This is a genomic window from Halobacteriovorax sp. RT-1-1 (genome assembly GCF_047085455.1).
GTDB lineage: Bacteria > Bdellovibrionota > Bacteriovoracia > Bacteriovoracales > Bacteriovoracaceae > Halobacteriovorax_A.
The window spans coordinates 230687-288357 of record NZ_JBKIXZ010000001.1 but is presented as its reverse complement, the minus strand read 5'-3'; the positions used below and the strand labels follow the sequence as shown (position 1 = coordinate 288357).

General features: G+C 35.3%; 53 protein-coding genes and 1 tRNA gene (2 of these 54 running past the window's edge). 24 read left to right on the top strand and 30 right to left on the bottom strand.

The annotated features are described in order from the left end of the window. A protein-coding gene (locus ACMAWV_RS01425) for a lytic transglycosylase domain-containing protein (RefSeq protein WP_103218643.1) crosses the window boundary here: on the top strand, positions 1-1679 show its 3' portion. It extends 379 nt beyond the left edge of the window; the window shows 1679 of its 2058 coding nt (coding positions 380-2058); the start codon falls outside the window, past its left edge; its stop codon occupies positions 1677-1679. 158 nt (positions 1680-1837) lie between these two features. Here ACMAWV_RS01425 and ychF read toward each other — a convergent pair whose 3' ends face one another. The 5 genes from ychF to ACMAWV_RS01400 form a co-directional block, all read right to left on the bottom strand. Beyond that, positions 1838-2947: a redox-regulated ATPase YchF gene (ychF, locus tag ACMAWV_RS01420; protein ID WP_103218642.1), complete on the bottom strand. Its 1110-nt coding sequence runs from the start codon at positions 2945-2947 to the stop codon at positions 1838-1840. Between the two features lie 16 nt (positions 2948-2963). Further along, positions 2964-3545 (bottom strand): aminoacyl-tRNA hydrolase, encoded by a 582-nt coding sequence (gene pth / locus ACMAWV_RS01415; protein ID WP_392994059.1) that lies wholly within the window; start codon positions 3543-3545, stop codon positions 2964-2966. A gap of 11 nt (positions 3546-3556) precedes the next feature. Then, positions 3557-4504 (bottom strand): ribose-phosphate diphosphokinase, encoded by a 948-nt coding sequence (locus tag ACMAWV_RS01410; RefSeq protein ID WP_368667187.1) that lies wholly within the window; start codon positions 4502-4504, stop codon positions 3557-3559. 29 nt (positions 4505-4533) lie between these two features. Continuing rightward, a tRNA-Gln gene (locus tag ACMAWV_RS01405) sits at positions 4534-4609 on the bottom strand. 71 nt (positions 4610-4680) lie between these two features. Beyond that, positions 4681-6483, bottom strand: coding sequence for a transglycosylase domain-containing protein (locus ACMAWV_RS01400; RefSeq protein WP_103218639.1), 1803 nt, complete (start codon positions 6481-6483; stop codon positions 4681-4683). A 127-nt stretch (positions 6484-6610) separates the two neighbouring features. Here ACMAWV_RS01400 and ACMAWV_RS01395 point away from each other — a divergent pair, with 127 nt between their 5' ends. Next, the gene (locus ACMAWV_RS01395) at positions 6611-8071 is read left to right on the top strand and encodes a hypothetical protein (RefSeq protein WP_412463490.1); all 1461 of its coding nucleotides are present in this window, start codon (positions 6611-6613) and stop codon (positions 8069-8071) included. A 36-nt stretch (positions 8072-8107) separates the two neighbouring features. On the opposite strand, the gene ACMAWV_RS01390 is transcribed toward ACMAWV_RS01395, so the two are convergent. Both ACMAWV_RS01390 and ACMAWV_RS01385 read right to left on the bottom strand, forming a co-directional pair. Then, the gene (locus ACMAWV_RS01390) at positions 8108-10093 is read right to left on the bottom strand and encodes a hypothetical protein (protein WP_103218637.1); all 1986 of its coding nucleotides are present in this window, start codon (positions 10091-10093) and stop codon (positions 8108-8110) included. Between the two features lie 96 nt (positions 10094-10189). After that, positions 10190-11215, bottom strand: a complete 1026-nt coding sequence (locus ACMAWV_RS01385; RefSeq protein WP_103218636.1) for a hypothetical protein — start codon at positions 11213-11215, stop codon at positions 10190-10192. Positions 11216-11355: 140 nt separating this feature from the next. Here ACMAWV_RS01385 and ACMAWV_RS01380 point away from each other — a divergent pair, with 140 nt between their 5' ends. Genes ACMAWV_RS01380 through hutI form a run of 8 tightly spaced genes read left to right on the top strand, consistent with a single transcriptional unit; the run spans position 11356 to position 19104 of the window. Then, complete coding sequence (locus tag ACMAWV_RS01380; protein WP_103218635.1) at positions 11356-12234, top strand: hypothetical protein; 879 nt, start codon at positions 11356-11358, stop codon at positions 12232-12234. 10 nt (positions 12235-12244) lie between these two features. Next, positions 12245-12952 (top strand): hypothetical protein, encoded by a 708-nt coding sequence (locus ACMAWV_RS01375; protein WP_412470507.1) that lies wholly within the window; start codon positions 12245-12247, stop codon positions 12950-12952. After that, complete coding sequence (locus ACMAWV_RS01370; RefSeq protein WP_103218633.1) at positions 12949-14055, top strand: LptF/LptG family permease; 1107 nt, start codon at positions 12949-12951, stop codon at positions 14053-14055. The genes ACMAWV_RS01375 and ACMAWV_RS01370 overlap by 4 nt, the downstream gene beginning before the upstream one ends. 55 nt (positions 14056-14110) lie before the next feature. Further along, positions 14111-14701: a peptide deformylase gene (gene def / locus ACMAWV_RS01365; RefSeq protein ID WP_103218632.1), complete on the top strand. Its 591-nt coding sequence runs from the start codon at positions 14111-14113 to the stop codon at positions 14699-14701. Beyond that, on the top strand, positions 14701-15645 hold the full coding sequence (fmt, locus tag ACMAWV_RS01360) for a methionyl-tRNA formyltransferase (protein WP_158246915.1): 945 nt from the start codon (positions 14701-14703) through the stop codon (positions 15643-15645). The genes def and fmt overlap by 1 nt, the downstream gene beginning before the upstream one ends. A gap of 23 nt (positions 15646-15668) precedes the next feature. Continuing rightward, the gene (rpe, locus tag ACMAWV_RS01355) at positions 15669-16322 is read left to right on the top strand and encodes a ribulose-phosphate 3-epimerase (RefSeq protein WP_103218630.1); all 654 of its coding nucleotides are present in this window, start codon (positions 15669-15671) and stop codon (positions 16320-16322) included. Positions 16323-16339: 17 nt separating this feature from the next. After that, the gene (hutH, locus tag ACMAWV_RS01350) at positions 16340-17878 is read left to right on the top strand and encodes a histidine ammonia-lyase (RefSeq protein ID WP_103218629.1); all 1539 of its coding nucleotides are present in this window, start codon (positions 16340-16342) and stop codon (positions 17876-17878) included. Beyond that, a complete protein-coding gene (gene hutI, locus ACMAWV_RS01345) occupies positions 17878-19104 on the top strand; it encodes an imidazolonepropionase (protein ID WP_412470506.1) in 1227 nt (408 codons plus the stop codon). Before hutH ends, hutI begins: the two co-directional genes overlap by 1 nt. Here the strand turns inward: hutI and ACMAWV_RS01340 are convergent. After that, positions 19097-19660 (bottom strand): TlpA family protein disulfide reductase, encoded by a 564-nt coding sequence (locus ACMAWV_RS01340; RefSeq protein ID WP_103218627.1) that lies wholly within the window; start codon positions 19658-19660, stop codon positions 19097-19099. The two genes, hutI and ACMAWV_RS01340, sit on opposite strands and share 8 nt — an antisense overlap. A gap of 53 nt (positions 19661-19713) precedes the next feature. Between ACMAWV_RS01340 and ACMAWV_RS01335 the strand changes: the two genes are divergently transcribed. Next, positions 19714-19932, top strand: a complete 219-nt coding sequence (locus tag ACMAWV_RS01335) for a hypothetical protein (protein WP_103218626.1) — start codon at positions 19714-19716, stop codon at positions 19930-19932. A gap of 38 nt (positions 19933-19970) precedes the next feature. Next, positions 19971-21449, top strand: a complete 1479-nt coding sequence (gene glpK / locus ACMAWV_RS01330) for a glycerol kinase GlpK (RefSeq protein WP_103218625.1) — start codon at positions 19971-19973, stop codon at positions 21447-21449. Between the two features lie 11 nt (positions 21450-21460). On the opposite strand, the gene radA is transcribed toward glpK, so the two are convergent. The 4 genes from radA to ACMAWV_RS01310 are packed head-to-tail and all read right to left on the bottom strand — an operon-like array spanning position 21461 to position 26512. Continuing rightward, on the bottom strand, positions 21461-22831 hold the full coding sequence (radA, locus tag ACMAWV_RS01325; RefSeq protein ID WP_412470505.1) for a DNA repair protein RadA: 1371 nt from the start codon (positions 22829-22831) through the stop codon (positions 21461-21463). Continuing rightward, positions 22831-24708 carry an NAD-dependent DNA ligase LigA gene (gene ligA / locus ACMAWV_RS01320; protein WP_412470504.1) on the bottom strand — a complete coding sequence of 626 codons (1878 nt, stop codon included), beginning with the start codon at positions 24706-24708 and terminating at the stop codon, positions 22831-22833. Before ligA ends, radA begins: the two co-directional genes overlap by 1 nt. 30 nt (positions 24709-24738) lie before the next feature. Continuing rightward, the gene (locus tag ACMAWV_RS01315) at positions 24739-26226 is read right to left on the bottom strand and encodes a hypothetical protein (RefSeq protein WP_103218622.1); all 1488 of its coding nucleotides are present in this window, start codon (positions 26224-26226) and stop codon (positions 24739-24741) included. Beyond that, complete coding sequence (locus tag ACMAWV_RS01310) at positions 26198-26512, bottom strand: hypothetical protein (protein ID WP_146037886.1); 315 nt, start codon at positions 26510-26512, stop codon at positions 26198-26200. Before ACMAWV_RS01310 ends, ACMAWV_RS01315 begins: the two co-directional genes overlap by 29 nt. A gap of 78 nt (positions 26513-26590) precedes the next feature. Here ACMAWV_RS01310 and ACMAWV_RS01305 point away from each other — a divergent pair, with 78 nt between their 5' ends. Continuing rightward, complete coding sequence (locus ACMAWV_RS01305; protein ID WP_103218621.1) at positions 26591-27769, top strand: patatin-like phospholipase family protein; 1179 nt, start codon at positions 26591-26593, stop codon at positions 27767-27769. A 63-nt stretch (positions 27770-27832) separates the two neighbouring features. Here ACMAWV_RS01305 and ACMAWV_RS01300 read toward each other — a convergent pair whose 3' ends face one another. The 18 genes from ACMAWV_RS01300 to rpmH all read right to left on the bottom strand — a co-directional run bounded on the left by ACMAWV_RS01300 (position 27833) and on the right by rpmH (position 44575). Next, entirely contained in the window at positions 27833-28336 is a 504-nt protein-coding gene (locus ACMAWV_RS01300) for an outer membrane beta-barrel protein (RefSeq protein WP_412470503.1), read from the bottom strand. 41 nt (positions 28337-28377) lie between these two features. Beyond that, a complete protein-coding gene (locus ACMAWV_RS01295; RefSeq protein ID WP_103218619.1) occupies positions 28378-29934 on the bottom strand; it encodes a hypothetical protein in 1557 nt (518 codons plus the stop codon). 100 nt (positions 29935-30034) lie between these two features. Further along, on the bottom strand, positions 30035-30445 hold the full coding sequence (atpC, locus tag ACMAWV_RS01290) for an ATP synthase F1 subunit epsilon (RefSeq protein WP_158246914.1): 411 nt from the start codon (positions 30443-30445) through the stop codon (positions 30035-30037). Positions 30446-30497: 52 nt separating this feature from the next. After that, a complete protein-coding gene (gene atpD / locus ACMAWV_RS01285) occupies positions 30498-31916 on the bottom strand; it encodes a F0F1 ATP synthase subunit beta (RefSeq protein WP_103218617.1) in 1419 nt (472 codons plus the stop codon). Positions 31917-31926: 10 nt separating this feature from the next. After that, positions 31927-32799 (bottom strand): ATP synthase F1 subunit gamma, encoded by an 873-nt coding sequence (gene atpG, locus ACMAWV_RS01280; protein ID WP_103218616.1) that lies wholly within the window; start codon positions 32797-32799, stop codon positions 31927-31929. Positions 32800-32816: 17 nt separating this feature from the next. Beyond that, the gene (gene atpA / locus ACMAWV_RS01275) at positions 32817-34325 is read right to left on the bottom strand and encodes a F0F1 ATP synthase subunit alpha (protein WP_103218615.1); all 1509 of its coding nucleotides are present in this window, start codon (positions 34323-34325) and stop codon (positions 32817-32819) included. Between the two features lie 25 nt (positions 34326-34350). Continuing rightward, positions 34351-34890, bottom strand: coding sequence for an ATP synthase F1 subunit delta (atpH, locus tag ACMAWV_RS01270; RefSeq protein WP_103218614.1), 540 nt, complete (start codon positions 34888-34890; stop codon positions 34351-34353). A 16-nt stretch (positions 34891-34906) separates the two neighbouring features. After that, a complete protein-coding gene (locus ACMAWV_RS01265) occupies positions 34907-35434 on the bottom strand; it encodes a hypothetical protein (protein ID WP_412470502.1) in 528 nt (175 codons plus the stop codon). A 24-nt stretch (positions 35435-35458) separates the two neighbouring features. Further along, positions 35459-35902 (bottom strand): hypothetical protein, encoded by a 444-nt coding sequence (locus ACMAWV_RS01260; protein WP_103218612.1) that lies wholly within the window; start codon positions 35900-35902, stop codon positions 35459-35461. Between the two features lie 144 nt (positions 35903-36046). Further along, a complete protein-coding gene (locus ACMAWV_RS01255; protein ID WP_103218611.1) occupies positions 36047-36379 on the bottom strand; it encodes a bactofilin family protein in 333 nt (110 codons plus the stop codon). A gap of 104 nt (positions 36380-36483) precedes the next feature. Next, positions 36484-37449: a ParB/RepB/Spo0J family partition protein gene (locus ACMAWV_RS01250; RefSeq protein WP_103218610.1), complete on the bottom strand. Its 966-nt coding sequence runs from the start codon at positions 37447-37449 to the stop codon at positions 36484-36486. Positions 37450-37465: 16 nt separating this feature from the next. Beyond that, a complete protein-coding gene (locus tag ACMAWV_RS01245; RefSeq protein WP_103218609.1) occupies positions 37466-38317 on the bottom strand; it encodes a ParA family protein in 852 nt (283 codons plus the stop codon). Positions 38318-38353: 36 nt separating this feature from the next. Next, positions 38354-39019: a 16S rRNA (guanine(527)-N(7))-methyltransferase RsmG gene (locus ACMAWV_RS01240; protein ID WP_103218608.1), complete on the bottom strand. Its 666-nt coding sequence runs from the start codon at positions 39017-39019 to the stop codon at positions 38354-38356. Next, complete coding sequence (gene mnmG / locus ACMAWV_RS01235; RefSeq protein WP_392994019.1) at positions 39016-40857, bottom strand: tRNA uridine-5-carboxymethylaminomethyl(34) synthesis enzyme MnmG; 1842 nt, start codon at positions 40855-40857, stop codon at positions 39016-39018. Before mnmG ends, ACMAWV_RS01240 begins: the two co-directional genes overlap by 4 nt. A gap of 134 nt (positions 40858-40991) precedes the next feature. After that, the gene (locus ACMAWV_RS01230; RefSeq protein ID WP_412470501.1) at positions 40992-42515 is read right to left on the bottom strand and encodes a tRNA modification GTPase; all 1524 of its coding nucleotides are present in this window, start codon (positions 42513-42515) and stop codon (positions 40992-40994) included. Positions 42516-42521: 6 nt separating this feature from the next. Further along, complete coding sequence (gene yidC, locus ACMAWV_RS01225; protein ID WP_103218605.1) at positions 42522-43982, bottom strand: membrane protein insertase YidC; 1461 nt, start codon at positions 43980-43982, stop codon at positions 42522-42524. 81 nt (positions 43983-44063) lie between these two features. Beyond that, entirely contained in the window at positions 44064-44423 is a 360-nt protein-coding gene (rnpA, locus tag ACMAWV_RS01220) for a ribonuclease P protein component (protein ID WP_103218604.1), read from the bottom strand. After that, entirely contained in the window at positions 44423-44575 is a 153-nt protein-coding gene (rpmH, locus tag ACMAWV_RS01215) for a 50S ribosomal protein L34 (protein WP_103218603.1), read from the bottom strand. The genes rnpA and rpmH overlap by 1 nt, the downstream gene beginning before the upstream one ends. A gap of 243 nt (positions 44576-44818) precedes the next feature. On the opposite strand from rpmH, the gene dnaA reads away from it, so the two are divergent. The 11 genes from dnaA to ACMAWV_RS01160 form a co-directional block, all read left to right on the top strand. Beyond that, complete coding sequence (dnaA, locus tag ACMAWV_RS01210) at positions 44819-46447, top strand: chromosomal replication initiator protein DnaA (RefSeq protein WP_412470500.1); 1629 nt, start codon at positions 44819-44821, stop codon at positions 46445-46447. 779 nt (positions 46448-47226) lie between these two features. Further along, positions 47227-48339, top strand: a complete 1113-nt coding sequence (gene dnaN / locus ACMAWV_RS01205) for a DNA polymerase III subunit beta (RefSeq protein ID WP_103218601.1) — start codon at positions 47227-47229, stop codon at positions 48337-48339. 12 nt (positions 48340-48351) lie between these two features. Next, the gene (recF, locus tag ACMAWV_RS01200; protein WP_103218600.1) at positions 48352-49434 is read left to right on the top strand and encodes a DNA replication/repair protein RecF; all 1083 of its coding nucleotides are present in this window, start codon (positions 48352-48354) and stop codon (positions 49432-49434) included. Positions 49435-49498: 64 nt separating this feature from the next. After that, on the top strand, positions 49499-51961 hold the full coding sequence (gene gyrB / locus ACMAWV_RS01195) for a DNA topoisomerase (ATP-hydrolyzing) subunit B (RefSeq protein WP_412470499.1): 2463 nt from the start codon (positions 49499-49501) through the stop codon (positions 51959-51961). 9 nt (positions 51962-51970) lie between these two features. After that, the gene (gene gyrA / locus ACMAWV_RS01190; protein WP_233189727.1) at positions 51971-54484 is read left to right on the top strand and encodes a DNA gyrase subunit A; all 2514 of its coding nucleotides are present in this window, start codon (positions 51971-51973) and stop codon (positions 54482-54484) included. Then, positions 54432-55268 (top strand): tetratricopeptide repeat protein, encoded by an 837-nt coding sequence (locus ACMAWV_RS01185; RefSeq protein ID WP_412463500.1) that lies wholly within the window; start codon positions 54432-54434, stop codon positions 55266-55268. The genes gyrA and ACMAWV_RS01185 overlap by 53 nt, the downstream gene beginning before the upstream one ends. Further along, positions 55269-55469 carry a hypothetical protein gene (locus ACMAWV_RS01180; RefSeq protein ID WP_412470498.1) on the top strand — a complete coding sequence of 67 codons (201 nt, stop codon included), beginning with the start codon at positions 55269-55271 and terminating at the stop codon, positions 55467-55469. Positions 55470-55478: 9 nt separating this feature from the next. After that, positions 55479-55847 carry a hypothetical protein gene (locus ACMAWV_RS01175; protein WP_412470497.1) on the top strand — a complete coding sequence of 123 codons (369 nt, stop codon included), beginning with the start codon at positions 55479-55481 and terminating at the stop codon, positions 55845-55847. A gap of 2 nt (positions 55848-55849) precedes the next feature. Continuing rightward, positions 55850-56653, top strand: coding sequence for a F0F1 ATP synthase subunit A (gene atpB / locus ACMAWV_RS01170; protein ID WP_103218594.1), 804 nt, complete (start codon positions 55850-55852; stop codon positions 56651-56653). Between the two features lie 66 nt (positions 56654-56719). After that, a complete protein-coding gene (locus ACMAWV_RS01165; RefSeq protein WP_103218593.1) occupies positions 56720-56944 on the top strand; it encodes an ATP synthase F0 subunit C in 225 nt (74 codons plus the stop codon). Between the two features lie 176 nt (positions 56945-57120). Next, a protein-coding gene (locus ACMAWV_RS01160; RefSeq protein WP_412470496.1) for a hypothetical protein crosses the window boundary here: on the top strand, positions 57121-57671 show its 5' portion. Its footprint extends 157 nt past the window's final position; the window shows 551 of its 708 coding nt (coding positions 1-551); its start codon is at positions 57121-57123; its stop codon lies beyond the right edge, outside the window.

The window sequence follows — 57671 nt, the reverse complement described above, 5'->3', positions numbered from 1 at the left end:
ATAAGTATTACAATGATATTATTGCTGATGATGAAAACTTCTCTAAGGCCATTCAATATCTTGCAACATCTCGAAACTCACTTTTCATTAGTAAACTAGAAGAAGTTGATAAAGAATCTAAAATTTATCAACATATTAAAAAACAGCTTATCGAAATAACTTTGATCAATGGGCTAAAGATTGATTCTAAGCTTTATTCACATATAGATTTTGATAAAGATATCACTCTTTTATTCCAAAATAATCTACATAGAATTAAGAAGAACAAATTAACCATTACGAACGAATTTATAAAACAATATCGCCAATTAAAAAATCTAGTAAAAAATAATGAGAAAAAGAAAGCAAATATCAATGAACAACTTTCAAAGTTTTTAACTTTTGAAAAGGCCAATGAAGACTATATTTATAAAAAGTCTTCATGGAAACGTGTTCGCTATATTGGAAAACTCCTTTTAAATAATGATGATATTGCCAATGCCAATCGTTACTTTGCTCGCTCATATGAGATTAGTTATGATGATGAATCAAAAAATGAATCACTCTTCCTTCTACTTTGGAATTCAATAAAAAACGAAAACTATAAGGAAAGTATCGTAACAGTACAAAACTATAAATTAATAGATGAGTTTTCCAATCTATACACTAAGACAAAATTTTGGATTGCTTATAGTTATATGAAAGATGGGAATGAATCCCTTGCAAAACACTTATTCAAATTAATGATTAATGGAAACCCATTAAGCTTCTATTCAATTATTGCCCAGGACTATCTTCCTGAGTTTGATAAGAATTATGTTAAATCACTTTATTTCCATAAGAATACAGTTAATCTTCCCAAACTAGAATTAGCGGACTTCACCCAGGCCAAACAAAGAAATATTAAAGAATCAAATATTTGGCATGAGTTAAAATTTGTCGGAAAGGTTGATAAGTTAATTTATGAATTTATCCGTTTCAATCCTGAAACTGATATTATCAATAGGGCCAAGTTAGACTCTCTTCCATTAGAAGAACAACGTGTGGCTATATTTAATTACTTTCTTCATCATTTCAAAGAAAGTGGTGATTTTTTATCGAGTTTCAAACTCGTCTCAAGGACAATTGACTTAAATCTCATAAGGCCTTCAAAAATTGATATTACGACTCTCTTTCCGGTTCTACATCTTGATAAGATTAAAGATGTAAATGCTGAAATTGACCCGCTTCTAGTTTTATCGATTATCAGACAAGAAAGCGCATTCAATCCAAACGCACGTTCAGCAGTAGGCGCACTAGGACTAATGCAACTTATGCCAGCTACGGCAAGACAGATGACTAATTTTAGAAAAACAGACGAGATCTTAATTCCACATAGAAATATCGATGCTGGTGTACGCTACTTCAAATCTCTACTTAATAAGTTTGATGGAAATATAATCTATGCATTATCTTCATATAATGCAGGTCCACACAAGGTAACAAAGTGGGCAAAGAATCTTATGGATGTAGAAGATCCTATTTTTCAAATTGAACAAATTCCATATAAAGAAACAAGACTGTACGTGAAGCTAATCTATCGTAACTTCTTCTTTTATAATCTTATGAAAGATAACTATATTTTAGAAAAGAGTGTAGCTTCTACTTTTAATGCCTTTCCTAAGAAGGAAGCGAAACGAGAAATATCATCTCAGTTGTAAACAATAAAAAAGTAAGTTCTTATGCAAAGATTTTTTGCTCCAGAGACAACAAAGCCGGGCTTGAACCCGGCTTGTTGAATAAATTTCTCTAGCTAAAGTATTGGGGAGCTAGCACCGCAGCCAATAGATTGCCTTTGGGCAATCAATGCTGCGGATGCTTAAACATTAAAACGGAAGTGAATAATATCACCGTCTTTTACGATGTACTCTTTACCTTCCATACGAAGCTTTCCGGCTTCCTTAACCTTCGCCTCTGATCCATTAGCAATTAAGTCATCATAGTGATAAATCTCTGCCTTAATGAATCCTCTTTCAAAGTCTGAGTGAATTACACCTGCAGCTTCAGGAGCTTTAGCTCCTTCTTTGAAAGTCCAAGCACGAACTTCTTTAACACCGGCCGTAAAATATGTACGAAGACCAAGCATATTATATGCTTCATGAGTAAGCGTTTCTAAACCAGAAATTTCAATTCCAGCAGCTTCCATAAAGTCTTTCTTATCTGCTTCATCTTCTAGTGCCGCAATTTCAGACTCTAGCTTTCCACAAATCTTAATTGCACGAGAACCTTCTTTCTGTGCAAATTCTTTTACTGCTTTTACATAGTCATTATCTTCATCAACACTCTCTTCATCTACGTTACATAGATAAAGAGTTGGCTTAAGAGTAATTAGGTTAAGATCACGAGTTAACTCGATATCTTCCTTATCCATCTCAAGAGTACGTGCAGCAAAACCTTGCTCTAAATGAGCAGTAAGTTTTTCTAGAACAGGTACAAGCATCTTTGCTTTTGATGCAATTTCTTTATTTTGGTTTTTCATTAACTTAGGAAGGTTTGCTTGCTTTCTTTGAACAACTTCAAGGTCAGCTAGAGCAAGTTCCATATTAATTGTTTCAATATCATCAACTGGATTAACTTCACCGTGAACGTGGATAACATTAGTGTCATCAAAACAACGTACAACGTGAACAATTGCATTTACTTGACGAATATTTCCAAGGAATTGGTTACCAAGACCTTCACCTTTTGAAGCACCCTTTACAAGACCTGCAATATCAACAAATTCAACAATAGTTGGAATAACTTTTTGTGGCCCAATGATTTCCGCAATTTTTTGCATACGAATATCACCAACGTTTACAATCCCAATATTTGGTTCGATTGTACAAAATGGAAAGTTAGCTGCTTCAGCTGGAGCCGAAGTTAGAGCCTGAAAAATCGTTGATTTACCAACGTTTGGAAGTCCTACAATCCCACAATTTAGGGCCATTATTTTCTCCTGATATCTATTTACTTAAATCTAGTAATTGTTTCTTTTTATATCTTTGAATCGCTGTTTTAAAGCCACTTTTTACATAACATTCAACGGCTTTTGAAGCTTTTTCTAAGTAATCGTCAATAAAGTCAGCCTCCGAACCAAAATAGCGGCCCAAAACCCAATCAGATACACTTCCATGTTGTGGACGTCCAATCCCCATACGTAAGCGCTTAAAATTGTTATGACCTAATTGTCCTGCAATTGACTTAAGACCATTGTGACCCGCAAGGCCACCACCATCTTTAAAGGCAATAGTTCCCCACGGTAAATCTAATTCATCGTGAATAACTAAAATATTTTCTGGTTCGATTTTGAAGTATTGAGCAAAAGGAATAACACTCTCACCACTTAGATTCATATAAGTTTGAGGCATTAACACGTAGAACTTATCTTCATCCGTTTCAAACGAAGACCAAATTCCTTTAAATTTCTCTTTAAAAGGCAAGTCCTTGATTGGCTTGATAAAATTCATTACGTCCCAGCCAATATTATGTCTGGTACCTTTATATTCTGAACCTGGATTTCCAAGTCCAACAATTAAATAATTCATAGGTTACCCGTTTATAAAAATAATGAACTAACTGAGTCGTTATTAAACGTGCGATGAATCGACTTGGCCAATATTTCAGCGGCCGAGACAGAAATTATTTTTCCACTCTCACGCGCCTCTTTACTCAGAGGAATTGTATTTGTCACAAGAACCTTATTTAAAGATTCTGCTTTATTGATGCGCTCAATAGCAGGCCCAGAAAATACAGGGTGCGTAGCACATGCCACAACACTTCTTGCACCATTATCTTTTAGAGCATTACAAGCTTCGATAAGTGTTCCTGCAGTATCAATCATATCATCTAAGATGATACAGTCCTTACCGTTTACATCACCCACAATATTCATGGCCTTTGCAACGTTCTTTCCCGTACGACGCTTATCGATCATAGCGATATCGCACTTACACTTTTTAGCGTAATGGCGAGCACGCTCAACTCCACCAGCATCTGGTGAAACGAAGATCGTATTTTCTGTCACAAGTTCTCTTTTAATATGACTAAGAAGAACAGGAGAAGCAAAAATATTATCGAATGGAATATTAAAGAAACCTTGAACCTGTCCAGAGTGAAGGTCCATTGTAATAACACGACTAGCGCCTGCAACTGTAATAAGATCGGCAACCAGCTTTGCTGAAATAGGAGTTCTCGGCGATGCCTTTCTATCCTGACGACAGTATCCGTAATGAGGAATAACTGCTGTAATCGAAGACGCTGACGCTCTCTTAAGAGCATCGATCATAATCAGAAGCTCCATTAAATTATCATTTACCGGCGCACATGTTGATTGAATAATGAAGACATCAGCACCACGAACGTTTTGTTCGATTTCACAAAATGTTTCACCATTGGCAAATTTAATAACTTGGGGGTCAACTAACGGAACATCTAAGATTTTCGAGATATCGGAAGAAAGCTTTGGATTTGACGTGCCTGATACGAGAACGATCCTTTTCATGATCTTATTCCTTTCTCTGATCCGTGAGAAAATGGCTGGGGTAGAAGGACTCGAACCTTCGAATGGCAGAATCAAAATCTGCTGACTTAGCCACTTGTCGATACCCCAGCAATGTAGATTTGTATGTAATATATAAGCTAGTTTCTTATTTTTGACAAGAAATTTTTAAATTTGCCTACTTATTCGCATGCCAAAGACGCAATTCGTTGGCCTGAATACAGAATAATCTCCTGATAAAGTCTGAAAGCTGTCGTACTTCCGTATAATCTTAAACCTTTCTTATTTGTACGAACACCTTCATAACCGACCCAGATCGTAAAAAGATCATGTCCATCATAACCGACAAAGAGATTATCAAAACCATTATTTGATGTTCCTGTTTTCCCGAAGAAATGTTGTTGCTTAAGCGCTGGCTTTACCATTCTTCTAATTGTCGTTTGATTTGGATCTGCAAGAGACTCGTACACTCCGGCCCCTACTCGACATTGCGCAAGCATAAAGTCTTCATATAATTGATAGAGCTCATCAACTGATAATTCAATGGCACCAAGAAGCTGGGCAGGATATTGGGCCAACGGTGTTTTAAGATGTTTAATCTTATCCTTCAATATAACTTCAACTTTTTCAAAACCAATATCATGGGCCAGTCTAACAACTGGATTGTTTAAGGACTCTTGTAAAGCTTGAGAAATAGGGTACTCACTCGCAGAAGGTGTATGAGATTCCGAGGGTGTCCACTTTCCACTAACAAGATCTAAAGTTATCGGCTCCGTTGAAACTAAATCATCTATTTTATGGCCCTGCTCAAGGTATATTTGAAACAGGATTGGCTTTAGTGTTGAACCTACACCATGACGTTCCTCTTTGAAGGCCTTATCAACATTTCTTTCAAATTTAGAATAGTAGAAACTTTTATGCTTTGGATTTCCAAAAGCAATTTTAACCGCCAAGTTCTCTTCGATCCCTTTCAGATCTCTTAAAAGATTTTTAGAAGCTAAGACTGTTTTAAAAAATCGAAATTCACTAAGCATTGGATCTTTATTAACTCGAGTCGATGTCAAATATATCGCTTCATAAAATGAGTCATCTTGAAAAACAGATAATTGTTTTTTCCAATTTTCCCACTTCTCATCAGACCACTGATAATCTGTGTTTTGATCAAAAAGATCTAAGCTTTGTAATTTATTAAAAATAAAGTCAGCACGCCCTCTAAGACGATCTGTACGATAGATAGGATGATAATAACTTGGCCCTTTTAACATTGAGACCAATATAGCTGATTCATAAGGATCTAACTCAGAAATAGGTTTATTAAAATATAAAACAGCTGCTGTGTTCACACCTTTTATTCTAATTCCACCAAGACTTCCCCAATACACTTCGTTGAAATAAGCTTCTAGAATTGCTGACTTATCGAATTTAAAATCAATATAAACGGCCAGGATAGCTTCTTTAATCTTTCTGCTAAATGACTTCTCATTTGTAAAATAGATATTCTTTACTAGTTGTTGTGTCAGTGTTGATCCACCTTGTACAAGAGCACCAGCTTTAATATCTGCAATTATCGCACGAATGATAGAAATATAATCAATACCTATGTGATCAAGAAAACGAAAATCTTCAATACCAATAAGACCTTTAGATAAGATAATAGGAATATTATAAAAGTTAATTTTATATTGAAGACAGCGGTTGTAATTACAATCATTACTTCTAATAGAATTTAACTCGAAGCTTTCTTTCACACTTAGAATTGACCTCTTTTCATCGTCAAACTTCTCAAAAAAGACTGAGTTAAATCTCTCATCACGTGAATTGGCCTTAAAAAATAAGAAGTCACGTTTCTTAACAAAACTTCCCTCTTCAAAAAGAATGGTTTTCGAATTCGTATCAGGTGTTTTAGGAGTAATAATTCTAGTTAAGTCTGCGTCATTGATTGTATTTATGGAATAAATGACACATAAGCCAAATAATCCAACCATCAAGAATAATAATATCTTTATTCGTTTATTAAGCACCTTTGAATACACCTATTTTTTTGACGTTATATAAAGTCATCTTATATTATTTCAGTACAATTTTGTTAAATTATAAAAGGAATAACAACTTATGTTAAACAACTTAAATAAGGCCGCAATTCTTGCCACTTTAGCTACTTCTACTCTGGCACTACCAATTGACTGGCATGGTGAACTACAAACAGACCTACATTCTTTAGGTGATTATAATCGTTCAGTTCAGCAAGGTGCTGGACCACTTGATAATGGTGACCAAGCATTTGATATGACAGATGCTGATCCTGACTCATCAAACTTTCAAACTTATATTTTTAAGCTTCAGCCAACAATCATTGTAAATGACTCAACAACGATTAATGCTGAACTAACTTCAGGTTATGGATACGGTGGAAATTTTGGTGATTCTTCAAATGATGGAAGAACAAAGACTCAAGATCCATTAAACTCATATGCAAATGCTCGCTACTCTTTCAATACAGTAACAAGTAATCCTGTGAACCTAACTCAGGCCAATGCAGTATTTTATTCTGATACAGCAACTTATACAGTAGGTCGCCAAAAGTTTAACTGGGGTATGGGTGCAATTTATAATGATGGAAATGCTCCAGGATCAAGATTTGCTTCAATGAGAGATGGGATTACAATTGATTTCAAGATCGGTAACTTTAAGTTCTCTCCTTACTACTCAAAAATCAAAGCAAATAACCTTACAAAAACTGGTCGTGTTAAAGAGATGGGGATTTCATTACTATATGAAAACCTAGATAAAGAATTCACTTTCGGAGCTCTTTACAACAAGAATACTTCTGGAGCTGCATCTGGAATTGAAACTGATGTAGATGGTGACACTATTGCTACAAACCTTGGTGCAACTAGTGTGACAATGATCGACCTTTACCTTAAGAAGACTTTCGGCAAATACACTGTTGAAGCAGAAATTCCATTAATGACTGGTGATATGGGTGAAATCTACCCTGGTGTTACTGATACTGAAGTTGATGCAAAAGCATTCCTACTTAATAACACTTATAAGTTAAACACAAATCACTCATTTCATCTTGATTTTGGTATGGTTTCAGGTTCAGATGCAGATAACCAAACTTATGGAGCAATGTATCTTAACCCTAACTTTCAAATTGCAAATATCATGTTTCGCTATAACTTAGCGGCCATTGCAAATACTGATCTAAACGTATTTAATTCGGGTATTGCAAATACTTCTTATGCAAAATTTGCTCACAGATATGATTCAGGAACTTGGTCTTGGACTAACTCTGTTGTTTGGGCAAAGGCCGATAAAGTTGCTGAAGCTGGTTCAGATGCAATTAACCATGAGAAGAACAAGAGATTTACTGCGGCAGCAGATCAAGCAGATGATCTAGGATTTGAAATTGATTCAAACTTCTCTTACAAGTGGAATACTTCAGTAACACTAAATGCAAACCTAGGTTATTTCTTCGTTGGCGACTACTACGCATTCTCAAATACTGCGACTCCTAACGAAACAAATGATACTTACCTAATTTATCTTGGTGCAGATATTAAATTTTAAGAAATAAAAAAGGCTTCCGATTGGAAGCCTTTTTTTTTATCGATATGGATTAGTCCATGTTGAACTGCTAGGTGTTCTTTGTTGTGGTTGCATTAAGTTAAAATTATTATTCCAACCATTATTATTGTTAAAGTTTCCACCAGCGGCCCCATTGAAATCAAAATTCAATCCAGGAATACCAGAAGAATAAGAAGTGTCAGCTCCTGTCCATAAATCAAACGGACTACTCGCTGTTGCTCCTGCTAATTGGTTTTGCATAGCATTTAACTTGTAATTACTATAAAGACCATTAAAGCGACTTAGTATGCTTTTCTGCTCATTATAGGCAGCTCCGTATTTTGCATTATAAGATTGGTTATAATCTTGATAAGAGTTTTGCTTCCATGAACTATACTGGTTATAGATGTATGGAAGATAAGTACTTCTAACAGTCATACAATCTTCATAGCTACCACCTGATGTACAATAACTACTTGCAAGATCTTGAGCATACTGTTGGATGTAATCATCATAAGCATTTAGCTTAGTCATATAATTTTGACGATCTTTAGAAGCTCTTTGTTGAATACCTTTAAGAATTTGCTGACGTCTCTTAATTGGAGAATTGTCACCGGCCCTGATTAGAGCTTCGTCACCCCAATCAGCAAGCGTACCTTGCTTAAGACGAGCAATACTTCTCTCACTATTATTTTCAGCTTCTTCAACATTTCTTTTATTAGTCCCTTCAAGTTTTACATGTGAAAACTCTTGAGCAAGAATAATTCCAGATAAAATCTTTCTACCTGAAGTTTGCATATTGCCTTCACGAAGTGCTTCAACAACTTTCTTATATTCAGCACCATTTTCATTTTGACGATTAAACTTAGCAATAACGTCATTAATCTTTTCAATTGATTCATTAATTTGATCTTTACGTCTTTCATCTGCCTCGCTATCACCTAGCTCTGCATACTCTTCCATTAAATGCTTTAATTCTTCTTTCATAGCTGGAAGTAATTCTTTAGAAAACTTATTCATGTGATTTGCGTATTCCTGAAGAAGCTTCTTTCTCGCTTCTTTGCTTACACCAAACTTATCACCTTCTTTAACATCTTCAACAGAAGGAGAAATATCACTTTCAATTTGCTCCATTCTTGAAACCATTTGTTCAACTTCTTCATTGATAAGTTGATGTTGAATACCAGAAAGAATTCTAGTTAGATCATCATAGTTTCCACCTGAGTCACTTCTAAGCTTCTTAAGACTTTTCGAAATATCAGTAAGATTTTTTCCGTTACAAGCAGCAATAGCCTCTTCACGAAGTTCATATTCATTAGTTTTATTTGCCATTACTTTTTGTTCAGCAGGCTTTGCATAATCCATACAATTGAATGACGGATCACTAAAAGATGTATGTTGCGCAACATTTGCTAATCCAAACGGCATATCATTTTTATAATCGAAATCTTTATTCGTAGAGGCGATAACTAATTCAGAATTTCTATTAGTATCAATATCAGGAAGATCTGTATCAAGTGTTACAGGTGATGCAAGATAACCTTTTTCTCTTAGTTTATCGACAGTATAAAATGAAGAGTCTCCACCTGCTAAGTGGGCCATACATTTTTCATATTCTTTTTCGATTGATTGAGTACCAGCAGGATATTGGCTAGAATCAATTTTCACATTGAACTTCAAGTAAACATTATTATCGACAGGGTTTGTAATAGCTTGCGCACTTATGTCTTTAATACACGCTGAAACTCTAGTTGGTAGATTTACCAATATTTTTCCATTTGCAATTGTATAACTTGGAGTATCTCCTAAAAGGAGTGTTTTCATAAACCCATATGAAACCGCATCATCTCTACGACATTCAATCGTTGTTGACTGACTTGATGATGAAACTGTAACTGTTCCGGCCGTTGATTGATTTGTACTACGAGTTCCACTTGAACCCATTCCTGAAAATACTACCTTGGCCTGTGTAGAAGCCAGAGCTAGTGTACAAATTAAAAACTTTAATTGATTTGCCTTTTTCATATATTACCCTACTTAAAGTATCGCTTAAGTCATATCGGATAATTTTATAAATACTTAAAGGCTATTAGTTACTTGTCTGTAATTACAGATACTTAACTAGAATAATAAATTAATATTTTCCTGAATTTCTTGTCCCTCGATATTAACTTGAGTACCTTGTCTTTGTTGATTTCGCTCAAGATACTTTACGTATTCACGATTTCGATCGGCAATCGTCTTATTTGTCGAGTTTAGAAGATAGTATGTTGGTATTTCTATTTCGTAACGGTAATCAGATGTCGTAACTTCAATGTACTTTGGTAAAGTATACTGACCATTGTAAGTAACAAAACTTTTTGGAACAATTGAATAACTTCCATTATCTGTATTTAGATCTAAATAAATTAATTGATGGTTTTCATTTTTAAACTCACCTTTGATATTATCAAGCTGAATTGCCCAAACAAATTCTCTATTGCGTTTAACAAGTTTTAAATTATTACTTCCCTTATATAAAGAAGAGTTCATGATACTTTTTAACTGTGCTTGTTTTTGATCATTATCAGACTCAAGTGGTGACACAGGGGCTTCGCCAACAGACTCTTCATACTCTTTGGCTTTTTTCTCATAGTCTTTCTTTTTAACAAGAAACGTTTTGTAATCTTCAATTAAAGAAGCCTTTTCCTTATTAATCAAATCAGAGTTAGATTTATAACTTGGCTCTATTGCCTTAAAAACTTTATTAAAACCAAATGAACTATTGAATGTGTAGCTAAGGATTGAACTTTGAAGAATATCTTTTGTCGTGTCTTTACCAAACAGACTATCAAGATTTTCATATGCAGTTACATTAGAAACCCCCGATACTTGATAAGAAGAATCATCATATCTAATAACTAAAGATTTCTTATAATCTTTTTCGTTTTCTGCAGTAATAAACATGTATTTAAAATAATTCGTAACCACATTTTCACTCGTTGCAAATTCTTCATCTGCTGCGACTCGTTTTACAACAACGTGAGCAACAACTAGTTCTTTATCTAATTCCTTATTTGAAGAGTTTCTCATTAATCCTTCTAAAGATGGAATTGCTGCGAAAACATTTAAACTTAATACAGTTGCCAATATAGTTATTACTTTCATAAATCTCCTAAATTACCACCTTATAATACCAAAAAATATTCTCGTCGTAACAACTAAAACATTGAGTATTTTAGTCAATCACTAATAAATGACGAATTTCGAAAATATGATTATAATTAGACTATAAATAAGGATATTACATGACTAAAATACTTTCATTAATTGTAACTTTATTAGTAATTCAATTTAATACATCTGCAAAAATAATGGACTATAAAACAACACGATTAAAGTCCACAGGTGGAGCTGGTGTTGCTTCTTTATTAATGGATGAAGCTACAGTATTAAATCCTGCACCAATAGCCTTTTTCAATATGTCTTCATTATATCTTGAACAAACAAAAGCAGATAATACCGATATGAACGACTCGCCTTTAGGAGACTCAACTAATTACGCAGTTATTGCTTCTGATAGTTCAAAAGCTCTAAAGGGCTCAATCTCTTATGTAAAAGCAAAGAGTGGAGATGAAAACTATAAACAACTCTCGACTTCTTTCGCCTCTACTATCGGTCGAAAGTCTGCACTAGGTTTCACATACCAGGATATGAAACGTGAAGATGTATATCTAGGAGTGAAGGAAAAGATTGAGTATCAACAATTAAATATTGGTGTTTTCCACGCTATTACACAAAACTTTTCACTTGGACTTGTAGCAATGGATCCATTTGAAAAATCTCCAAATAACACGAAAGCAGTGCTTGGTATGCAATACCAGTTTCAACAATACATCTCACTTATGCTTGATGCTGGTGCAAACTATAATGAGGAGATCTCAGAGCATTCTCTTTGGCGCGCGGCAATTCAATTCAAAGTACTTAGTGACTTTTACTTACGTGCAGGAATGTATGACGATAAAATTGCAATGGAGTCTGGATCAGGTTTTGGCTTAAGCTGGATTCAACCAAAACTTACACTAAATTTCGCGATTAGAAATATTAGTTTAGAAGATTCAATTGAGCTAAAACAAGTAGCACAAGACATCAAAGAAACATCTTTTTCCGTATCATATCGCTTCTAGGGGTAAAATAATGGCAACAAAGAAGCCCCAAAACAAACCTAAAGATGGTGATGAAGAGCTTAATGAAGGTGTTAAGAATGCTTATACTGAGCGTTTGAAAACTTTAAAACAAGCTCTCGACTTTGTTGCAAAAAATGATATTCCACACAGTGTAGAGAAATTTAATCATTATCTTGGGATTTTAGCAGCATATAATCGAACAACTGAAAGGCATCTAACTCCAAAGATGTTTGATCCTCAAAAGGATATTTCTGAACTACTTTTGATAAGCCAAGCTTATTGGAATCTTGCTAAGTCATATGATAAAAGCCCGAAACTTCGCGGTGAATCTCTTCGATGTCTACAGCAATTTATTGCATTTTCTATTGGATACAAATATCAACATGCAAATGCTCAAATCGTTAGGAAATTTTTAAGATCAGGACAGGCCCATAATAAGAAGGCCTTTCAACAGGCATATGATAAGATTAATGTACGTTCAAAAAATTGTTATTTAGCTACTCATGCATATCCACATAATGAAGATCTACTTGATACACTTAGAGGATTGAAGCCAGGATTAGCACATTATAAACTTGGACAAGTATTCATTAATCGTTACTATGAAATATCACCACATATAGTTAGCTTATTTCAAAAGAATAAAACTTTAGATTTCACTTTTAATAAGTTATTAATTAAACCTCTAATTTATTTAATTTATAAAATCGTAAAATGAGCGTAGTAAGAAACTTAATTACAAGAGAATGGCTAAAATTTTTTGCTGCTTCGGCAGTTGTTCTTCTCCTATTGCTTTCTTTGGGAAATTTGATTACTGGATTTTTACGCGAAAATATTACAGCTAAAGAAGTACTACTAAGTTATTTCATCCAACTTCCTAGTTTTCTCATAAAGGTAATTCCAATTTCATGTCTGATAGGAAGTTTATTTTCAATCAATAAACTAAAAAGTAGAAATGAACTGGTTGCAATTTTTGCTGGTGGATACTCTCGTCAGAATTACTTGAAAGATATACTGCTAACATCGATCTATATTGCAATTTTTCAATTTATTCTAAGTGCTTACATTAGTCCTTATATTAACTCGAGAAGATTTAGTATCTTAGACAGTCCAGATGAAAAATTTAGAGTTTTCAAAAAGAAAGGACTTTCATCATCAACAATTAAATCAGGAAAGATTTGGTACAAGTCACCTAAATACTACTTTGCATTTTCAAGCTTTGATAAGAAAACCAATACTTTAAACGAGGTAACGATTTATCACTATAGTGAAAATCGTGAACTTACGAAAATTGATACTTATAAAATGTTAAGTTATGACTCTCGAACTGAGAGATGGTGGCCAACAAATGGAACTAGTTTTGACGAGCTTGAAACGCCATCATTTCCAAAAATTGGAATCGAAGAATTACCAATCACCTTGAATGAAAGTATTGAAGAGTTCGCTAAAATTGAAGCAGATATCTCAACACTCACATTTTTAAGACTTTATGATTATATTTCTCAGCTAAATAATAATGGAATCAATGTAAACGAATATCTTGTTATGTTCTACATGCATATTTCGGAAGGACTAATTTGCATTATCTTTGCCTTAATTGCGGCCACGAGTATATTCAATCCAAATAGACGTAATAGTTCGTTTGGTCGAAGCGTTGCATTTATTTTTGCGTTCACAATTATGTATTGGCTAGTGCAATCATATTTTATTGAGCTAGGTAAAAACTTGAAAATTAGTCCGTTCTTAGCAACATTCTCTGTTCCCTTTATATTCACCTTAGTCATCGGACTTATCTTCTTTAAAAACAGACGTTTAACGTAAATGAAAAATAGAGGAAAGCTGGACTTGTGCGCCGCACACATGCTATAAGAATTCCATGAATAAATCAGAAGAATTTTTAAAAGATTACACTCTAGAAGGTGAAAAACTAGAGATTTATACTTACCCTGCGCCTGTTCTTAAGAAGGTGGCATCTCCAGTTGAAAAGTTTGACGACGAGCTAAAGAAGCTTTGTAAGGATATGCTTTTTACAATGTACCATGCCCCTGGAATTGGTTTAGCTGCACCACAAATTGGTGTTTCAGATCGCATCTTTGTCATGGATATTGATTTTCATAGCAAAGAAATTACTCGTGCTGATGGTACGAAAGATCAAGAATTATCAAACTTCAATCCGAGAATTTTTATCAATCCTAAAATTGAAAAACTTCAGGGTGAAATTCTTTATGAAGAAGGATGCCTTTCAGTTCCTGGGATTTATGAAGAAGTAAAACGTTCAGAACAAATTCGAGTAACTTATCAAGATATCGAAGGTAATGAGCAAGTTCTAGAAGTTGATGGACTGCTATCAGTATGTATTCAACACGAAAATGATCACCTCGATGGAATTGTTTTTCTTGAAAGGCTTTCAACTCTTAAAAGAAACTTCTTAACGAAGAGATATATGAAAAGGGTTAAGGGTAGATAGTGAAAAAACTTAAGGCAGTTTTCTTTGGTACACCAGACTTCTCATGCCCAAGTTTAGAACTTCTGGCCAATCATCCACAAATTGATCTGAAACTTGTCATTAGTATGCCAGATAGACCTGCAGGAAGAGGACAAAAACTTCAATCCCCTCCTGTTATTACTTATTGCAAAGAAAATAGAATCAATTTCTATCAAACAGAAAATATAAACAAGGATGAAGAGCTTCTTAAACTTTTAGATGAAGTTGATGCAGACTTTTATCTCGTATTAGCTTTTGCCCAATTCCTTGGATCAAAAGTTTTAAATAAACCTAAAATTGGTTGTTTCAATATCCACACTTCTCTCCTACCAAAATATAGAGGAGCAGCTCCTATTCAATATGCGCTTTTAAACGGTGATACTGAAACAGGTGTTTCAATTCAAAGAATGGTTAAGAAAATGGATGCAGGCGATATTGTCAAAGAATCAAAAATCAATATTGCTTTTGAAGAGACTGGTGGACAACTTTATACTCGTCTAAAGTTTGCAGCATCATTAACACTTAACGACTTCATCGTAGATATGTTAGATGACAAAGTGACTTCATATGAGCAAGATGAAGCAAAAGTAAGCTTTGCACCTACTCTAAAAAAAGAAGACGGCCATATTAAATTTAATGAATGTGACTTTAATACAATTCACAATCAAGTAAGAGCACTTAAACCTTGGCCAGGTACTTACTGCTTCTTGAATGAAAAACGTCTAAAAGTCATTGAAATTTCTAAATATGATAATTTGGGACTTCAAGCTGGTGAAGTTAAAGTTGCAGACAACAAGATCTTAGTTGGATGTAAAGACGCAACAATCAGACTAGATGTAATTCAACTTGAAGGTAAGAAAGCATGCCGTGATACAGATGCTGTCAACGGACTTACTAACAAATACGATAGTTTCAAAATTTCTTAACGATATTTGCTAAGGAGATTTAGATGCAAACAATCATCTCACCAAGCATTTTAGCAGCTGATTTTACAAACCTAATATCTGATATCTCAGTAATAGAAGATGTTAAGGATCTTTGGCTGCATTTAGATGTAATGGATGGTCACTTTGTACCAAATTTAACATTTGGAATTCCAGTGATTAAACAAATTAAGAAAATTACAAATATCCCGCTCGATGTACATTTAATGGTAACAAATCCAGCTTTTCATTTTGAAGCGTTAAAAGATTCAGGCATTGAGAATATAACTTATCACTACGAAATCGAATGTGATCATTTTGAAATGATCAAAAAATATCGCGATAACTACAAGAGTATTGGTCTTTCCCTAAAACCAGCAACAGATATTGAGTCAATACCTTTAGAACTGCTGAAGGAAATTGATTTATTACTTGTTATGTCAGTAGAGCCAGGATTTGGTGGCCAAAGCTTTATGCCAAACTCACTTGATAAAATTGCGTACCTTAAAAGAATGAAAGAAGAACATAACCTGAAATTACAAATCCAAGTCGATGGTGGAATCAACCAAGACACTGCAAAGCTTTGTCTTGATAAAGGTGCCCACAATCTCGTTGCTGGATCATATATTTTTGGCAAAGAAAAAAACCAATATCAAACACAAATAGAATCATTAAGATAAGAGACAGGAATAAAAAGATGAAAGAAATTATTATTGATGGACACAGCTTAAGCGTAGACGATATTTACGAAGTATCATTTGCAAAAAAAGATACTGTTAAAGTTAAACTAAGTGATATAGCTCGTGAAAATATGGTTAAGTCAAAAGCCTACGTACAAAATATTGTCGATAAAGCAAAGCCTGTTTATGGAATTAACACTGGTTTTGGTGCTTTATCAGATAAGTATATTGAAAAGGAAGACCTAGCTCAACTTCAAGTAAACTTAATTCGCTCACACTGTACTGGTGTAGGAAAACCTTTTTCAAAAGAAATCACAAAAGCAATCATGCTTCTTAGAGCAAATTGTCTTGCATCAGGTTTTTCTGGTGTCTCAATTGAAGCTGTCGATATGTTAATCGCATTTTTAAATAATGACATTATTCCAGTTGTTCCAGAAAAAGGTTCAGTTGGTGCATCAGGTGACCTTGCTCCATTATCACATATTGCACTTGCATTAATTGGAGAAGGAGAAGTTATATACGGTGGCAAAGAAGTTCGCTCAGACTTTGCTATTAGAGATATTGGGAAAGAGCCTGTAGTTCTTGGACCAAAAGATGGCCTTGCTCTTATAAATGGTACAGCTGTTATGGCGGCACTTGGTGCGCTAGCAATTAAGAAAACTGAAAACCTTGTTCGTATTGCTGATATTTGTGCAGCAACAACTCTTGATGGTGTTCGTGGAACACTTAGAGCATATGACCATAAAATTCATGGTTTAAAACCACACCCAGGTCAGCTTGCAAGTGCCATTAACGTAAATAATATTATCGCTGGAAGTGAAATTCTAGATTCACACGTTGATTGTGGAAAGGTTCAAGATCCATATTCTCTAAGATGTGTACCTCAGGTCCACGGTGCTTCTAGACAAACTCTTTCTCATGCAAAAGAAGTTTTAGGAATTGAACTTAATGCTGTTACAGATAATCCACTTATCTTTCTAGGTGAAGATGAAGTTATTTCAGGTGGAAACTTTCATGGTGAAGCAATCGCAATGGCCATGGATTATCTAGCAATTGGTGTAGCAGAACTTTGTAATATCAGTGAAAGACGTGTTGAGAAAATGATGAACCCAACTTTCTCTGATCTACCAGCTTTCTTAACTCCTGAATCAGGACTTAATAGTGGGTTAATGATTGCTCACGTTACAGCAGCAGCATTAACATCAGAAAATAAATACCTATGTCATCCTGCAAGTGTGGACTCTGTTCCAACTTCAACAGATAAAGAAGATCATGTTTCAATGGGTGTAACTTCAGGACGTAAGCTTCATGAAGTTATTGAGAATGCTACGAAATGTTTAGCAATTGAACTACTTTGTAACTCACAAGCTATTGAATTTCATCGCCCTCTTAAATCTTCACCTGCAATTGAAGAGTTAATTTCACATATCAGAAAGTCTGTTGATAAAATTGTAGAAGATAGAGTTTTCTATCGCGATATCAATAATATCGAAGCTCTTATTGCAAATGGTGAATTACTACGTGCAGTTGAGAAGCATACAGGAAAATTACAATAATGATCATCTACAAGAATATTAACGAAATCCTAACTCTTGAAGCGGCCCAAAAAAAAGACGGCCGCAATCTTCTAGCTGAAGATATCTCAATACTTCAGCATGGTGCAATTGTATTTGAAGAAGATGAAATCGTATGGGTTGGAGATAGCGAAAATATTCCTGTAGAGTATCTAAAGAAAGCGAAGACAGTAAAAGACCTTGAAGGTTATGTTGTTACTCCCGAGTTAGTCGATTCACATACTCATTTAATTTTTGGTGGTAATCGTGCCAATGAATACCAAATGAGACTTAATGGTGCTGACTACGAAGAAATTGCTAAGGCCGGTGGTGGTATTGTTGCGACTTCAAATGGGACAAATAATACAAGTGATGAGGAACTTCTTGATAGTTGTCGAGAAAGAATCAAACGAATCGCTAGTTACGGTGTGGGTACAATTGAAGTAAAATCTGGTTATTCACTTTCATTTGAAGGTGAATTAAGAATGACTAAGTTAATTGCAAAACTAAAAGAAGAATTTGCACCTGATATACAAATCTTTAATACATTCATGCCTGCACATGCTCTTCCTAAGAGTTACGATTCAACACAAAAATACATGGATGAAATCGTAATTCCTTTACTTCATGAAGCAGCACCTCTTAATATTATTGATTGTGTTGATATCTTTCATGAGCAAGGCTATTTCGATTCTGAAGATGTGAAAAAACTTGCACTTGTTGCACAAGAGTACGGAATACCATTAAAGACTCATGCCGATGAATTTAATGATAATAAAGGGGCCATACTTGCTTGCGAACTAGGTGCTCTGAGTACGGATCACCTTCTATGTACAACCGAAGATGGAATTAAAAAGTTAGCTGAATCAAAAACAGTTGCAACAGTACTTCCTGGAACAGGAATTTTCTTAGGAAAACCTAAAGCTGATGCAAAGCAATTAGCAGATGGTGGGTGTAAGTTGGCAATTGCATCTGATTATAATCCAGGATCTTGCCATTGCGATAACCTACTACTATTAGCTTCAATTTGTGCACCAATGTACAAAATTAACATGACTCAAATGTGGGCCGGAATTACTTTAAATGCTGCTGCTGCAGTTGGAAAGTATGATCAAGGTGCAATCATAAAAAGATTTAAGCCTCGTTTTAGTATATTTAAAACAAATACGATTTCTGAAATTACTTATAATTGGGGACGAAATCTAGCGGTAGATAAGAATTCTATTTAAGCCATTCGCGAATTTTTTCTTTGAATTCTTCCGAATTGAAGTCTTTAGAACCCTTTGCAACTTCAACGACACGGCCATCTTTGTAAACAATAGAAACAGGGATGGCAGATACCATAAATGCATCTGTTAACTTACCTTGACCATCTTTTACAACATCAAAGTTAACTTTATACTTTTTAACGACATCTTTAATTTTCTTAAGCTGCTTTTGACCTTCGTCTGAATTAATTGCAATGATCTTTAGCTTAGGGTCTTTGATCTCAGAACGTAGGCTAACTAAACTTGGAAATTCTTCAAGACATGGAGTACACCAACTTGCCCAAAAGTTCAGGATAACAACACCTTTAGAAAGTTCTTCTTTCTTAAAAGTTTTGCCTTCAGTTGATTTTAGATCTGGTCGAACGAGCATCGATTCATAATGTTGAATCTTTTTAACATCCACACCTGCAACTTTAGCAGTCGTAAAACTGTCATCAGTTACAAATAACGATCCTAAAACCAGTACACAAGCTACCAGAATGATCTTATATGGAAATTTTTTTCTTTGTATACTCAACTCTTAACCCCAGTTAGAATGGTATTATACACTTAATTAGGTAAGATTGCACTATGCAAAAAACACAAGACAAAGAGCTAGAGAAAAATATTCTTAATCAAGCTGGGCAAACCTTTGTCGAGTTCATCTTTTTACTTGTTATCTTAATCGGTCTATCGGTTTCACTTCTAAAGGGTAGTAACTCATTTTTAGCAAAACAATGGGAAATTGCTGTTAACAGCATCGTGCGTAATTACCCAGGCCACAACCCCGGTGTAAAATTAACTGAATAGCTTTTTACTATTATTTAACTCTTTATACTGGAGTAAAAATGTATATTTTATCATTAGACCAAGGTACTACTGGTACCACTGCTACTATTATCGACGCCAAAACTTTCAAATTTGTTGATAAAGAAAATCAAGAATTTAAACAGTACTTTCCTAACACTGGTTGGGTTGAACACGATCTTGATGAAATCTGGAAGAGCGTTAAGAGTACAGTTCAAACTGTTCTTAAAAGAAATAATATTGATCCAAATAACATTGCTTCTATTGGAATTACAAATCAACGTGAAACAACATGTGCATTCAATCGAAAAGGTGAAGCACTTGCAAAGGCCATTGTCTGGCAAGATCGTCGTACCGCAGATTTTTGCGATTCTATGAAGACACACGAAGACAGTTTTAAGAAAATCACTGGCCTGCCTCTCGACCCATATTTTTCTGGAACTAAGATTCATTGGTTATTAAATAATAATCAGTACGTAAAAGAAGCACATAAGAATCACGACCTTCGTTTTGGGACTATTGATACTTTCTTACTTTACCGTTTAACTAATGGTGACTCATTTAAAACAGATGTATCTAACGCTTCTAGAACTCTTCTGATGTCTTTAGATACATGTGACTGGGATACTAACCTTTGTGAAATTTTAGGCGTTGCTAAAAATGACTTACCAGAAATATGTGAATCAATATGTGATTTTGGAACAACAAAAGGTTTAGATTTTCTGCCAGATGGTATTTCAATAAATGGAATATTAGGTGATCAACAAGCTGCTTTATTTGGACAAGCATGTTTCACAAAAGGAACAGGAAAATGTACATATGGTACAGGTGCCTTCATGCTAGTTAACACTGGGGAAGAAAAGAAGTACTCTGAACATGGCCTATTAACTACTGTTGCCTATAAGTATCAAGGTAAGACATATTACGCTCTTGAAGGTTCATGTTATATAGCTGGAGCCTGTGTACAATGGTTACGTGACAATCTCCAAATTATCGATAATGCAGCTCAGACAGAAGATAAGGCGAATGCAGTCAAAGACTTAAATCAAATCAGAGATCTCATTCTTCTTCCATTTTTCACAGGAATTGGATCTCCATACTGGAAACCACATGCAAAAGCTGCATTAATTGGAATGACTCGTGCAACTGACACTAACGATATCTGTCGAGCGGCCCTTGAAGGAATCGCTTTAAGTATCAATGATCTTATCAAAGCAATGAAAAGCGACATGGGTAGTAACCTCGAAGAATTTAAGGTTGATGGCGGTGCCGTAGCAAATAATCTTCTAATGCAAATCCAAGCCGATATTTCAGGAGTAAATGTTACAAGACCAAAAGTTATTGAAACAACTTCTTACGGAGCGGCCCTCGCGGCTGCAATTGGTGCAGGTCTTATGACAATCGATGATGTTAGTAAACAATGGGAAAAAGAATCATTCTTCGAATCTTCTTCAGCTAACAGCGAATACTTCGACTACAAGAAGAAACTTTGGGATAAATATATTCAAATTAATTTTTAAAATACTAGGGGCTAGTCCCCTAGTACTTTAAATATATCTGTAACTTTTCTTACGGGAATAATTTTCAATTTTGATTTTTGAACAAAGTCTTTTGCTACTTTCGGTGAAGCAACCAACGTTTTATAATTAAGTTGTTCCATTTCTTTAATTCGCATTTCCATATGAGGAACAGTCCTAACTTCACCAGTAAGACCAACCTCCCCTAAAAAGACAGTATCTTTTGGAATTGGTTTTGATTTATAAGAACTTAGTAATGCTGCGATAATACTTAAGTCTGACTCACGTGTTGTAAGCTTCATGCTACCAACAACATTCACATAGATATCATTCATTCCCATTGGAATATTTGCATATTTTTCAATAATTGCAACCATCATTGCTACTCGATTATTATCTAGTCCCTGTGTCGTACGACGGCCACTACCAAATTTATTTTCTGCAACTAAGGCTTGAACTTCTACAAATAAAGGTCTTGTTCCTTCTTTGATACAAGTTAAACTTTTTCCAAAACTATCCTCTAGATCATCATCCAAGAAAAACTGTGATGGATTTTTTACTTCATTAAGCCCATCTTCTTGCATTTCAAAAATACCTACTTCATTTGTATTTCCAAAACGATTCTTGATTGCTCTAAGCATTCTATAATGACCAAATTGATCACCTTCAAAATAGATAACAGTATCCACCATATGCTCAAGAATCTTTGGCCCCGCAATAGCACCGTCTTTAGTAATATGACCTACGATAAAACAAGTAATCCCTGTAGCTTTGACGTGATTCATTAATTCATATGTAACTTCTCGAATTTGTGAAACAGTACCTGGAGGCGTTTGTAGCTCACTAGAAGTAGTCGTTTGGATTGAATCAAGAACCATAAAACGTGGTTTAATTTTTTTAATTTGATTTAAAATATTTTGCCAGTTTGTTTCATTATAAATATAAAACGAATCATTTTTAAGGCCCATGCGTTTAGCACGTCCAGCAACCTGTCCTTCACTTTCTTCACCACTCACATAAAGAAAGCTCTGATCACTTTGTTGTCCTGAAAGCTTAGATAACATTTCAGTCAATAAAGTCGATTTCCCAATACCAGGCTCTCCTCCAATGAGAATAAGTGATCCTGGAACAAGTCCTCCACCGACAACTCTATCAAATTCACCAATACCAGTACTAACTCGATTATAAGTTTCAACTTCAATTTCTTTGAGTTTCTTTGGTGCTGTTTCACCTACGGCCTTTACTTTTATACTCTCTTGTACTGGAGTAAATGTTTCTTCGACAAAACTATTCCACTCACCACAGTCAGTACAACGACCCATCCACTTTGCAGTTTGAAATCCACAATTCGAACATTCAAAAACTTTTTTACTTTTCTTGGCCATTAGCTAATCATTCCCATTACTTCATCTTCAGTTTTAATTGAAATACCTAAATCTAATGCCTTCTTATACTTAGAAGATTTAGCTTCTGTTTCATTTGTAAGAAGAATATCTGTATTCTTACTAACTGAACCAACTGGTGTACCACCAGCTGCTTTAATATCTTTTTCGATATCGCTACGTTTACGTGATAGAGAACCAGTAATACAAATTTTTAAACCAGCCAATCCTGTACCAACTTCTTCTTCAATTACTTCAAATGTGAAACCTAATTCTTGCAAATTATTAATTAAATCTCTCTTCTCTTGTAGTGAGTTTACAAAAGTTGTTGCAGATTTTTCTGCAAACCCTTCTAAAGTTGCAAGTTCATCTGCATTCATATTTAAAAGTTTTTCAATTGAATCAAACCCACCATGTACAACTTTTTCACACTTATTATAGGCTCCGCCAGTAATACCGAGAGCTGATATAAATGTAATCAAATCAGCTTTCTTTGATCCTTCAATACTTGTTAGAAGTTTAGTTGCTAACTTATCTTTTACTTTATCCAAAGTTAAAAGTTGATCCATCTCTAACTTATAGAGATCTTCGATTGTCATAACTAATTTCTTACGAATCATCTCTTCAAGACGCTTTGAGCTTAAATCATCGATTCCAATTTTTTGAATAAAATTTAAGATCGCTTCTTTTACTTGAGCGGGACATGCAGGATTCTTACAAAACAAGCGAATATCTTCGATAATTACTTTTGACTCACAACTAGGACAACATTCTGGAATAGTGAAATCATTTTCAGATTCTTCGATAGTTTGTAAAAACTTTGGAATTACCTCTCCACTCCTAATAATTTCAATTTTATCTCCGGCCTTTAAATTATGTTGTTTTACCATTCCATAATTATGTAATGTCACACGGGATATAACTGCTCCACTAATTGAAACAGGTTCAACTTCACCAACAGGTGTTAAGATTCCATTTCTAGAAACTTGCCACGTTATCGATTTAAGAATTGTTTGTACTGTTTCCCCTTCAAATTTAAATGCCATTTTATAGCGAGGGTGATGAGCAGTTTCTCCAAGTTCATCATGAAGTTTAATTTCATTATATACAAAGACTAGGCCATCAATAAGATATTCACCATTGGCCATGAAATCTTTTGCGTCTTCAATTGCAGACTCGTAATCTTTCTTTGTATGCATAAGTGTATATTCTAGAATATCGAAATCTTCTTTTTTAAGAGTCTCGTACTTTTGACTTTCTTTAGCGAAATCTATGCCGATTAAATCAAATGCTTTAAAATTTATAAAAGAACAAAGACTAATATTTTCTTTACGTCCTACAAGCCCAGCTACGATATTGCGTTGAGAAGAAGGCCTTTCTAATCCCTGAGCAACCATCGTTTCAGAAAGGTGAAAAAATGATTCTTCATCACAATACATCTCACCTCTAATTTCTATTCTTTCTTTAATAGAGATGGATCCAGGAACACCCTTCATCCATTGAACTTTTTGAGTGATATTCTCACCATAAGTTCCATCACCTCTAGTCTTTGCTAAAACTAGATGACCATCTTCATAGATAAGCGAACAAGAAACACCATCAACCTTATAGATTCCTAAAACTTCGTATTCCTTTGCCCAAGAAATAAGTTCTTCCATCTTATAAGTCTTACCAAGTGATAACATTTTCTTATCATGTTTCACTTTATCAAGTGACGTTATAGTTGAGCCTACTAAATTAAGTACAGAGTTCTCAGGATCAAGTTCTCTTAACTCATCTTCTAATTTGTCATATTCACTATCAGAAATTTCTGGTTTACCAGCATAGTATAATGCCTTATGGATCTTTATTTGATCTGCTAATTCTTTTATACGCTTCATTTTATTCTCGTCTAATTTTAGAAAGTCTTTTTAGAACGCAAACTTCACTCCGCCCTTTAAGGCCGTGTTTTTAACAGTTACTTTCGTACCATCGCTTGCAAATTCAGCTTTATCACTTAGGTAGTCAATTCCACCATAGAGATTAATATTTGGTCCGTACTTATACTCGACACCTGCAGCTACGTGAAAGTTACTCGTATCTTTTGCACTACCAAAGATCGAAACATCTTCTTCGTATCCAGGATCAAGCATGAAGTCGAATTGAAAATATACACGTACACCGCGAATAAGAGGCATACTTGCTCTTGCACCAACTAATAGGCCACTAAAATTAATTTCTGTGAAACCATCTGCAACTTGATTATCAAAACCATGAGTATATGATCCATAACCAAAAAAGACATCGACTTGTGGCCCATAGAAAAAGCCCATCGGAAGGTATTTATATCCAAATAGAAGTCTAAAACGAGAAGAATCCATTGAATTAGAATCTGAAACAAGATTTCCAGCATCCTTAGAATACTTTCCAAAACCTTTTTCTAACTCTAAGCCCACCCAGTAATTTCTCGTTACCCAAAGTTCACCGTCAAAGGCAATTGCAAAGTCCACACCATTAATTGATTTTGTACCATTTGAAATTGATGAGTTATTATTTGAGCCTGTCCCAATTTTTAGAGCAAGACCAAATTCCCCTAATCTTCCAAAAGAAGAAGTACGATCATTTCCTTCGACTGGATCATACTTTAAGTCTCTTTTTTCAGAATCTTTTGTATTCTTAGAAATTAATACCCAATCTTCAGCTTGAATTAAGCTTTTATCTTCATAACGTAAAACTTTTACTTGTGATAAAGATTCACCTACGTGAATAATTCTTCCAGTTGCTATTGTTTTCGTTTCCCAATCAACAACCTCTTGTAAAAGAGGGTGCTTGCGACGGCGCATTGGACGAACAACTTTTACTTCATAATCAGTAAAAATTCCTGCATCTTTACCGAGATCAATTGAAAATTGCTGACCTAAAACACCTAAGACTCGGGCATCATATGGGATTTGTTTTTCATATTGATCAAGCCAATTATTTGCAGTTTGTGCAATTAGTCCTGGATCATCACTATTAAGCTCAATCTTTTCATTGAAGTAGATATCTTTTCCATTGGCCCCAAAGATTTGCATATTTACTGCAACACCTTTTGGAAGACTTTCTATTTTAACCTTGATTAATGAACCTGCATTTGTTTTTTCAGAAACAAGTTTTAAAACCTTTGGGTTCTCTAAAGCTGCATCAAGATTTTTTTTATAATTTGATAAGATATTTATAATTTCAGAGTTGTACTGGTAGTAACACCAACGAGAAGATTTCAAATAACCTTCTATTTTAGCAAAGACTTCATAACCAAGAGCGCCACCGACAGAATCTCTAACAGGTAGGATCATACAACGACGAGCACTTGGAGCAGCTAAAGTATCAACTGCTAAAATGAGAAGTAAACTAGTTATAAGTAATTTGATTGTTTTCATTGAGACGACCTTCGTAGAGATCTACGAGCATTTTATATTCATTATTTTCTTGCTTGGTTTTAATTAATTCTTTTTTAAGAAGTTCATGTTCTTCTTGTAAACGCTTTAGGTATACGATGGCGTTCGATGCACTTAGTGAATCGTTATATTCCCACTCGTTCATTTGAATCAGATATTTACCCTGATCAAATTTCCAAATTAATTTATCTCTTTTTATGTAGCGACGAATTGTTGATATTGAGATTCCCTTCAACAATGAATAGTCATTTATGTCCATCCAAATCATTTCTTAATTTTAACCAACTTGACGTGCTTTGCCAAAAATTATCAATACATAAATTCGTATTTCGAGTATAATTTTTTTATGAACAGAGTTGATATAGAAAACTTCAGGAATAAAAAGACTGCCTTAGTTCTCTCTGGCGGTGTCGTAAAGGCTGCCGCATGGCACCTTGGAGTAAGCTGGGCCCTTCACGATCTTGGTTTCACATTTAAGCACAATCATTCGGATGTAAATCCAGATTACGAAATATCAACATATGTTGGCTCAAGTGCAGGTGCTCTAATTAGTCTCTTCTTAGCCTCGGGTCACTCACCACTTGAAGTTATTGAAGCTTTTATTCAAAAAAACAAAACAGGTTTGAAACCAATTACATATAAGGACATGCTCTCTTTAAAGAGACCTAGTCTAAAGCCTCACCATCCGAATCTCTACGATCCATTGGATGGCTTTCCACTTGTTATCAAAAGTCTTTTGAAACCAATCATGACAGTCTCAGGACTATTTTCCACAACAGGACTGCACGACTACATAATTGAAAACGTAATAAAATCGAACAATTTCGATGACTATGATGCGGATCTTTTTATCATTGCAACACAATTAGATAATTCGCGAAAGACAATATTTTCTCGCTATAATTACCCTAATCCTAGCCATGATCCGACGGCACACTACTATACTGATATACCAATTGCTGAAGCTGCAACTGCTTCAATGAGTGTACCGCCATTCTATACGCCTTATCCAATTCATAACACTGTTACAGATACGACAGATTTCTATATTGATGGTGAAATTCGTGAAACACTTTCAACTCACGTTGCCGTTGATAATAGTTGTGAATATATCATTTCAAGCTGGACCCATACGCCTTATCACTATCAAGATGAAATTGGCTCCCTTGCTAACTATGGCCTTCCTGCCATTTGTACGCAGGCTATTTACTTAATGATTCAAAAGAAAATTGTTGATTCAAGAGCAAGACGTATAGCCGCACAGGATATTATTGATACTGTAAATCAGTATATGCTCAATGAAAAATTTAGTAATGAACAACGTCGTCATATAACATCAATTATTGAGCGAAAACTAAACTTTAATCCTGATGTAAAACTCATCGATATCTTTCCTAAGCATGATGACTACAACCTCTTCTTCGCTGATATCTTCAGCTTAAATCCAAAGAAGATGACTAAGATGCTTGAAGCTGGCTACAAGCGAACGATGGAAATATTTAATAATAAAGAATACGAATCTTAAAAATTCAATGAAATAAAAAAAGGCCCACTAATGTGGGCCTTCATATTTAAAATCTTTTATTAATTAAAGATCAAGTGGTAGTGAAACACCAACTAAGATTTCTTTTGTATCAAAGTCTGGGAAACCACCAGCACCATCATAGCTCAATGCACGGTACTCTAAGTTAAGTGAAACAAATGGAAGCATTGTAAAACCAACACCAACAGCAACTCCCGAACCATCAAAAGTTACAGCTCCAGCATCAATTTCAGATGATAGGTAATAACTTGCATATCCTCTAAGTAGGATAGGAAGATCAACAGCTACGAATAGTCCAAAGTTTGTTGTATCAAAATCAGTGTCACCTGTATTATCTTCAGCCGTATATGAACCCATATTGTAATCAAGTCCAAAACTTACCAGCATAGGAAGTGAATAACCTAGGCGGCCACCAATATTTGTACCAGTCGTATCATCACCATCAGTATCACCTAGAATATTATACGCTAGGTACGGCTCAACATAAATTCCAGCTTGCGCTTGGAAACCAGCAATCATAATCATCATTGCAACTAAAATCTTTTTCATACAATCTCCTCATAAGATAAATCTAGTAATATTCTCTCAAACTAGATATTTTCAATAATATATAAACCTTCAGTACAGAAACTTTGCGTGTATTGAATACTTCCTTCCCCAGAATCTATTTTCGTATTCAAAATTCCATAATCATGAGAAATAATAAAAACCTTCTCCGTTAAGCCTGTAATTTCAGCACTAACTGTTCCATCTTTATCCATATAATAAAAATCATATGATCCTGATGGACTTATCGAAGAAATATAAGCTTCAAAACTAACGAGTGGCTTATTCAAATTAACTTGAATAACACAAGCTCCATTATCCGCCCGGTTTTGAAATAGCTCCTTCAAATAATCGATATATTCAATAGAAGGTATCACCACCTTCTTAATGTCATTAAAGCCAACAAAGACCGAAGTTTCTTTGCCAACTTCAATATAGTGTTTAAAACTAGCGTCCCGCAATGGGGTAAGAATTTTATAGCGATTTAGTCCTACCTTAGAAGCAGTGATCTCACGATTAAAATAACGAATATCGCTATCGTTCAAGTTCATTGATTGTAAGGTCTTGGCCGCCAAATTTTCTTCATAAACAGAAAAATTAATGGCCTTTGCATCTAATAAATATGGCGCTTCGTAAGTAATTTCATCTTGAACAAGATGAATAATTTTTTGCGCAACTTTGCCTTTGAAATCCATATACTTAATTAAGTGATTACCCAATTCAACATCAAGATAGAGTTCATAAACAAATGAATCCCCAGGATCAACTTCTTTGAAATTTCGATCAAGATATACTTTTTTCTTAAAGGATCCCATAAAGGTGGAAGTATCTATTTTATCACCTAAATCAACTAGAATATGTGCACCACTATGCTCTTTTACTTTGTTTCTCTCTAAGATCTTACGTAGATAATCAGAATTGATTACAGGGATATCGAAGGTCGTTTCGCTTCGAGCGCTAAGTTCAAAATTTGTTCTAATTATATCTCTGGCAGCAATAGAGCCCCTAAATGTAGAAAAACTATCGTCACTAGATATCGGAATTAGAACTTCTCCAGTTCCAGAATCAGTAAATAATTCATTTAAATTATATGTAGGTACTAAATCAAAATCTGTAAGATTATTTTTCGAAATACCCTTCTCGCCAAACTCACGCAACTTAACTTTAAAATTAGAAACCGCTTTCTTTTTACGAGCAGCTGACTGAATAAAGCTTGAGAAATCAATTACAGGCTTATAATTCTTTGGCCCTAAAGCCTGTTTAGATACACCTTTAACTATTGGTGCTTTAAACTGTGGAGTTTTTGCAGTTGCATCTTTCTTAGCGTCTTGAGCACCATAGGAAAAAAAGACGAGATCATCACTCTCTTTAATATTGCCACTTACCTTAGCGCCTTTTTGTACTCCTGAGCTTGCTAATACAATCTCATCTGTTTCCACCTCACCCTGATAAGCAATAGGAGGAACAAATTTTTTGTGAAGTTCAAATGTTTCTCTAAGGTCAAATTTCTTTGGCTTAAGAGTAACTATATCTCCGCCTGTTAATGCATAAGCATTAGCTACTAATAAAGAAATAAAGATACAAATAAACCTAATAATCATTAGCTCTATTTTCGCATCATTAGGTTATTTAGAACTTAGGTGGCAGATTTTGCCGAGTGAAGTAGAAAAAAGAAAGGCCCTGGAAACAGGGCCTAATCTATTATTTCGAAATTTGCTTAACTAGTTGTAACCTAAGTTGCGCTCTATCAAGCTTACGACGGAATTTAACTAGATCTTCATCAGTTAAAGTACCTTTCAGCTTCTCACGAGCGTAAATTAGTGCATTTGTAGCTCTTTCCTCATCAATTTGACAATCTTCTTCAGAAGTCATTGATAGGATAGTAATTTGGTCGTTTAAAACCTTTACGATACCGTTAGTAACAGTGAAAAATCTTTCCGAATCATCACCATGTACAGCAACGCTACCAGTAGCTAGCTTCTCAACAATGTGAGTGTGACCTGCAAGAACTTCGATTTCACCCTTTAGAGTAGGAACGAAAACAGAGTCTGCTGGTACGTTCTTCGCAACAACTGAGCTAGGCGTTAGAATATTTACAACAAAGTTACTCATCATTTAATCCTTTGCGTAGTTCCATGGGTTACCCCATGGAACTTGCTACTTATTAAGCATCCTTCTTAAGTTGTTCCCACTTTTCATATACCATGTTTAGGTTACCAACAAGGTAGAAAGCTTGCTCAGGAACTTCATCACACTCACCAGCTAGGATAGCTTTGAATGCTTTGATCGTATCGTTGATATCAACGAATTGACCTGGGATACCTGTAAACTGCTCAGCAACGAAGAATGGTTGAGAAAGGAATTTCTCAATCTTTCTTGCACGACCAACTAGAATTTTATCTTCTTCAGAAAGTTCGTCCATACCAAGAATCGCGATGATATCTTGAAGCTCTTTATATCTTTGAAGGATCTGTTGAACTGAACGAGCAGTATCATAGTGATCGTCACCAAGGATAGCTGGAGATAGAATTGTTGAAGATGATGTTAGTGGGTCTACCGCTGGGTAGATACCTTTTTCAGCAATTGAACGTGAAAGTTCAGTAGTCGCATCTAAGTGAGCGAATGTAGTTGCTGGAGCCGGGTCAGTGTAGTCATCGGCAGGTACGTATACAGCTTGGATAGAAGTAATCGAACCATCTTTAGTTGAAGTAATACGCTCCTGCATAGCACCCATCTCAGTACCAAGAGTTGGTTGGTAACCTACGGCAGATGGAATACGTCCAAGTAGTGCAGATACCTCTGAACCAGCTTGAGTAAAACGGAAGATATTATCAACGAAGAATAGTACGTCTTGTTTTTCTTCATCACGGAAGTATTCCGCTAGAGAAAGACCTGTAAGAGCAACACGAGCACGTGCACCTGGTGGCTCGTTCATCTGACCGTATACCAGTGCAGTTTTATCGATAACCCCAGACTCTTTCATTTCTTCGTAAAGGTCGTTTCCTTCACGAGTTCTTTCACCAACACCAGCGAATACAGAGAAACCACCGTGTTGAGTAGCAATGTTGTTGATAAGTTCCATAATTAGAACTGTTTTACCAACACCAGCACCACCGAATAGACCAATCTTTCCACCTTTTAAGTATGGAGCAAGAAGGTCAATAACTTTAATACCAGTAAAGAATGGCTCAAGTTTTGTTGATTGATTTTCAAATGATGGAGCTTCTCTGTGGATTGAGTAAGATTTTTTATTACCTAATTCACCAGCTTCATCAATCGCTTCACCAACTACGTTGATGATACGACCAAGACATTCACGACCTACAGGTGCTTGAATTGGAGCACCAGTGTCAGATACAACTAAACCTCTTGATAGACCTTCAGTTTGGTCCATAGCGATCGTTCTAACAACGTTATCACCTAGGTGAGTTGCAACTTCAAGAACAAGGTTATTTTCTTTGTCGTTGATTGTTGAGTTTGTAACTAAAAGGGCGTTATAGATTTCCGGTAAATTTCCATCAGCAAATTCAACGTCTACAACAGGACCCATAACTTGACGAATAACACCTTTTGCTTGTGACATTCTACGCTCCTTAACCATTGAGGGACTCAGCACCAGATACAACTTCAATAAGTTCAGTTGTAATCGCCGCTTGTCTCAATTTATTCATTTTAATAGTTAGTGTTCTAATTGCATCTTTACAGTTTCCAACGGCACTATCCATTGCTGACATACGTGATCCGTGCTCTGCTGCTGTAGCATCTAATACTGCAGTCCACATTGCACTCGTGTACGCCTCTGGGATTAGGCCATCTAAAATACTTTCCGCACCAGGGTTGTATCTGAAATCAAACGGATACTTTTCCTTTAGCTCATCTCTTTCAGATGAATCAAGAGTCATTGGAAGTACTTGTTTAACTGTTGGCTCGATTTGAATTGCAGAATGGAAAATGTTGTAAGCAACACTTACCTTTCCTACTTCACCAGTTGCAAAAAGTTCTGAAAGCTTATTAGCAATCGTTTGAACTTCATGAAATTGTGGTTCAGTTCTTTCAAAACCGTATGATTCACCAGCGTTAACAAGTTTCACAACAAGTTCTTTTACCTTAGTACCAATAAAGTGCACTTCAAGGTTGTTTGTATCTTCATGGTTTGCAATATAAGCCTTAACAGCTTTTGCAAGACCAGAGTTATAACCACCACAAAGACCTTTATTTGAAGAGATTACAAGAAGTACTTCTTTCTTAGATTCGTTATTATTTAAGAAAGAGTGATTGTAACCTTCTACTAAAGCAGAAATTGTTTTAATTGAATCTTCTAATTCATTTGCATAAGGACGCGCATTCAGAATAGCATTCTGAGCCTTGTTTAGCTTTGCAGCTGAAACAAGTTTCATAGCTTCCGTAATCTTTAAAGTACCCTTAGTACTTTTGATTTTCTTTTTAAGATCCTTAATATTTGCCATTATGGCTCCTCAATTAATTAGTAGTTCTTACTTGCAATAAATTCTTTAATTGCAGTTGCTAATTTACCATCATTCTCACCAGAGATTTGTTTCTCTGATCTTAGTGAACTCATAAGATCTGAGTGAGAAGTATTTAGGTGATCTAGAAGATCTTTTTCAGCATCTCTTACTCTATCAACAGGTACTGAATCGAACATACCTTTTGTACCAGCGTATACAGATACAGTTTGATCGATAACATCAAATGGAGAATATTGTGCTTGCTTAAGTAGCTCAACAAGTCTCTCACCTTTTGAAAGTTGTTTTTGAGTAGCTTCGTCTAGATCTGAACCGAAAGCCGCGAAAGCTTGAAGTTCACGGTACTGAGCAAGATCAAGTCTTAATGTACCAGCAACTTTTTTCATTGCTTTAATCTGAGCAGAACCACCAACACGTGATACCGAAATACCAACGTTAACAGCTGGACGGATACCTGAGTTGAAAAGGTCACCTTCTAGGAAGATCTGACCATCTGTAATCGAGATTACGTTTGTTGGAATATATGCAGAAACGTCACCTTCTTGAGTTTCAATAACTGGAAGTGCAGTTAGTGAACCAGCTCCTAGGTCATCAGATAGTTTCGCCGCACGCTCAAGTAGTCTTGAGTGACAGTAGAAAACGTCCCCTGGGAATGCTTCACGTCCTGGTGGACGTCTAAGAAGTAGTGAAAGCTGACGATATGCTTGTGCTTGCTTTGTTAAATCATCATAAACGATTAGTGCGTGCTTACCGCTATCTCTGTAGTACTCACCCATTGTACAACCAGTATATGGTGCTAGGTACTGAAGAGGTGCAGAGTTAGAAGCAGTAGCAGATACGATGATTGTATAATCAAGAGCACCAGCTTCTTTTAGTTTTTGTTGTACTTGACGTACTGTTGAGTTCTTTTGACCAATAGCTACGTAGATACATACAACATCTTTACCTTTTTGGTTGATGATTGTATCGATTGCAACAGCAGTTTTACCTGTCTTTCTGTCACCAATGATAAGCTCACGTTGACCACGTCCGATTGGGATCATAGCGTCGATAGCTTTAATACCTGTTTGAAGTGGCTCATGTACAGATTTTCTACCTAGAATACCTGGAGCTTTAATTTCAACACGTCTTGAGTGTTCAGAAACGATTTCACCTTGTCCGTCGATTGGATTACCAATAGCATCAACAACACGACCTAAAAGAGCGTCACCTACTGGTACTTCAACGATCTTTTGAGTTCTTTTAACTGTTGAACCTTCTGTGATTTTTGGATCATCACCAAGAATAGCAACACCAACGTTGTTAGTTTCTAGGTTTAGAACCATACCTTTTGTACCTGTAGCAAATTCTACAAGCTCTCCGGCCATTACGTTTTTAAGACCGAAAACTCTAGCAACACCATCACCAACAGTAAGAACTGTACCTACTTCGTCTACTTGAAGTTTAGTTTCGAAGTTAGCAATTCTGTCTTTGATAATGCTCGTAATTTCTTCTGGATTCATTGACATCATTTACCTCTACAATAATTGGCCATTAGCCATTTATAATTGATTCTTTTAAAGTATTAAGTTGTTTATCTACAGATGCATCGATTTGATAGTCTTCAACTGTCACACGAACACCTGCTGTAATTTTTTCGTTTTTTGTATAAGTTAACTCAGGCTCTGATCCAAGTTGTGACTTAATAAAAGATTTAATCTTATTAAGTGACTCTGTATCAATTGAATCTGCATTACCTTCAATTGTTCCTCTCATGAAACCTCTTTCATGATCATCCATAACGATTACTTCTTTAAAGATGAGTGGAAGAATTCCAATTCTCTTTTCTTGAAGTAGGAAATTAATAAATGATTTTACAACTTGAGAAAGCCCTAACTTTGTTAATACGTCACTTATAACAGAAGCTTTTTCCTCAACAGTAAATACATCTAAAAACATTACGTTTTCTAGATCATTACTTGCATTGATTACTTCTGTAAGAGCAGTAAGCTCTTGTGCTGTATTAATATTAGACTCTTTACCTAGGCTGAAAATCGCTTTTGCATACGCTTTGGCTACATTCTTTTCTTTCATCTTACTAACCCTAGAACTATAGTCTTGAAATTAAATTGCTTGTTGCTTTATTTGATAATGAACTATCAGAATGAATTTTAGTTTTCGTTTTAGAAATAACTTCATCTAATAGCGATTCATTAAGTTGTTTAAGCATCATCTTCTTTTCAGATTCTAACTTGTGTGCAGAATCTACTTCCATTTTTTCCATTGATGCTTTGATTTCTTGAACATAAGTTTCTTCGAACTTTTCACCATCTTTTTTTGCATTAGTGATGATTTGTTCTTTCTCACCTTCGATATTATCTAGCTTAGCTTTTGAAACTGATAATACTTTTTCTGCTTTTGCATCTTTTTCAGCTGCATACTCAACAAGATCCTTAATAGAATCTGCTTTTTCTACAAATGAATTTTTCATGAATGGAATAATCTTCCATGCCATAAAACCAAATACAATTGTGAAGTTAATTGCAGGAACAAGTAGGTCAGATAAGTGACCACCGTGGTATTCACCACCAGCTGCAAATACGATATTACTAAAAACTAGAGCTAATAATAATTTCATTTATTATCCTTATAATTTTAATGACTACTGTACAATTTTATCAACTAGAAGTGATGAAAGTTCATCAGCATCTTTCATGATTGCAACTTTCTTCTCTTCTAACTCTTGAGAGTATTTTGCCTTTTCAGAATTAGCTTCAGCTTCAAGCTTATTAGCAAGTTCTTTAACTTTAACAGCTTCACGCTTAGTAACTTCTTCTTTTCTATTTTGAATTAAATTAAAAGCTTCAGATTGTGCGCCTTCAATTTTAGACTTGTATTCTTTCTCTAATTCAGTTGCAAGACGAGTTTTTTCATCAGCACCTGATTCCATTTTAGTAGTTTTTGCTTCACGGTTTTCAAGAACTTCTTGAAGTTTAGACCAGATTAAGTTTCTTGTTACAAAATAAAGAACTGTAACGATGGCCAATTGAATGAAAAATGTAGAGTTGATACCTAGAGAGTTTAATACTGTATTGATAGTATCCATTAGTGACTACCCCAAATTGTGTAATAAGATTGGTTAAAAGTTCACTAATAATTAAACTTTATCTGGCCTATCGTCAAGCTAAACAGCTTTTTTCTGAATGTTTGTTAACATTTAATTAAGTTGTAAATAATCAAATTTATTTAATTATTTCTCGTCATGCATCTTCGTTGTACCATGGAAAATAACGCCGTCTTCCACAATAAGCGAAGGTGTAGTGATAGTCCCCTCGAAGCGAGCAGGCTTGATAATTTCGACGCGAGAAGTCGCTTTGATGTCGCCCTTAACGATTCCACTAATCATAATTACATCAGCAATAATGTCTGCATTAATTACAGCGGCCTCGGAAATAATTACCGTGTCATTTGAAAAAATAGTTCCGTTCACAATTCCCGCAATACGCCCTACACCGTTCAGTGTAATATTTCCTTCGAGCTTACAACCATCTTCGATAATCGCTGCCATTGTTCCTTGTGTCATAAATCTACCCTTTCCGTGGCTGGTTCTATAGGACCATATTTGATTTGAAAAATGGTTCTATAGGACCGGCCATAAAGACTGGTCCCATAGGACCAATAAAAACATTATCTATTTAAAAGTAAGTATTCAAAAATATCATTAAATTCGGCTTCATTAGAGAATTTCAGTACAACTTCTCCACCACCGTTTTTATTTGTTTTAATCCCGAAATGATAACCAGTTTTTTGTTCTAACTTTTCTCTATATTGAGACATTTTTCCATTAAAAAAGTCGAAGTTATCATCTTCTTTGCCAACTTTTGTTGGTCTCTTAGCTGCTTTAATTAATTTTTCAGTTTCACGAACAGATAGATTATCAAGAGCTGCTTTATTTGCAATACGAATACAATCTTCTCTCTCTTTGATACTAGCAAGAATTTTTGCATGACCAAATGAAAGCTGATCCTTTTGGATTAATTCTACTACATCACGTGGAAGCTTAAGAATACGTAGGAAGTTTGCAATTGTAGATCTTTCCTTACCAACTTTTTTTGCAACTTCTTCTTGAGTTAAGTTGAAGTCTTCCATTAGTGCAAAGTAAGCAAGAGCTTCTTCTACACAGTTAAGATCTGATCTTTGTACGTTTTCAATGATCGACATAACCATTTTTTCACGATCAGTTGCTCTCTTTATTACGACAGGAACTTGAGTAAGACCTGCTAGTTTAGAAGCACGAAGTCTTCTTTCACCTGCAACAAGTTCATATCCATTATCGGCCTTAACAACGATTAGTGGTTGAATAACACCATTTTCTTTAATTGAGTTTGAAAGCTCGTGAAGCTCTTCTTCTTTAAAGATTTTTCTTGGTTGGTTTGGGTTTGCATGAATTACAGTAATATCAAGCATTGAAGGATTCGTTTCTACTTGTACAGCAGGAGTTGTATTAAGTGCTGGTTTAGCTGCTGCCGGATTATCTGCTGCAACTTTTTGTAGATCAGAAAAAGCTGCTTGAGCTTTTGATACTTGAGAAGAATTTTGTGTTCCTCCAAGTAAAGATCCCATTCCTTTTCCTAATGCCATTTTCTTAGCCATTCTCTCTTCCCCTTACCTATTGAATGTTACCAGCTAAAGTATTATCGATTTCATTAACCGATGGAACTTGTGGTAGCTCATTTTGAATTTCTACTGATTGTGCACGATCTTTAATAATAAGTTCCTTAGCTAGTGATAAGTAAGCTTCAGAACCTTTTGATTCAATATCGTAAAGGATAATTGGTTTACCAAAAGATGGACACTCGGCGAGTTTTACATTTCTAGGTATTACCGATTGAAATACTTTTTCGCCAAAGTGCCTTCTAATCTCTTCTGCAACTTGCTTGTGAAGAGACGCTCTTCCATCAAACATAGTAAGGACGATTCCGTCCATTTCTAATGTAGGATTTAAATTCGCTTTAATTAATTTTACAGTGTTTACTAGTTGGGCCAGACCTTCCATTGCAAGGTATTCAGTTTGCATCGGTACGATAAAGCTATGAGCAGCATTTAATGCGTTCACAGTTAAAAGACCAAGAGAAGGTGGACAATCAATTAGAATATAATCGTAAGCGTCCATAACAGGCATGAATGCAGTCTTTAATTTCGACTCTCTTGCAAATTCACTTACTAGTTCAATCTCTGCTCCCGATAAATTGTTATCAGAAGGACAGATATGTAGATTAGGTAATTCTGTTTCGTAAATACATTCACGAATATCTGTTTTACCAATCATTGCATGATAGATATTGCTTCCATTATGCTGCGCTGAATCAAGCCCTAAACTCACACTACCATTACCCTGAGGGTCTAAGTCAATTACCAGAGTTTTTTTCTCGGCTACTGCAAGGCAGGCAGCAAGGTTAATTGTAGTTGTTGTTTTACCAACACCACCCTTCTGATTCATGAGTGCAATAATTTTAGCCATTTATGTCTCCCAAAAGATATAGTTGTTACTATATTTTTAAAGAAATGAAGACAAAGTGACAAGTTGTTTATTTTTATTTTTTCTAAAACTAGTGATTTCTGTTCCACGTAGAACATTCTTATTACGAAGAGCAATCATCATACGCCCCTCAGTATTAGGAATATCGATCAATGTTTCTTCTACTATCTCCCACTTGTTACCAAGCCAGTCCAGGTCTTCTAATTCGTAGAAGTTTGGACCCTTATAAAAGATCACATTTACAGTCTTATCTGTAATAATAAGAGGAAGAAGGTTTTGTATTGTTGAAACAGCTTTGAATGTTATCGTACAGTCACGATCAAAATATACATGCTCAAATCTTTGGTGGTATGTCTTTACATTATCAAGACCAATTGCTTCTGCAATTTGATTAACAACTTTGGACTTCTTACCTCTTGCTTCAAAACCAATATATTTCTTATCAGGATTCAAGCTTGCTAACGGTAATAAAGGAAATCCTCCACCGAAACCAATATCTACATGTATCTTAGTTTGATCATAGATCTTCTTCAAAGAAGGAATGTCTTCAATAGGTTTAACACTGTCTACATATTGCTTATCGAAGAACTCTTCTGCTGTATTAATTCTTGTAAGGTTAATTCCAGCAAACGGGCCATTGATTTGCTCAAGGTAGCGTTCACAAAATACTGTATCTTTCATCATAATATATTTCCTGCTACATATGCTAAGGTAGCTGGCCTAATTCCTACTATTCTTTGTAACTGCCCAAAACTTTCAGGCTTTATTTCTGTAATACGTTGTCTGCACTCAAATGAGATATTCTCACTAGCTACTAGCTTTTGCCAATCCACAGGCTTCTTACTAAGTCTGTTGATTTTAGCATTTTCAACTAGAGCACGATCAATATAGCCTTCGTACTTTAGTGAGATAGCTACTGTACGAATAACATTTAAATCAAACTGAAGATTATTCTCAGCTAACTCTGCCACTAAGACATCCACTGGATTCAAGTGTGCTCTCTTAGACAATTCGGCCAAGGTAATATTTGAACTTAGTGGTCCATAGCCCTTCGACTCAAAGTATTCCTTATTCTTTGGATTAGCTTTATATGTATAATTCTTAGCGATATGCCAGATAATATTAAAGCCCTGCTCATAGCTGTCTTGATAGCGGTCAATATCTGCATACAAACCTAATTCTTGGCGATATTTCTTCATACGTAGAATAGTATTATCCTCACGTACATAAAGACGATTTTCGTTACGCGCAGTAAATAATCGATAAGGCTCATCTCTCTTATTCGAGACAAGATCTTCTACCATTACACCAATATATGAATCATCGCGATCCAATATAAACTTATCTGCGCCAATAGCAGATCGAGCTGCATTTATACCAGCTATTAAACCTTGTCCTGCAGCTTCTTCATAACCCGAAGTACCGTTTACCTGACCAGCAAAATATAATCCAGGCATTTCCTTCGATTGCAATGTTCTGTCCAAGCATGTTGTATCGACAACATCGTATTCGACAGCGTAACCGTATACTGCAATCTCTGCCTTTTCTAATCCTTCAATAGTGCGGATAAAGTCTAGCTGTATCTCACGTGGGAGTGATGTAGAGATACCATTTGGATAAAATGTATCTAGCTCCAGTGACTCTGGTTCAACAAATACGTGGTGCACGTCCTTATCTTCATAGCGATAAGCTTTATCTTCAATAGATGGACAATATCTAGGCCCAACACCCTTAATTTGTCCGTTAAATATAGGGCTTCTCTCTTTATTGTCGCGAATAATTCCAAGAGTCTTTTCATTGGTCTTAGTAAGGTGACATGAAACCTGATCCACAAATCGTTCAGTTAATCCGTGATTAAAATGGAAGTTTACTGCTGTAGGATCACTTTCCTGCTCCACCATTTTAGAAAAATCGATGGTATCTCTCTTTAAACGAGCAGGAGTTCCTGTTTTAAATCTAGTTTTAAGTGCTGTTACACCTACAAAGATATTCTCGAGAGAATCAGCTTTAAGACAATCTACACGACCACCGTCAGATTGTTCCTCTCCAGTGTGCATCTTACCTGCTAAAAAAGTACCAGTAGTAACTACAATCTTCTTTGAGAGATACTCGCCTTCAGTTGTCTTAATGAGAAAAGAGTCCTGATCTTTACTTACTCTTTCCACCATTTCCCGAATAACAGTAATATTATCGTTAGCAGCTACTTCCGCCTCTGCATTTCTAGCATATACTTCTTTATCAATCTGTACACGAGTTGACTGTACAGCATAACCTTTAGATTCATTAAGAGTTCGATATTGAATAGCGCTTCTGTCAGCAAGCTTCCCCATGATGCCACCCAAGGCATCTATCTCTCTTACAACCTGACCCTTGCCCACTCCACCAACTGCTGGATTACATGGAGCTGATGCTATACTTACACCAGGCATAGTAACGATTGCTACCTTTAGGTCAAACTGAGCGGCGGCCCAAGCAGCCTCTAGTCCTGCATGTCCCCCACCAATAATTGTTACATCAAACATATGTTTCTCATTTTGTTCCACGTGGAACTTTCTGCGATTAATGTTCCATGTGGAACAATTGTGCGCAATTCTAATAATAATGTTCTACGTGGAACATTTAAGCTAATTTTTCAGAAAAATCAATGGTTTATATATTATTTACCTATGCAGAAGTTGGTAAAGATATGTGTAAGTGTATCGTCAGGGCTAATGATTCCGATTAGTTCTGCGGTTTTCTTTTCTAGGATAGAAACTTCGGATGAAATGATAGCTATATCATCTAAGTATTTGATATTATTAGCAAAATCAGTAAATTTCCCATAAATATCATTGATTACGACACGATGTCTTTCAATAGAAATGGGGTCACTGTTACGTAATTTCATATACTTAGATAAAATATCCTGAGTAATTAAGTCAGTTATATGAACTGGTTCTATAGGACCAGTTTTTATTTGTGGTTCTATAGGACCATTTTCTAGACTTGCCCCCATAGGACCAAGTTTTGATTCTTGTGGTTCTATAGAACCACTTTCTGAATCTGGTCCGATAGGACCACTTATTTCAACAAGACTTCCCTCACCTTTTGAAGTGTCTGCACTATAGTATTTAATAGCTTTTGGAAGATTCTCTTGTAATTCTTTTAAGTTAATCTCACCATTAAATTCATCAAAATGAGTAAAGATTAAAGCATCAAAAAGTGTCTCTTTAATATCGTGGTATTGGTATTTTTCAACTTCATTAATATTGATCAGAAGAATTTTATAGAATGCACCTTCTATTAAATTGCGACTTCTTTTGATCCCTTCTTCTTCAATTACATCTGTCGTATTACGTAGACCTGCTGTATCAACGAGTTTAAAGGTTTCATTACCTAGACTAATATATTCTGAAATATAATCACGAGTTGTTCCTGCTATGTCTGAAACTATTGAGCGTGATTCATTTAAGAATAAATTAAAGAGAGAACTCTTACCTGCATTAGGTTCACCACAAAGAACAATATCTGGAGACATTAAGCTCTTAGCATTAACACTTGCACTTTTATAAAGTGAAGTTATATGGCCACTGATATCTGCAACAGCATCATCAAGTAATTTCTGAGACTGCTCCTCCCCTACATCTTCTGCAAAATCAATATTGATTTCAACAGCAGCTTTTAGTTTTAAAAACTTGTCGTAGAGATCAGTGTATTTTTGATAAAGGCTACCATTTAATAGTTTAAGTCCTTCATCAAGCATTAGAGAAGAAGAAGCATTTAAAAGTGCATCAAGTCCTTCGACCTGTGCAAGGGAAAGCTTCTTATTCTTTAGTGCTCGATAAGTGAATTCACCATTCTTTGCTAAACGAAACATACCGGAGTTAATGAATGCATTCATTATACGCTTTAAATTAAGCGTATTACCGTGTGCCGCAATCTCTAATATATTTTCACCATTGTAACTATGCGGGCCCTCAAAATACGTAATAACGACTTCATCTAGGAAGTTTCCATCCTGGTCGTATAACTTTGTAAAAGTGGCCTTGCGAATTTCGAGATTTGATAAATCTTTTTTGAAAAATGGTCCTATAGAACCAATGTCGGAAAAACCAGATAAACGGATAACCCCTATGGCCGTATTCTCATTTAGGCCAGTCGAGCAAGCGACAATAGGAAGGTCATCCGTTTCGTATATCATGGTTTATTAAGCTTCTGCTGTTTTATAAACGTAAAGTTGTTGTGCAATTCCCAGGATGTTTGAAACTGTAAAATACAGATTTAAACCTGCTGGAAGATCTTTCATAATAAAAATGAAAACGATCGGCATAATATACATAATCTTCTGTTGATTAGGATCAGCAGATGTCGAAGGATTTAGCTTAGTTTGCACTAGCATTGTAATCCCCATAATTGCTGGAAGAATATAGTATGGATCTTTTGCACTAAGGTCAGTTAACCAAAAGTAAAATGGAGAACCAACTAGCTCAACAGAGTTTGAAATAGCTTGGTAGAAAGCAATAAAGATTGGAATTTGAAGAACCATTGGAAGACATCCACCTAAAGGTGAAGCACCTGATCTTTTAAATAATTCCATTGTTTCTTTTTGTTGCTTCATTGGATCGTCAGCATACTTTTCTTTTAGCTTTGCAATCTCTGGTTGAAGAACTTGCATCTTCTTCATTGATCTAAAAGACTTAGCTTGTAATGGATAAGTTGCAAGACGAATTACAATTGTTAAAAGAATAATTGCAACACCGTAGTTACCTACATATGTGTAGAGAACTTGCATTGCTTTTAGAATTGGAACTGCAAAAATTCCAAAGATACCAAAGTCGATTGATAGATCTAATTGATTATCAAATCCTAATAGGTAATCATAATTTTTAAGAGCATAAAGAATATAACCATTATAGTTTTTCTTACCATTAACAGCTTGAAAGAAGATCTCTCCGCCTTCAGTGGCCATATAATTGATTGTTTGCTTATCATTAAAAACGTTGAAGAAAACGTGATGATTGAAATCAAGAGCAACCCATTTTAAGTTCCCCTCACCTTTCTCATCTGATTCTAAGTTATAACGATCAGTATCCATACCTTGAACAACATACTGACGATAAGTTCTGTTATCAGATTGCTTTTCAGTAGCTGCCATATTGTATGAAAGTCTAAAATCCTGAGCACCATTTAATTCATAAGTTAAACGGCCATCATTTTCTAATTTTAAACGAATCGAAATTTGCTTATTAAGATCATTACCTACTACTTCGTTTTCGACTGTTTGTTCATCGAATACAAAGTTAAAGTTTTGTAGATTATTATTAGTATCGATTAACTTGAAATTAAAAAAGTTATCCTTGTCTGAAAGCTCTTTTAAAGTCATTGAAGTTTTATTACCAGCTGCTTCACTAAAAGAAAGATCACTATTAACTGTATAGAAAAATGATCCTGCTTTAAGAGTAACAGACGTCAGGTTTGTTGCTTTATTCGAGTGTGTTGCAATTGGCTTCGTTTCAGATGAATTAGAAGATGCGTTTTGTGTTTGTACTTGTTCTTGTTTTACTGGTTGTTGTACAGGTTGGTTTGAACTGAAAAGTGCTTGCCATGTGAAAACAATAACACCAGTAAGAACAAACGCTAAAACAGTGCGTTTTTGATCATTATTCATTCTTTAATACTCCTAAAGTGTATTTTCTTAAGTCTTTAAGTATGGAGATTTTTAACACGCTATAAAGGAGTTGTTAATCTTTTATTGAATTTTTGCAAAGGCGTTCACAAGGGAATTTCGAAGATCTTCTTTTGGATTTTGTGAACTTTTAAAAAGTCGATTAGAAACCACAATCATAAAATCCTTACCGTTGTTACGGTACGAACTTGTACGAAAGAATTCTCTAATAATTCTCTTACAAAGATTACGCTTATTAGCTTTACCGACTTTTTTAGTTACAGAAAAACCTACTCTTGAAACTTCAGAGTTAAGACGTGATGGCTTGTAATAAATACGAAGCCAACGATCAGTGATTACTTGAGAATTTTTTCTTAAATAAGAAAAATCTTCAGTTGATAGCAGTCTTGAACTTTTATCAAAAGTGCTATCAACTGATGTCATTATTTCTTACCGTGAGAAACTGTAAGTTGCTTACGTCCCTTAGCTCTACGAGCTTTGATAACGTTGCGACCACCAGCTGTTTCCATTCTTTTAAGGAAACCGTGTACTCTCATTCTTTTCTTTCTTTTTGGCTGCCAAGTTCTTTTAGACATCTTCAACCTACCTAACTATAACTGTTTAACTAAAAATTAATATTGTAAGGGCTAGTATTATACCATTTCGCATCACTGGTCAATGGCCCTGTACATAGTGCAGGCCAAAATATTTGATTTATTTGGCCATGCGTAAAAAACCCATTTTTTTATTGGCCTAGGATTTTGGGCCATGATACAAATTCTCCCCACAACACGTAATTAAAGAAAAATTGACGAGTAAACCACTCAAGGGAATGGATCATGCAGGGAAATTTTCCTTTTAATGAATTTTTGAAGAATTCTAACCCAACAACAAATAAAATCAATAACATAGAAGATCTTGCCAATAAGAATATTATCGAAGATCCCTTCAATATTAAGCAAAATTTAAATCAACCTTATAATAGCTCTAGCCTATCGGACGATTTCTTTAGCGCTGATGAGCTGGATATGATGAATAATGAGATTCATAACTCATTAAAATCATTAGTAAATCCACAAAAATATGCTTCTTTTTTCCAAGGAGACTTTTTTCGTCTTAAGAATATTGACGGTGAAAGAGCGATATTTTCGACAACGACTAACTTTATTAAGTCATTTATCGAGAAAAATTTAAACCAAATCAGCCAAAGTATTGTAAATACGTTAGGTAAATCGTATCAAATCGAGATTATTGCTAATAATAACAATAACTTATCTCAACCTAGCCTATCTCAACACTTAAATAATGGTCCTATAGAACCAAGTCATACGAAACCTAGGTCAGCAAATGAAATCTCATTTTCGCTCGATCTAGAGCCTGTACAAGAAGACCTACTTTCACAAGTTGAATCTAAGTATATTGATCACGTAAGTGATGACTACAATAATATCGTCATTGATAAATCTAAAACGTTTAAAAATTATGTTATTGGACCATCAAATAATATGGCCTACGCTGCTTCAGTAGCGATTGCTAAAAGTCCTGGTAAAGCTGGTAAATATCCGTCGCTTTATATTCATTCTAATTCAGGACTTGGTAAGACTCACCTCTTACATGCGATGGCCAACGGTATTCACAATCAATACCCTCACTATGTTATCTGCTTAATTACAGCACGTGATTTCATGAAGGAAATGATTGAATCAATTCGCAATAAACAGCTTCCAGAGTTTCGTCAAAAATATTCTGATAAAGTTGATGTTCTAATGATTGATGATGTTCATGAACTTAAAGGTAAAGAAGGAACGCAAAGAGAATTCTTCCATATCTTTAATGAGCTATATCAAAAAGGAAAACAGCTAATCTTCACTTCTGATAAAACTCCACAAGAGATCAATGGACTTGAAGAAAGAATTAAGACTCGCCTTCAATGGGGTCTTGTCGTTGATATTCAAAAACCAGATATTGAAACTCGTGTTGCAATCATTAATGCTAAGGCTGATGATCTCGACCTATTCCTTTCTGAAGACATTGTGAACCTGATTGCATGTAATGTTAAAAACTCGATTAGAGAGCTTGAGGGTGCTCTAATTAAGCTTTCAGCCTACTCTGATATCATGAAGGTTGATATCGAATTAGAAATGGTTAAAGAGGTTCTAGGACTCAGAGATTACGAAGACGAAAAGAAAATTACAATTGAAGGAATTGCTAAGCAGACTTCACAATACTTTAAAATTCCAGTTGCTGATCTTAAGTCTAAATCACGTGTAAAAGATATCGCTAATGCACGCTTTGTTGCCATGTACTTATGTCGTAAACTTGCAAGCTTAACACATGAAGAAATTGGACAGTTCTTTGGAGGACGTGATCACAGCTCTGTTGTTCACGCTGAACAAAAGATTTCAAAACAATTGTCTCAAGATCCAATGCTTTCTAAGACAATTATGACGATTGAAAATTCGTTATAATCCCCTACTAAATTACTGACTAGTCAACTGACTAACCAATACATAGGCCGTGTTATTCACGGCCTTTCTTATATATTTTCACATCCTCAATATTGGCCGGCCATTTGGCCAGTCGGCCGTGGATTATTGAGTGGCCAATCCCCTAGACTATCCACTAAAAATTTGTGGAATGTTAATAATCTGACTAGTCATTAGGCCGACAAATTCACACCAGTATTTGACTAGTCACTTTTGGTCCTACGAAATGTTAGTTATTCACGGCCAACGACGGCCAATCCACGGCCAAGAAAATTAATTGTGAATTAATAAATACTGTAATAATAGTTACTTATACATTATTTCTAAACTTATTCACGGCCGTTAATAATATTATCGACACAAATTAAGGCCGTGGATAAAAAAGTTATCAACATGTTTGTAAATTGTGAGTAAATGACTGGCCAATTTAACAAATTTTAAAGAAATTTTCTTGGCCAAAAAATTATCCACAATAGGCCGTGAGCAAAAAACTAATAACACCACATATTTGTTACGTTTTAAGTAATATACGAATAAATGCAAGGCACAAAAAAAAGTAGTCAACGATTGCTAACAATGGCCAAATTGAGAAAAGACGCTGTTAAAAGGGGAGTTGCCACTTATGAACTTATCCACAGGATTATATATAATATATATATAAATATATATAATAAGAAGAACACTTAAATGCTCTAGACAGCCTTGCTAACTAGTGTTTTCCATTATACAACAATACAAATAATTTTCTGATAGGAATAAAGATGAAGCTTAGGGTTGATACAGATAACTTAAGAGATGCATTAAATAAAATTTTAACTGTAATTGATAAGAAGAATTCAAGACCAATATTAACATATACGTTACTAACTGTTAGCAATGATAAAATATATCTTTCAGCAACAGATCTTGAGGTATCAGCAAAGTATTCAATTAATGCATCAACTGAAGGAACAGCTTCATTTTGTATAAACGCTAAGAATCTATTTGATATATTAAAAGAACTTCCTAACACAGATATCAACATCGAGTTAGAAGATGGTGAAAATCTACTAAAAATAAATTGTGAAGAAATTCATTATTCACTTTTAATTTACGAAGCAGATGAATTTCCAAAGCTTCACTTTGGAAGCGAAAATACTTTCACACTAAATTCAGATGATCTTTTAAATCTAATTACTAAAACTTCATATGCAATCTCAAATGATGAAACAAGACTTCACTTTAACGGAATCTATTTCCAAGAAGTAGAAGGGAAGCTAAGAGCTGTTTCAACTGATGGACATCGTTTATCTCTAATCGAAAATGATATTGCTGAACAAAATAATGAAGCTCTAATTAATGGAATTATTATTCCTAAGAAGGGTGTAGCAGAACTTAGAAAAATCGCTGAAACATATCCAGGTGCAAATCTGTTTATTTCTGTTGATGACTCATATTTATATGTAACAGCTAATGAGCAATACCAATTAGGTATTCGTTTAATTGCTAGAGAGTATCCTAAGTATCAAGCTGTAATTCCAGCTAAGACTACTTACTCACTAACAGCTGATAAAGAAGTAATTCAAAACGCTATTAGACGTATTAAAATTATGTCTAATGAGAAATCAAATGCAGTAAAGCTTAAGCTAACTGAAAACCATATGACGATCTCTGCAAACCATCCTTCACTTGGTGATGCTAAAGAGACGATTCCAGTTGATTACGAAGGTAAGGAAATTGAAATCGGTTTTAACGCTCGTTTCTTATTAGATTCAATTGCAATTTTAAATACTGAAAATGTAACTTTCGAATTTAACAATGAATTTTCAGCGGTAATCGTTAGATCAAATGATATCCAAAATTATCTTGGAATTATCATGCCACTTAGAATCTAGTACTGAGACACTTTGAAACTTGTAAAACTTCAGGTAACAAATTTTCGAAATCTAGAACCAGATATAATTTCTTTCAATGGAAATATTAATTGTATCCTAGGTGAAAACGGAAATGGAAAAACAAATATATTAGAAGCTCTACACGTTCTAGTGACGAGAAAATCTTTTCGTAAAAATACAACTTTTCCACAGCTATTAAGTATTGATGGGGATAACCCTGAGATATTATTTTCATCTCTATTTCTCGATGATGGCGATAACGTAACTTTCAGTGGAAAGATGAATCCTCAAGGATCTACCTGGGCACTTAATGGGAAGAATACGAAAAAGAAACTCGATGCAAAGTTAGTTTTTATCAATCCATTTGATTCTTATTCATTTTCAAATATTCCAAGTTTTAGAAGAAAGTGGTTTGATGATCATTTATCAATGCTTAGTCGCGATTATAAGAAAGTATTAAATCAGTACAATTCCGCGCTTAAGTTTAGAAATATTCTTTTATCTAAGAAACCATCACAATTTCGTGAGCAGTTAAATGTAATTGATCGCCAGATGGCAGATTATGCTTATGAGCTAGTTGCCATGAGAAATCAATTCGTAACTGAACTAATTCCGTTTTGTGAAAATACATATCGTGACATCTTTTCAGAAGATCATTCACTTAAAATTGAAGTTGATTCTCGTTTTCATGGATTTTCACCAGAGATGATCTTTGATTATATGCAACAAAGGCTAGAAAAGGACCTAATTGTAGGTCATACGACTTATCAAGTTCACAAAGATGACTACGTGCTTCTTTTTGATGGGATGAATGCTTACGAATTTTGTTCTTTAGGCCAACAAAAAATGTCTTATTTGAGCCTCTTATTTGCCTATATAGAGCTATTTAGGTATAACTTTAACACCTATCCAATTGTACTTATCGACGACGTCTCAGGGGAATTAGACAAGGCGAGATGGGGTAGGCTGGTTAAATTTTTGGAACAACGAGAGTTCCAAGTTTTAATCACGACGGCAAATGAAAAATTTAAGGAAGAATTAGAAAAAATTAATGGCGCAAATAAGATCTATATTTCGAACGGTTCCGTTAACTAGTCTTCCAAAAAATTATATTTTTAAAACAACACACTGACACAAGAAATTGGAAGAGAGGTTCCTTTTGGAAAATCAAGAAAATCAAGCAGGAAGTATTGGTAAGGTCGGACAGGAATATGGTGCAAGCCAGATTAGTGTTCTTGAAGGACTAGAGGCCGTAAGAAAAAGACCAGGGATGTATATTGGTGATACTGCCAATCGTGGTCTACATCACTGTGTATATGAAATTGTAGATAACGCAGTCGATGAAGCACTTGCAGGTTATTGTAGCGAAATTAAAGTTATTATTCACGTTGATAACTCTGTAACAGTTATCGATGATGGGCGAGGGATCCCAGTTGATATTCACCCGAAAGAAGGTGTATCGGCAGCGGAACTTGTATATACAAAACTTCACGCAGGTGGAAAGTTTAACGAAGAAGGTGGAGCTTATAAAGTTTCAGGTGGTCTACACGGTGTAGGTGCTTCTGTTGTAAACGCACTATCTAAGTGGGTTAAAGTTGAAATTAAAAAGCATGGAAAGATTCACCAAGTTGAATTTAACCATGGAGTAACTAAAGAGCCACTTAAAGTTGTTGGTGAATTAGAAGACAAAACTCAAACAGGTACTTCTGTTACTTTCAAACCAGATAATGAAATTTTTGAAGTTCACGAATTTAATTACGATACATTAACAAATCGTTTTAGAGAGATGGCCTTTCTTAACAAAGGTCTTAAGATCGTTGTTAAAGATGAGAGAACAGATAAGAATGAAACTTTCCACTATGAGGGTGGTCTTATTCAGTTCGTAGAATATCTAAACAGAGCTAAAACAGTAGTACACAAAGATCCAATCTATATTGCAGAATCAAGAGAAGATTACGAAGTAGAAATCTCAATGCAATGGACTGATTCATACTCAGAAGTTCTTTCTGGTTATGCCAACGCAATTACAACTCCAGGTGGGGGGACTCACATTTCTGGTTTTAAAACTGCACTAACTCGTGTTCTAAATGCATATGCAAAAGATAATAACCTGCTTAAAGGAATTAAAACGAATTTAACAGGTGATGATATGAGAGAAGGTTTAACAGCGATTATTTCTGTTAAACTTCCTGAGCTTCAATTCGAAGGTCAAACAAAAGATAAGCTAGGTAACTCTGAAGTAGAAGGTATCGTTAACTCTCTAGTAGGGGATGCACTTAAGAGATATTTAGAAGAAAACCCACAAACTGCAAAAACAATTATTAGAAAGTCTGTTGATGCAGCTGCAGCTCGTGAAGCCGCAAGACGTGCTCGTGAATTAACTAGAAGAAAGTCAGTTCTAGATATGGGTGGTCTTCCAGGTAAAATGGCAGACTGTCAGGAAAAAGATCCAGCTCTTTCTGAAATCTACATCGTAGAGGGTGACTCTGCCGGTGGTTCTGCAAAGCAGGGACGTGATCGTAAGTATCAAGCAGTTCTTCCTCTTAAAGGGAAGATCCTTAACGTTGAAAAAGCTCGTTATGACAAAATGCTTGGTAACGCCGAAATTAAGATGATCGTTCAAGCGATGGGTACAGGTATTGGTAAAGGTAACTTTGATATTTCAAAACTTCGTTACCACAAACTAGTTATCATGACAGATGCCGACGTCGATGGTTCTCACATTAGAACACTTATTTTAACTCTTCTTTATCGTCAGTTCCCTGAGCTGATTGAGCAAGGTTATGTTTATATCGCTCAACCACCTTTATATAAATACAAGAAAGGTAAGAAAGAGATTTATCTAAAAGACGAAAAAGCACTTGAGACATTCCTTGTTGCAAACGCAATTGAAGGAACTTCAATTAACTTCAATGGTGAAATGATTGAAGAAGAGACAGCTAAAGGTCTTATTAATAAATTCACTCAATACGACAAAACTCTTAAGTCTTACGATATTCACTTCGATACGTTCTTACTAAGACACTTAATTGAAGAAATTGGTATCACTGCAGCTGATCTTAAAGATCGCTCAAAACTTGATGGTATTGTTTCTAAACTTGATGAACACTTTAAAACTCAAGAGTCTGAAACATTAAGAAATTACTCATTCTCAATTGAAGAAGACAAAGAGCATGCATCAAATCTTATTCGTATCAATGTTAAAACAACAGCACGTACGAAGAAATTTAAACTTAGCTCATACTTCCTAGAGTCTTCAGAATACGCAGATCTTATGAACCTTTACGATGGTATCAATAAATTTAAAATTGGTAAGTTTATTGTTAAAGGTGAAAAAGGTGATGCAAAAGAATTCGAATCACTAAGAGGTTTTGCTTCTTATATTATCGATGATGCTAAACAAGGCGCGTACATCCAACGTTATAAGGGTCTTGGAGAAATGAACCCTGAACAACTTTGGGAAACAACAATGAATCCAGAAAATAGAACTCTTCTTCAAGTAAAGATTGAAGATACTATTGAAGCAGATTCAGTATTCTCTGTTCTAATGGGTGACCAAGTAGAACCAAGAAGACAATTTGTTGAAGAAAACGCACTTAATGTAAGAAATCTGGACGTATAGGACTAATTTATGACTGATGAAACAAATATCACAAATGAAAATGATAATGGTGATGGTGGAAACCATAACCACGGGAATATTCAACAAATTGGTATTCGCGATGAAATGAAAAACTGTTACCTCGATTACGCAATGTCGGTAATCGTAGGTCGTGCACTTCCAGATGTACGTGATGGGATGAAACCTGTTCACCGTCGTTGTCTGTATGCAATGCACTCTCTAGGTAACTACCATAATAAACCATTCCTAAAGTCTGCCCGTGTTGTTGGTGACGTTATTGGTAAGTATCACCCACACGGTGACTCTGCGGTTTATAATACAATCGTACGTATGGCCCAAGATTTCTCAATGAGATATCCAATGGTTCAAGGTCAAGGTAACTTCGGTTCAATTGATGGTGATAACGCTGCGGCCATGAGGTATACAGAGATCAGAATGCAAAAGCTTTCTGAAGAGATGCTAAAAGACTTAGATAAAGAAACAGTTGATTGGCAACCTAACTACGATGACTCACTTAAAGAGCCAACAGTTCTTCCAACAAAAATCCCTAACTTATTAGTTAACGGTTCAGCTGGTATTGCTGTAGGTATGGCAACAAATATTCCTCCACATAACTTAACAGAAGTTATGACGGCGCTTACTGAGCTTGTAGATAATCGTGAAATGTCGATTGAAGACATTATGAAGATTATCCCAGGTCCAGACTTTCCAACTGCTGGAACAATTCACGGAACTGAAGGTATTCGCTCTGCTTATAAAACAGGTAAGGGTGTTATCCAGATGCGTGCAAAGATGGATGTGGAAATTCACGGTAAGAAACAAGATCGTGAAAGAATTGTTATTACTGAACTTCCATATCAAGTTAACAAAGCTAAGCTAATTGAAAAGATTGCTGAACTTGTAAACTCTAAATCACTTGTTGGTATTTCAGACCTTCGTGATGAATCATCTCGTGAAGGGATTCGTGTTGTAATCGACCTTAAAAAAGGTGAGATCGCAACTGTAATCATGAATAAGCTTTATAAGCAAACTGCACTACAATCATCATTTGGTATTATTTTCTTATCAATTGTTAACTCATCACCAAAAGTTCTAAACATCAAAGAACAGCTTGAGTGTTTCATTGATCACAGAAGAGAAATCATTATTCGTCGTACAGTATACGAACTTAAGAAAGCACGTGAGCGCGCGCATATCTTAGAAGGTTTGAAAGTAGCTGTTGAAAATATTGATGAAGTAGTTGAGATGATCAAGAAATCTGACGGGCCAACTGATGCTCGTGAGAAATTAATGAGTACATTCTCATTAAGCGAGATTCAAGCTCAAGCAATTCTAGACATGAGACTACAACGTCTAACAGGTCTAGAAAGAGATAAGATTATTGCTGACTACGAAGCAATTATGAAAGAGATTGATCGCTTAGAAGGAATCCTTGGTTCTGAAGATAAAATCAAAGCAATCATTAAAGAAGAATTCACTGAAGTTATTGAAAAATACGGTGATGAGAGAAGAACAGAAATCGTTGCAAAAGCAGACGAAATTCAAATTGAAGATCTTGTAGCAAGTGAAGAGATGATTGTTACAATCACTCACAAAGGTTACGTAAAGCGTATGCCACTTGACACTTACAAAGCGCAAAAGCGTGGTGGTAAAGGTGTTAAGGGTGCTGCAAACGATGATGACTTCTTCACAAATATCTTTACGGCAAATACTCACGATAAGCTTCTATTCTTTACAAGCCGTGGGCAAGTATTCTCAAAGAAAGTTTACGAAATTCCTGAAGGAACTAGAACTTCTAAGGGACGTAATATTGCAAACCTTATCCAAATCCCAAGTGGTGATCGTGTAACAGAAATTATCTGTGTTCCACACGATATGGATCTTAATGAGAAGTACTTAATCTTTGCAACTAACAAAGGTCTAGTTAAGAAGACAGCTCTTGAAGAATATTCAAACGTTAAGCAATCGGGACTAATTGCAATTAAACTGCAAGATGGTGACCATATTGTTAACGTAAGAATTAATGATGGATCAAAAGATATCCTTCTATGTTCTTCAGCTGGTAAGATCATCCGTTTCGATACTAATGATGCAAGGCCAATGGGACGTGTATCTCAAGGTGTTAAGGGTATCAACATCAATACTGATGAAGAAAAAATTATCGGTATGGAATTAATTGATGACCAAATGGAAATCCTATCTGTAACTGAGCATGGGTACGGTAAACGTACTGAATCTTCACAATACCGTAAGCAAACTCGTGGTGGGAAAGGTATTCTTGCAATGAGACTTACAGATAAGAATGGTGAGATTGTTCAAATTAAACCTGTTACTGACAAAGATGATCTAATGATCATTACTGACCGCGGGCAAGTTGTTCGTACGAAAGTAAGTGGTGTTTCTCTAATGGGACGCGCGACTCAAGGTGTACGTCTAATTAAGCCTAAAGAAGGTGAGAAGGTTGTTTCAATTGCAAAAATTATTGAAGCAGATGATGAAGATGGATCAACTTCTGAAGAATAAATTCATAAGGGCCAGTTTTTTACTGGCCCTCATTTTACTTACGTCTTGTGATTTCACGCCAAGAATTCACAAAGATATCCTAATTGCGCAAAATCATATCTCTAATCAAGAGTACGCTCAGGCAGTGAAGCAGTATCATAAGATTTTAGAGATGGCGCCAAATGATGAAATTAAAATCAAAATCAATTATCAGATTGCTGAACTCTACGCAGTCTCTCTTGGACAATATAATCGTGGAATTGCCTTTTACGAAAAAATTCCTAAACTTACGACAGATCCTGTTTGGCTTGTAAAAACACAAGAACGAATTGGCGAGATCGCTTTTCTTTATATTAATGATTATGCGAAGGCTGCTGAAGTTTATAACAAGCTTTCGGCCTTTAGACCTAAACTTTCAAATCACGATCTATATGAATTTCGTCTTGCTCGTTCTTATATCAAACTTAAGGAATATGATAAGGCGACTGAGCACTTAGTTTCTATGCATAATAATGGAAACCATAAGTACTTCGTTGATAGCTTCTTTCAATCTGGAATCATGTATTTTGAATCGCAAGATTGGAACCGCGCTGTTCAATACTTTCGTGAATACATCAAACGTGAAGATCGCCGCGACCTAAAAGTTCGCGCCATCTTTCTTATGGCCAATTGCTATGAGACATTGGAGCGTCTTCAAACAGCCTACGATCTCTACTATTCAATCTTAGGTGAGTACCCAAATAACAAGGTTATTCAAGATCGACTAAACTCTGTATATGAGCGTCGTGTTGCGAGGAAGCGTTAGATGGCCCTTTATGACCCAAAATGGATAAAGCCAATGGCACTTGCCATGTCACTACCTTCAACGGCATTAGTTGTGGCCTGGGGACTTTGGGAGCTCGTTAAAAAAGGTGTCATCACTCAAGGTTGGGCCGTAGGAATTTTTCTAGCGGTAATTGGAAATATTTTAATTTCGATGGTTGTCTATGCTCTTCGTAAGAAGTAGATAATTCTCATGATTAAAGATCTATCTAATAAAATTAGTTTCCCTCGCTTTTTTATGCTGTCACTTCCTATGGCTGCAGTGTGTCTATATTTATTGACTCCAGGCATGGAATGGACAGCGTTCGCTATTTGTTACGCAGCAACTGTCTTATATTTAGTGATGTTCTGGATGGCCGTAGATGAGCTGATAAAGCCACATCGCATCGACGGTTATAAAGCCAATGGAAAGTATCTAGCGTTTTTATTTATAGGTAAGCTTGTTATTTTAATCGGGGCCCTATTATTTGGTGTACAAATTCTTCAAAGTAAGATAATTATACCGGTAATAAATTATTTCTTAAATATATTTGTGCTGGGCGCCAGCATCAAAAAGGACTAATAATGAAAAAAATAGCCCTTCTTTTAACTACTTTATTAGCGACAAATACATACGCAGCAGGTGGATTTCTGTGGCTTGGTGAACTTTCTCATGTTTTTCACCTAGGTTACGTTGATCACATCTTCACTAAGTCTTTTGTTGCAATCATCATTTTACTTGTAGCTCTTCTTTATAGAATGCGCGTTTCTAAAATGACTCTTGAAGAGACAGTAGTTCCAGATAGAGGAATTTCACTAAGAAACATCGTTGAGATGTACGGATCTTTTATCATGACTCAATGTCGTGCCGTAATCGGTGAAGAAGATGCACCAAAATATTTCAAGTTCATTTCGTTCCTATTTATTACAATTTTCCTAGCGAACGTAATTGGTCTTGTTCCAGGTTTCTTACCTCCAACTGAATACATCAACACAACTCTTGCTCTTGGTGTACTTTCATTTGTTTACTACAACATCAAAGGTTGTAAAGAACTTGGTACAATGAACTACCTTGCACACTTTGCAGGTCCACTTTGGTACATGGCAATCTTAATTTTCCCAATTGAGATTCTTTCAAACTTTATTCGTCCTCTATCTCTAGCACTACGTCTTAGAGGTAATATGATGGGTGACCACCACGTATTAACAACTTTCCTTAACCTTGAAATTCTTGGTGTGAACGTTGGTATGTTTGGTGCTGCAATTCCATTCTACTTACTTGGACTTCTAGTTTGTTTTATCCAAGCTTACGTATTTACAATGTTATCAATGGTTTATATTAGTCTTGCAACTGCTCACCACGATCATGATGAGCACCACGCACACTAATAAAAACTTAAACTTAATAATTTAACAGTTACTTGATCAAAGTAACGAACGTTTTAGGAGACTATTATGGAAAACACTCAAGCAATTAAGTACATCGCGTATTTCTTAGCAATGGCTATCGCTGCATACGGTGGTACTGCTGCACAATCAAAAGCTGCTTCTGTAGCTCTAGAAGGTATCGCAAGAAACCCATCTGCTGCTGACAAGATTCAAACTCCAATGATTCTAGGTCTTGCACTTATGGAATCACTTGTAATTTTCGTACTTATCTCAGTATTCCTTGCTGGTTAATTCGAAAATCTAAATTGATTTTAAAAGGAAGGCAGTCGTAAGACTGCCTTTTTTGTATGCGGCATTTAGCAGTATGCTAAATGAAGCTGTGCAACCCTGTACGACCGAGCACGATGCGAGGGAGAGAGGGTTCCTTGCAAATAGTATTTCTATATTACATAAGATAATATTCTCTCATGTACACTCTAGAAAACGATCAAATCAAAATCCAAATCGCCTCTATGGGGGCAGAGCTAAAAAGTCTTTACTCAAAAACAAAACAAAAAGAATATCTATGGCAAGGCGATCCAAAGTGGTGGGGGAGATCTGCGCCTCATTTATTTCCTCGTATTGGTTACGAGACGAATGAGTATATAGAGAAACATAATATTGTTAAGCATGGCTATGCTCGTGATACAGAGTTTGTCTTAAATGAACAAAGCTCTAATTCTCTTTCATTTAAGATGAAAGATGAATTAATTGTGAAGTATGAGCTTATCGAAAATAGTCTAGAAGTTTGTTATGAGGTTTTGGTAGATTTTCCATTTATGATTGGGGGGCACCCTGCTTTTAATATAGATTCTTTTCCTGTCGATTTACGCTTCTCAAATAAGTGTGATTATTACAAGTTACTTGATGGTGTTATTGATAAATCTAATTCATATCAAATCGATTCGGAAGCATTAGTTATTGATGAAAATATATTCACGGATGATGCTCTTGTATTTAATAATTTGTTTAAACAAAG

What these genes read in the sequence shown, in the direction of transcription:
- ychF (WP_103218642.1), bottom strand. Translation starts at nt 2,947, where the DNA reads ATGGCCCTAAATTGTGGGATTGTAGGACTTCCAAACGTTGGTAAATCA.
- pth (WP_392994059.1), bottom strand. Translation starts at nt 3,545, where the DNA reads ATGAATTATTTAATTGTTGGACTTGGAAATCCAGGTTCAGAATATAAA.
- ACMAWV_RS01400 (WP_103218639.1), bottom strand. Translation starts at nt 6,483, where the DNA reads ATGGTTGGATTATTTGGCTTATGTGTCATTTATTCCATAAATACAATC.
- ACMAWV_RS01395 (WP_412463490.1), top strand. Translation starts at nt 6,611, where the DNA reads ATGTTAAACAACTTAAATAAGGCCGCAATTCTTGCCACTTTAGCTACT.
- ACMAWV_RS01390 (WP_103218637.1), bottom strand. Translation starts at nt 10,093, where the DNA reads ATGAAAAAGGCAAATCAATTAAAGTTTTTAATTTGTACACTAGCTCTG.
- ACMAWV_RS01385 (WP_103218636.1), bottom strand. Translation starts at nt 11,215, where the DNA reads ATGAAAGTAATAACTATATTGGCAACTGTATTAAGTTTAAATGTTTTC.
- ACMAWV_RS01380 (WP_103218635.1), top strand. Translation starts at nt 11,356, where the DNA reads ATGACTAAAATACTTTCATTAATTGTAACTTTATTAGTAATTCAATTT.
- ACMAWV_RS01375 (WP_412470507.1), top strand. Translation starts at nt 12,245, where the DNA reads ATGGCAACAAAGAAGCCCCAAAACAAACCTAAAGATGGTGATGAAGAG.
- ACMAWV_RS01370 (WP_103218633.1), top strand. Translation starts at nt 12,949, where the DNA reads ATGAGCGTAGTAAGAAACTTAATTACAAGAGAATGGCTAAAATTTTTT.
- def (WP_103218632.1), top strand. Translation starts at nt 14,111, where the DNA reads ATGAATAAATCAGAAGAATTTTTAAAAGATTACACTCTAGAAGGTGAA.
- rpe (WP_103218630.1), top strand. Translation starts at nt 15,669, where the DNA reads ATGCAAACAATCATCTCACCAAGCATTTTAGCAGCTGATTTTACAAAC.
- hutH (WP_103218629.1), top strand. Translation starts at nt 16,340, where the DNA reads ATGAAAGAAATTATTATTGATGGACACAGCTTAAGCGTAGACGATATT.
- hutI (WP_412470506.1), top strand. Translation starts at nt 17,878, where the DNA reads ATGATCATCTACAAGAATATTAACGAAATCCTAACTCTTGAAGCGGCC.
- ACMAWV_RS01335 (WP_103218626.1), top strand. Translation starts at nt 19,714, where the DNA reads ATGCAAAAAACACAAGACAAAGAGCTAGAGAAAAATATTCTTAATCAA.
- glpK (WP_103218625.1), top strand. Translation starts at nt 19,971, where the DNA reads ATGTATATTTTATCATTAGACCAAGGTACTACTGGTACCACTGCTACT.
- radA (WP_412470505.1), bottom strand. Translation starts at nt 22,831, where the DNA reads ATGGCCAAGAAAAGTAAAAAAGTTTTTGAATGTTCGAATTGTGGATTT.
- ligA (WP_412470504.1), bottom strand. Translation starts at nt 24,708, where the DNA reads ATGAAGCGTATAAAAGAATTAGCAGATCAAATAAAGATCCATAAGGCA.
- ACMAWV_RS01315 (WP_103218622.1), bottom strand. Translation starts at nt 26,226, where the DNA reads ATGAAAACAATCAAATTACTTATAACTAGTTTACTTCTCATTTTAGCA.
- ACMAWV_RS01310 (WP_146037886.1), bottom strand. Translation starts at nt 26,512, where the DNA reads ATGATTTGGATGGACATAAATGACTATTCATTGTTGAAGGGAATCTCA.
- ACMAWV_RS01305 (WP_103218621.1), top strand. Translation starts at nt 26,591, where the DNA reads ATGAACAGAGTTGATATAGAAAACTTCAGGAATAAAAAGACTGCCTTA.
- ACMAWV_RS01300 (WP_412470503.1), bottom strand. Translation starts at nt 28,336, where the DNA reads ATGAAAAAGATTTTAGTTGCAATGATGATTATGATTGCTGGTTTCCAA.
- ACMAWV_RS01295 (WP_103218619.1), bottom strand. Translation starts at nt 29,934, where the DNA reads ATGATTATTAGGTTTATTTGTATCTTTATTTCTTTATTAGTAGCTAAT.
- atpC (WP_158246914.1), bottom strand. Translation starts at nt 30,445, where the DNA reads ATGAGTAACTTTGTTGTAAATATTCTAACGCCTAGCTCAGTTGTTGCG.
- atpD (WP_103218617.1), bottom strand. Translation starts at nt 31,916, where the DNA reads ATGTCACAAGCAAAAGGTGTTATTCGTCAAGTTATGGGTCCTGTTGTA.
- atpG (WP_103218616.1), bottom strand. Translation starts at nt 32,799, where the DNA reads ATGGCAAATATTAAGGATCTTAAAAAGAAAATCAAAAGTACTAAGGGT.
- atpA (WP_103218615.1), bottom strand. Translation starts at nt 34,325, where the DNA reads ATGTCAATGAATCCAGAAGAAATTACGAGCATTATCAAAGACAGAATT.
- atpH (WP_103218614.1), bottom strand. Translation starts at nt 34,890, where the DNA reads ATGAAAGAAAAGAATGTAGCCAAAGCGTATGCAAAAGCGATTTTCAGC.
- ACMAWV_RS01265 (WP_412470502.1), bottom strand. Translation starts at nt 35,434, where the DNA reads ATGAAATTATTATTAGCTCTAGTTTTTAGTAATATCGTATTTGCAGCT.
- ACMAWV_RS01260 (WP_103218612.1), bottom strand. Translation starts at nt 35,902, where the DNA reads ATGGATACTATCAATACAGTATTAAACTCTCTAGGTATCAACTCTACA.
- ACMAWV_RS01255 (WP_103218611.1), bottom strand. Translation starts at nt 36,379, where the DNA reads ATGACACAAGGAACAATGGCAGCGATTATCGAAGATGGTTGTAAGCTC.
- ACMAWV_RS01250 (WP_103218610.1), bottom strand. Translation starts at nt 37,449, where the DNA reads ATGGCTAAGAAAATGGCATTAGGAAAAGGAATGGGATCTTTACTTGGA.
- ACMAWV_RS01245 (WP_103218609.1), bottom strand. Translation starts at nt 38,317, where the DNA reads ATGGCTAAAATTATTGCACTCATGAATCAGAAGGGTGGTGTTGGTAAA.
- ACMAWV_RS01240 (WP_103218608.1), bottom strand. Translation starts at nt 39,019, where the DNA reads ATGATGAAAGATACAGTATTTTGTGAACGCTACCTTGAGCAAATCAAT.
- mnmG (WP_392994019.1), bottom strand. Translation starts at nt 40,857, where the DNA reads ATGTTTGATGTAACAATTATTGGTGGGGGACATGCAGGACTAGAGGCT.
- ACMAWV_RS01230 (WP_412470501.1), bottom strand. Translation starts at nt 42,515, where the DNA reads ATGATATACGAAACGGATGACCTTCCTATTGTCGCTTGCTCGACTGGC.
- yidC (WP_103218605.1), bottom strand. Translation starts at nt 43,982, where the DNA reads ATGAATAATGATCAAAAACGCACTGTTTTAGCGTTTGTTCTTACTGGT.
- rnpA (WP_103218604.1), bottom strand. Translation starts at nt 44,423, where the DNA reads ATGACATCAGTTGATAGCACTTTTGATAAAAGTTCAAGACTGCTATCA.
- rpmH (WP_103218603.1), bottom strand. Translation starts at nt 44,575, where the DNA reads ATGTCTAAAAGAACTTGGCAGCCAAAAAGAAAGAAAAGAATGAGAGTA.
- dnaA (WP_412470500.1), top strand. Translation starts at nt 44,819, where the DNA reads ATGCAGGGAAATTTTCCTTTTAATGAATTTTTGAAGAATTCTAACCCA.
- dnaN (WP_103218601.1), top strand. Translation starts at nt 47,227, where the DNA reads ATGAAGCTTAGGGTTGATACAGATAACTTAAGAGATGCATTAAATAAA.
- gyrA (WP_233189727.1), top strand. Translation starts at nt 51,971, where the DNA reads ATGACTGATGAAACAAATATCACAAATGAAAATGATAATGGTGATGGT.
- ACMAWV_RS01180 (WP_412470498.1), top strand. Translation starts at nt 55,269, where the DNA reads ATGGCCCTTTATGACCCAAAATGGATAAAGCCAATGGCACTTGCCATG.
- ACMAWV_RS01175 (WP_412470497.1), top strand. Translation starts at nt 55,479, where the DNA reads ATGATTAAAGATCTATCTAATAAAATTAGTTTCCCTCGCTTTTTTATG.
- atpB (WP_103218594.1), top strand. Translation starts at nt 55,850, where the DNA reads ATGAAAAAAATAGCCCTTCTTTTAACTACTTTATTAGCGACAAATACA.
- ACMAWV_RS01165 (WP_103218593.1), top strand. Translation starts at nt 56,720, where the DNA reads ATGGAAAACACTCAAGCAATTAAGTACATCGCGTATTTCTTAGCAATG.